Annotated in this window: 55 protein-coding genes (1 of these 55 only partly in view); 14 read left to right on the top strand and 41 right to left on the bottom strand. The window is 63.1% G+C overall.

The window, feature by feature from the left end; genetic code table 11:
- The 5 genes from J2Y68_RS17120 to hxlA form a co-directional block, all read left to right on the top strand.
- Positions 1 to 264, top strand: a 264-nt coding sequence (locus J2Y68_RS17120; RefSeq protein ID WP_309995050.1) for a class II fructose-bisphosphate aldolase, incomplete at its 5' end; no start/stop codon positions are given.
- Positions 261 to 1,367 carry a dipeptidase gene (locus J2Y68_RS17115; RefSeq protein ID WP_309995048.1) on the top strand — a complete coding sequence of 369 codons (1,107 nt, stop codon included), beginning with the start codon at positions 261 to 263 and terminating at the stop codon, positions 1,365 to 1,367. The genes J2Y68_RS17120 and J2Y68_RS17115, both read left to right, overlap by 4 nt.
- 240 nt (positions 1,368 to 1,607) lie before the next feature.
- A complete protein-coding gene (katG, locus tag J2Y68_RS17110) occupies positions 1,608 to 3,842 on the top strand; it encodes a catalase/peroxidase HPI (protein ID WP_397335264.1) in 2,235 nt (744 codons plus the stop codon).
- Between the two features lie 58 nt (positions 3,843 to 3,900).
- Positions 3,901 to 4,641, top strand: a complete 741-nt coding sequence (locus J2Y68_RS17105; protein ID WP_309995047.1) for an MIP/aquaporin family protein — start codon at positions 3,901 to 3,903, stop codon at positions 4,639 to 4,641.
- Between the two features lie 15 nt (positions 4,642 to 4,656).
- Complete coding sequence (gene hxlA / locus J2Y68_RS17100; protein ID WP_309995044.1) at positions 4,657 to 5,301, top strand: 3-hexulose-6-phosphate synthase; 645 nt, start codon at positions 4,657 to 4,659, stop codon at positions 5,299 to 5,301.
- 224 nt (positions 5,302 to 5,525) lie between these two features.
- Here the strand turns inward: hxlA and J2Y68_RS17095 are convergent, their stop codons facing one another.
- From J2Y68_RS17095 to J2Y68_RS17050, 10 genes are all read right to left on the bottom strand, one after another.
- Positions 5,526 to 5,699 (bottom strand): hypothetical protein, encoded by a 174-nt coding sequence (locus J2Y68_RS17095; protein ID WP_397335262.1) that lies wholly within the window; start codon positions 5,697 to 5,699, stop codon positions 5,526 to 5,528.
- Positions 5,696 to 5,890: a hypothetical protein gene (locus J2Y68_RS17090; protein WP_309995042.1), complete on the bottom strand. Its 195-nt coding sequence runs from the start codon at positions 5,888 to 5,890 to the stop codon at positions 5,696 to 5,698. Before J2Y68_RS17090 ends, J2Y68_RS17095 begins: the two co-directional genes overlap by 4 nt.
- 217 nt (positions 5,891 to 6,107) lie before the next feature.
- Positions 6,108 to 6,692 (bottom strand): manganese efflux pump MntP, encoded by a 585-nt coding sequence (locus tag J2Y68_RS17085; RefSeq protein WP_309995040.1) that lies wholly within the window; start codon positions 6,690 to 6,692, stop codon positions 6,108 to 6,110.
- Positions 6,689 to 7,870: a pyrroloquinoline quinone biosynthesis protein PqqE gene (pqqE, locus tag J2Y68_RS17080; protein ID WP_309995039.1), complete on the bottom strand. Its 1,182-nt coding sequence runs from the start codon at positions 7,868 to 7,870 to the stop codon at positions 6,689 to 6,691. Before pqqE ends, J2Y68_RS17085 begins: the two co-directional genes overlap by 4 nt.
- Positions 7,863 to 8,141: a pyrroloquinoline quinone biosynthesis peptide chaperone PqqD gene (pqqD, locus tag J2Y68_RS17075; RefSeq protein ID WP_309995037.1), complete on the bottom strand. Its 279-nt coding sequence runs from the start codon at positions 8,139 to 8,141 to the stop codon at positions 7,863 to 7,865. Before pqqD ends, pqqE begins: the two co-directional genes overlap by 8 nt.
- Positions 8,128 to 8,820 carry a pyrroloquinoline-quinone synthase PqqC gene (gene pqqC, locus J2Y68_RS17070; protein WP_309995035.1) on the bottom strand — a complete coding sequence of 231 codons (693 nt, stop codon included), beginning with the start codon at positions 8,818 to 8,820 and terminating at the stop codon, positions 8,128 to 8,130. The genes pqqD and pqqC overlap by 14 nt, the downstream gene beginning before the upstream one ends.
- A gap of 9 nt (positions 8,821 to 8,829) precedes the next feature.
- On the bottom strand, positions 8,830 to 9,723 hold the full coding sequence (pqqB, locus tag J2Y68_RS17065) for a pyrroloquinoline quinone biosynthesis protein PqqB (protein ID WP_309995033.1): 894 nt from the start codon (positions 9,721 to 9,723) through the stop codon (positions 8,830 to 8,832).
- Positions 9,724 to 9,804: 81 nt separating this feature from the next.
- Positions 9,805 to 9,900 carry a pyrroloquinoline quinone precursor peptide PqqA gene (gene pqqA, locus J2Y68_RS17060; RefSeq protein ID WP_235519855.1) on the bottom strand — a complete coding sequence of 32 codons (96 nt, stop codon included), beginning with the start codon at positions 9,898 to 9,900 and terminating at the stop codon, positions 9,805 to 9,807.
- Between the two features lie 43 nt (positions 9,901 to 9,943).
- Positions 9,944 to 11,629 carry a PQQ-dependent dehydrogenase, methanol/ethanol family gene (locus J2Y68_RS17055; RefSeq protein ID WP_309995030.1) on the bottom strand — a complete coding sequence of 562 codons (1,686 nt, stop codon included), beginning with the start codon at positions 11,627 to 11,629 and terminating at the stop codon, positions 9,944 to 9,946.
- A gap of 13 nt (positions 11,630 to 11,642) precedes the next feature.
- Positions 11,643 to 12,119 carry an MSMEG_3727 family PQQ-associated protein gene (locus J2Y68_RS17050; protein WP_309995028.1) on the bottom strand — a complete coding sequence of 159 codons (477 nt, stop codon included), beginning with the start codon at positions 12,117 to 12,119 and terminating at the stop codon, positions 11,643 to 11,645.
- 439 nt (positions 12,120 to 12,558) lie between these two features.
- Here J2Y68_RS17050 and J2Y68_RS17045 point away from each other — a divergent pair, with 439 nt between their 5' ends.
- Positions 12,559 to 13,881, top strand: a complete 1,323-nt coding sequence (locus J2Y68_RS17045) for a DNA-binding protein (protein ID WP_309995026.1) — start codon at positions 12,559 to 12,561, stop codon at positions 13,879 to 13,881.
- 20 nt (positions 13,882 to 13,901) lie between these two features.
- On the opposite strand, the gene J2Y68_RS17040 is transcribed toward J2Y68_RS17045, so the two are convergent.
- The 12 genes from J2Y68_RS17040 to J2Y68_RS16985 form a co-directional block, all read right to left on the bottom strand.
- Positions 13,902 to 14,369 carry a heme-degrading domain-containing protein gene (locus tag J2Y68_RS17040; RefSeq protein WP_309995025.1) on the bottom strand — a complete coding sequence of 156 codons (468 nt, stop codon included), beginning with the start codon at positions 14,367 to 14,369 and terminating at the stop codon, positions 13,902 to 13,904.
- Positions 14,366 to 15,397, bottom strand: a complete 1,032-nt coding sequence (locus J2Y68_RS17035; protein WP_309995024.1) for a Gfo/Idh/MocA family protein — start codon at positions 15,395 to 15,397, stop codon at positions 14,366 to 14,368. Before J2Y68_RS17035 ends, J2Y68_RS17040 begins: the two co-directional genes overlap by 4 nt.
- A 4-nt stretch (positions 15,398 to 15,401) precedes the next feature.
- The gene (locus J2Y68_RS17030; RefSeq protein WP_309995023.1) at positions 15,402 to 16,295 is read right to left on the bottom strand and encodes a TolB family protein; all 894 of its coding nucleotides are present in this window, start codon (positions 16,293 to 16,295) and stop codon (positions 15,402 to 15,404) included.
- A gap of 3 nt (positions 16,296 to 16,298) precedes the next feature.
- Positions 16,299 to 17,297: a sugar phosphate isomerase/epimerase family protein gene (locus J2Y68_RS17025; protein WP_309995021.1), complete on the bottom strand. Its 999-nt coding sequence runs from the start codon at positions 17,295 to 17,297 to the stop codon at positions 16,299 to 16,301.
- 1 nt (position 17,298) lies between these two features.
- Entirely contained in the window at positions 17,299 to 18,480 is a 1,182-nt protein-coding gene (locus J2Y68_RS17020; RefSeq protein ID WP_309995020.1) for a Gfo/Idh/MocA family protein, read from the bottom strand.
- Between the two features lie 33 nt (positions 18,481 to 18,513).
- On the bottom strand, positions 18,514 to 19,635 hold the full coding sequence (locus tag J2Y68_RS17015; RefSeq protein WP_211713777.1) for a Gfo/Idh/MocA family protein: 1,122 nt from the start codon (positions 19,633 to 19,635) through the stop codon (positions 18,514 to 18,516).
- Positions 19,632 to 20,378, bottom strand: coding sequence for a sugar phosphate isomerase/epimerase family protein (locus J2Y68_RS17010; RefSeq protein WP_309995017.1), 747 nt, complete (start codon positions 20,376 to 20,378; stop codon positions 19,632 to 19,634). The genes J2Y68_RS17015 and J2Y68_RS17010 overlap by 4 nt, the downstream gene beginning before the upstream one ends.
- Before the next feature lie 57 nt (positions 20,379 to 20,435).
- Positions 20,436 to 21,329 (bottom strand): carbohydrate ABC transporter permease, encoded by an 894-nt coding sequence (locus J2Y68_RS17005; RefSeq protein ID WP_211713775.1) that lies wholly within the window; start codon positions 21,327 to 21,329, stop codon positions 20,436 to 20,438.
- Positions 21,329 to 22,291: a carbohydrate ABC transporter permease gene (locus tag J2Y68_RS17000; RefSeq protein WP_211713774.1), complete on the bottom strand. Its 963-nt coding sequence runs from the start codon at positions 22,289 to 22,291 to the stop codon at positions 21,329 to 21,331. The genes J2Y68_RS17005 and J2Y68_RS17000 overlap by 1 nt, the downstream gene beginning before the upstream one ends.
- Positions 22,292 to 22,304: 13 nt before the next feature.
- The gene (locus J2Y68_RS16995; RefSeq protein WP_309995013.1) at positions 22,305 to 23,636 is read right to left on the bottom strand and encodes an ABC transporter substrate-binding protein; all 1,332 of its coding nucleotides are present in this window, start codon (positions 23,634 to 23,636) and stop codon (positions 22,305 to 22,307) included.
- A 115-nt stretch (positions 23,637 to 23,751) separates the two neighbouring features.
- Complete coding sequence (locus J2Y68_RS16990) at positions 23,752 to 24,549, bottom strand: hypothetical protein (RefSeq protein ID WP_309995011.1); 798 nt, start codon at positions 24,547 to 24,549, stop codon at positions 23,752 to 23,754.
- Entirely contained in the window at positions 24,546 to 25,625 is a 1,080-nt protein-coding gene (locus tag J2Y68_RS16985) for a Gfo/Idh/MocA family oxidoreductase (RefSeq protein WP_309995009.1), read from the bottom strand. Before J2Y68_RS16985 ends, J2Y68_RS16990 begins: the two co-directional genes overlap by 4 nt.
- Positions 25,626 to 25,814: 189 nt before the next feature.
- Between J2Y68_RS16985 and J2Y68_RS16980 the strand changes: the two genes are divergently transcribed.
- Positions 25,815 to 27,032: an ROK family transcriptional regulator gene (locus tag J2Y68_RS16980; protein ID WP_309995007.1), complete on the top strand. Its 1,218-nt coding sequence runs from the start codon at positions 25,815 to 25,817 to the stop codon at positions 27,030 to 27,032.
- Positions 27,033 to 27,114: 82 nt separating this feature from the next.
- A complete protein-coding gene (locus J2Y68_RS16975; RefSeq protein WP_309995005.1) occupies positions 27,115 to 28,308 on the top strand; it encodes an MFS transporter in 1,194 nt (397 codons plus the stop codon).
- A 217-nt stretch (positions 28,309 to 28,525) separates the two neighbouring features.
- On the opposite strand, the gene aceB is transcribed toward J2Y68_RS16975, so the two are convergent.
- Together aceB and aceA are read right to left on the bottom strand one after the other, a co-directional pair.
- Positions 28,526 to 30,178: a malate synthase A gene (gene aceB / locus J2Y68_RS16970; RefSeq protein ID WP_309995003.1), complete on the bottom strand. Its 1,653-nt coding sequence runs from the start codon at positions 30,176 to 30,178 to the stop codon at positions 28,526 to 28,528.
- A gap of 305 nt (positions 30,179 to 30,483) precedes the next feature.
- Positions 30,484 to 31,815: an isocitrate lyase gene (aceA, locus tag J2Y68_RS16965; protein ID WP_309995001.1), complete on the bottom strand. Its 1,332-nt coding sequence runs from the start codon at positions 31,813 to 31,815 to the stop codon at positions 30,484 to 30,486.
- Between the two features lie 144 nt (positions 31,816 to 31,959).
- On the opposite strand from aceA, the gene J2Y68_RS16960 reads away from it, so the two are divergent.
- Both J2Y68_RS16960 and J2Y68_RS16955 read left to right on the top strand, forming a co-directional pair.
- Entirely contained in the window at positions 31,960 to 33,474 is a 1,515-nt protein-coding gene (locus tag J2Y68_RS16960; RefSeq protein WP_309994998.1) for a helix-turn-helix domain-containing protein, read from the top strand.
- Between the two features lie 295 nt (positions 33,475 to 33,769).
- Positions 33,770 to 33,964, top strand: a complete 195-nt coding sequence (locus J2Y68_RS16955) for a hypothetical protein (RefSeq protein WP_309994997.1) — start codon at positions 33,770 to 33,772, stop codon at positions 33,962 to 33,964.
- A gap of 74 nt (positions 33,965 to 34,038) precedes the next feature.
- Here the strand turns inward: J2Y68_RS16955 and J2Y68_RS16950 are convergent, their stop codons facing one another.
- Together J2Y68_RS16950 and J2Y68_RS16945 are read right to left on the bottom strand one after the other, a co-directional pair.
- Positions 34,039 to 34,323, bottom strand: coding sequence for a hypothetical protein (locus J2Y68_RS16950; protein ID WP_309994995.1), 285 nt, complete (start codon positions 34,321 to 34,323; stop codon positions 34,039 to 34,041).
- A gap of 135 nt (positions 34,324 to 34,458) precedes the next feature.
- Positions 34,459 to 35,073, bottom strand: a complete 615-nt coding sequence (locus J2Y68_RS16945) for a TetR/AcrR family transcriptional regulator (protein ID WP_309994992.1) — start codon at positions 35,071 to 35,073, stop codon at positions 34,459 to 34,461.
- A 301-nt stretch (positions 35,074 to 35,374) separates the two neighbouring features.
- Here J2Y68_RS16945 and J2Y68_RS16940 point away from each other — a divergent pair, with 301 nt between their 5' ends.
- Positions 35,375 to 36,304 carry a cytochrome b/b6 domain-containing protein gene (locus tag J2Y68_RS16940; RefSeq protein ID WP_309994990.1) on the top strand — a complete coding sequence of 310 codons (930 nt, stop codon included), beginning with the start codon at positions 35,375 to 35,377 and terminating at the stop codon, positions 36,302 to 36,304.
- Positions 36,305 to 36,366: 62 nt separating this feature from the next.
- On the opposite strand, the gene J2Y68_RS16935 is transcribed toward J2Y68_RS16940, so the two are convergent.
- From J2Y68_RS16935 to J2Y68_RS16900, 8 genes are all read right to left on the bottom strand, one after another.
- Positions 36,367 to 37,203, bottom strand: a complete 837-nt coding sequence (locus tag J2Y68_RS16935) for a hydroxymethylpyrimidine/phosphomethylpyrimidine kinase (protein WP_374111535.1) — start codon at positions 37,201 to 37,203, stop codon at positions 36,367 to 36,369.
- A gap of 43 nt (positions 37,204 to 37,246) precedes the next feature.
- Positions 37,247 to 38,239, bottom strand: a complete 993-nt coding sequence (locus tag J2Y68_RS16930) for a TAXI family TRAP transporter solute-binding subunit (RefSeq protein ID WP_309994987.1) — start codon at positions 38,237 to 38,239, stop codon at positions 37,247 to 37,249.
- Positions 38,232 to 39,647: a sensor histidine kinase gene (locus J2Y68_RS16925; RefSeq protein ID WP_309994985.1), complete on the bottom strand. Its 1,416-nt coding sequence runs from the start codon at positions 39,645 to 39,647 to the stop codon at positions 38,232 to 38,234. The genes J2Y68_RS16930 and J2Y68_RS16925 overlap by 8 nt, the downstream gene beginning before the upstream one ends.
- Positions 39,644 to 40,306: a response regulator transcription factor gene (locus J2Y68_RS16920; RefSeq protein ID WP_309995063.1), complete on the bottom strand. Its 663-nt coding sequence runs from the start codon at positions 40,304 to 40,306 to the stop codon at positions 39,644 to 39,646. The genes J2Y68_RS16925 and J2Y68_RS16920 overlap by 4 nt, the downstream gene beginning before the upstream one ends.
- Before the next feature lie 131 nt (positions 40,307 to 40,437).
- Entirely contained in the window at positions 40,438 to 41,847 is a 1,410-nt protein-coding gene (locus J2Y68_RS16915) for an MFS transporter (protein ID WP_309994984.1), read from the bottom strand.
- 287 nt (positions 41,848 to 42,134) lie between these two features.
- The gene (locus J2Y68_RS16910; protein WP_309994982.1) at positions 42,135 to 42,587 is read right to left on the bottom strand and encodes a hypothetical protein; all 453 of its coding nucleotides are present in this window, start codon (positions 42,585 to 42,587) and stop codon (positions 42,135 to 42,137) included.
- 46 nt (positions 42,588 to 42,633) lie between these two features.
- A complete protein-coding gene (locus J2Y68_RS16905) occupies positions 42,634 to 43,545 on the bottom strand; it encodes a TIGR01777 family oxidoreductase (RefSeq protein ID WP_309994980.1) in 912 nt (303 codons plus the stop codon).
- Positions 43,545 to 44,207: a TetR/AcrR family transcriptional regulator gene (locus J2Y68_RS16900; RefSeq protein WP_309994978.1), complete on the bottom strand. Its 663-nt coding sequence runs from the start codon at positions 44,205 to 44,207 to the stop codon at positions 43,545 to 43,547. Before J2Y68_RS16900 ends, J2Y68_RS16905 begins: the two co-directional genes overlap by 1 nt.
- Before the next feature lie 303 nt (positions 44,208 to 44,510).
- On the opposite strand from J2Y68_RS16900, the gene J2Y68_RS16895 reads away from it, so the two are divergent.
- Complete coding sequence (locus tag J2Y68_RS16895; RefSeq protein WP_309994977.1) at positions 44,511 to 45,221, top strand: queuosine precursor transporter; 711 nt, start codon at positions 44,511 to 44,513, stop codon at positions 45,219 to 45,221.
- 20 nt (positions 45,222 to 45,241) lie between these two features.
- Here the strand turns inward: J2Y68_RS16895 and tgt are convergent, their stop codons facing one another.
- The 4 genes from tgt to J2Y68_RS16875 form a co-directional block, all read right to left on the bottom strand.
- Complete coding sequence (gene tgt / locus J2Y68_RS16890) at positions 45,242 to 46,513, bottom strand: tRNA guanosine(34) transglycosylase Tgt (RefSeq protein ID WP_309995061.1); 1,272 nt, start codon at positions 46,511 to 46,513, stop codon at positions 45,242 to 45,244.
- Positions 46,514 to 46,607: 94 nt separating this feature from the next.
- A complete protein-coding gene (locus J2Y68_RS16885) occupies positions 46,608 to 47,318 on the bottom strand; it encodes an SRPBCC family protein (RefSeq protein ID WP_309994976.1) in 711 nt (236 codons plus the stop codon).
- 49 nt (positions 47,319 to 47,367) lie between these two features.
- Complete coding sequence (locus J2Y68_RS16880; RefSeq protein WP_309994974.1) at positions 47,368 to 48,369, bottom strand: DUF6707 family protein; 1,002 nt, start codon at positions 48,367 to 48,369, stop codon at positions 47,368 to 47,370.
- 73 nt (positions 48,370 to 48,442) lie between these two features.
- Complete coding sequence (locus J2Y68_RS16875; RefSeq protein WP_024819523.1) at positions 48,443 to 48,982, bottom strand: NUDIX hydrolase family protein; 540 nt, start codon at positions 48,980 to 48,982, stop codon at positions 48,443 to 48,445.
- Positions 48,983 to 49,227: 245 nt separating this feature from the next.
- Here J2Y68_RS16875 and J2Y68_RS16870 point away from each other — a divergent pair, with 245 nt between their 5' ends.
- Positions 49,228 to 50,169: a hypothetical protein gene (locus tag J2Y68_RS16870; protein ID WP_309994970.1), complete on the top strand. Its 942-nt coding sequence runs from the start codon at positions 49,228 to 49,230 to the stop codon at positions 50,167 to 50,169.
- Positions 50,170 to 50,194: 25 nt separating this feature from the next.
- On the opposite strand, the gene J2Y68_RS16865 is transcribed toward J2Y68_RS16870, so the two are convergent.
- A complete protein-coding gene (locus J2Y68_RS16865; RefSeq protein WP_309994968.1) occupies positions 50,195 to 50,899 on the bottom strand; it encodes a VOC family protein in 705 nt (234 codons plus the stop codon).
- Between the two features lie 50 nt (positions 50,900 to 50,949).
- On the opposite strand from J2Y68_RS16865, the gene J2Y68_RS16860 reads away from it, so the two are divergent.
- A complete protein-coding gene (locus tag J2Y68_RS16860) occupies positions 50,950 to 51,540 on the top strand; it encodes a YdeI/OmpD-associated family protein (protein ID WP_309994966.1) in 591 nt (196 codons plus the stop codon).
- 6 nt (positions 51,541 to 51,546) lie between these two features.
- On the opposite strand, the gene J2Y68_RS16855 is transcribed toward J2Y68_RS16860, so the two are convergent.
- Together J2Y68_RS16855 and J2Y68_RS16850 are read right to left on the bottom strand one after the other, a co-directional pair.
- On the bottom strand, positions 51,547 to 52,713 hold the full coding sequence (locus tag J2Y68_RS16855; RefSeq protein WP_309994965.1) for an ABC transporter ATP-binding protein: 1,167 nt from the start codon (positions 52,711 to 52,713) through the stop codon (positions 51,547 to 51,549).
- Positions 52,710 to 53,578, bottom strand: the 3' portion of a protein-coding gene (locus J2Y68_RS16850) for an ABC transporter permease (protein WP_309994964.1). It continues 733 nt past the right edge of the window; only the last 869 of its 1,602 coding nucleotides appear in the window; its start codon lies off the right edge, out of view; the stop codon is at positions 52,710 to 52,712. Before J2Y68_RS16850 ends, J2Y68_RS16855 begins: the two co-directional genes overlap by 4 nt.

Here is a 53,578-nt window from a genome sequence, read left to right as displayed (position 1 = left end):
GGCTCCACGGAGCAGGAGATCGCTGACGCTGTTTCCTATGGTGTGATCAAGATGAACATCGACACCGACACCCAGTACGCGTTCACCCGCCCGGTGGCCGGGCACATGTTCTCCAACTACGACGGCGTCCTGAAGGTCGACGGCGAAATGGGCAACAAGAAGACCTACGACCCCCGCGTCTGGGGCGCTTCGGCCGAAGCCGGCATGGCCGCGCGCATCGTCGAAGCAGCCCAGCAGCTCGGATCGGTCGGGAAAACCTTGTGACCGCTGAACATCACCTGATCATTGATGGTCATAACGACATGCTGTGGAAGCACCACGAAATCGCCGGCCTGGACTTTGGACTTCTTGATCCCGCTCAGGAGCAGCCACAATTGCAGACTGATTTGGTCCGCCTGAAACGCGGCGGCGTGGGGGCGCAGTTCTGGTCCATCTGGGTGCCGTCCGATTCCGATCCAGGCGAGTCAGCTGCCCTGACGCTGGCGCAAGTCGAGGCCGTCCACCGTCTGTGCGAGGCCTACCCGCATCTCACGGCCCTCGCGCGCTCTGCTGACGACATAGAACGATGCTTCTCCGAAGGGAGGATCGCATCGTTGATGGGTTTGGAAGGCGGCCACCAGATCCTCGATTCCTTGGACGTTTTGCGCTTCCTGTACCGCAGCGGGATCAGGTACATGACGCTGACACACAACAGGAACACCGCTTGGGCAGACAGCGCAACCGACGTACCCGGCCTTGGTGGCCTCAGCCGGTTCGGCGAATCCGTGGTCGAAACGATGAACGAACTGGGCATGTTGATTGATCTGTCGCATTGCGCGGACTCTACGGTGCAGCACGTCAGCCGCCTCAGCAAAGCTCCGTTGTTCTTTTCGCATTCAGGCGCACGTGCAGTGTCCGATCACCCTCGCAACGTTACCGATACGACACTGAGCGCGGTCAGGTCGAGCGGGGGAATCGTCATGGTGGTGTTTCTCCCGGAATTCCTTTCCGCTGAGTATCGTCAGTGGGCTGCAGCGCGCCAATCCCTACGGCACGACCGGTCGGGACCGGAAGCTATCGCGCATGAGGCCGCTTGGCTAGCGGAGAACCCCAAGCCTCCCTGTGGCATTCGCGAGATTTGTGACCACATAGAACACATCCGTGACATCGCTGGGATTGAGCATGTCGGAATTGGCAGCGATTTCGACGGGATGACGCCACCTGACGATATGGCGTCGGTGGACCGCTACCCCGCACTGCTGGGTGAGCTCTCGCGACGCGGATGGACCGGTTTTGAACTGGCAGCACTGGCCCACGGCAACCTGATCCGCGTCCTGAGGGCCACCGAATCACTCGCGGAAACCCGCCCCATGCGGCGTCGCAGTTAAGCTACCGACTGCCTTTCCGCCAACATCTCAGGGACAACCGCACTAATACGCGCTGTCCGGACAAACCCCGACCACACTCGCAGGCCGCAACGAGCGGCGCTTTCCGGCGGGTGAACGGCAAGGTCCGGGGACCCGGCGGTAGTGCCTGTTCGGCGGGGTGGAGCGGGCATAGATTAGCTCACAGTTCCCACCGTTCGTCACCCAAACAGAGTCCTTCGTGGCTCCGCTGAAGGAGTAACTGTGTCTGGAAGCCCTGACGCCCATGTGGACCTTACCTATGATCAGACGCTTGCAGGGCGTCGACCGCCTGGCAAACGCAATTGTCCGGTGGCAGGCGGCCATCCACGGGACGAAGGGCCTTCCCAGCTGGACCTGAGGTGCCTCGCCAGGCCCAGCCGCGATGCTAATCCACTGGGAGATGACTTTGACTACGCCAAAGAGTTCCTGACGGTGGACCTGGACGAGCTGGCCCGGGATGTTGACGACGTACTGACCACGTCCCAGGACTGGTGGCCGGCTGACTTCGGGCATTACGGACCACTTGTGTTGCGCATGGCTTGGCATAGTGCCGGTACTTATCGTGTGGGTGACGGTAGGGGCGGCGCCGGCGCTGGTATGCAGCGCTTTGCGCCCCTCAGTGGCTGGCCTGACAACCGTAACCTCGACAAGGCGCGCAGGCTCCTGTGGCCGGTGAAGCAGAAGTACGGCTACAAGGTCTCGTGGGCCGATTTGATGATCTTCGCAGGTAACAGGGCTTTAGAGTCCATGGGCTTCAAGACCTTCGGGTTTGGAGGTGGACGCCAGGACGCATGGGAAGCTGATGAGACGTACTGGGGTCCGGAGGACACATGGTTCGCCGACGAGCGTCACAGCGGCATCCGGGATCTACACCAACCCTTGGCTGCCAGCGAAATGGGCCTGATTTACGTGGACCCGCAAGGGCCAGCGACAGTACCGGACCCCATCGCCGCAGCCCGGGACATTCGTCAAACATTCCAGCGCATGGGGATGGACGACCAGGAAACGGTTGCCTTGGTGGCTGGTGGCCATACGTTCGGGAAGACCCATGGGGTCGCCCACCCTGGCACCCACCTGGGACCGGAGCCTGGCTTCGGCGCATTCGAACTCCAGGGCCTGGGCTGGCCGAATTCGTTTGGAACAGGCAAAGGCGCGGACACCATCACCAGTGGTCTGGAAGGCATTTGGACGCCCACCCCGACGACATGGGACAACAGCTTCCTGGAGATACTGTTTGCGTACGAATGGGATGTGGTCCTTAGCCCGGCAGGTCTCTGGCAGTGGGTTCCGAGCGACGATGAAGGGGCCGGCACGGTTCCTGACGCCCACGACCCGTCCAAGAGCCATGTCCCCACAGTCCTCACCACAGACCTTGCATTGAAGGAGGACCGAAAATACGGTCCGATTGCGCGGCGGTTCCTGGAGAACCCAGAGCAAATGGCGGATGCCTTTGCTCGTGCATGGTTCAAACTCACACATGCCGATATGGGCCCCGTCAGCCGATACGTGGGCCCGCTGGTCCCGCGTGAACGCCTGATCTGGCAGGACCCGGTACCCGAACCCAACCACGAGTTGGTCGGGGCCGACGACGTCGAAGCGCTGAAGAGCAGAGTTCTCGAATCGGGCCTGTCAGTGGGACAACTTGTCTCTACTGCATGGGCATCGGCGTCCACGTTCCGAAACAGCGACAAGCGCGGGGGAGCCAACGGTGCGCGCATTCGCCTCGATCCACAGCGACGATGGGAAGCCAACGACCCTGAATCATTGGCCAAAGTGCTGGACACGCTTGGAGCGATCCGCGAGGAGTTCAACAATTCCCAGTCTGACGCGAAAAGGGTTTCACTTGCCGACTTGATCGTGCTGGGTGGATGCGCAGCGGTGGAACACGCTGCAGCAATGGGAGGCCACGACGTCGAGGTCCCCTTCCGGCCGGGACGCACGGATGCCACGCAACAGTGGACCGATCCTGAGCGGTTCTCCGTGCTGGAACCCACGGCTGATGCATTCCGCAGCTACTTTGGGCCAGGCAACCGCCTCCCGTCAGAAGTCCTATTGGTGGAGCGCGCCCATCAGCTGACACTGACTGCCCCCGAGATGACTGTTCTCCTCGGTGGACTCCGGGTGATGGGAGCCAACTACAAGGGTTCAGCACTGGGCGTACTGACTTTGACGCCGGGCGTCCTGACCAACGACTACTTCGTGAACCTGCTCGATACCGACACCGTCTGGACGCAGACGGGGGAGGGAGGTGCGGCTGAAGGGACGTATGCAGGCAAGGACCGGAAAACCGGGCAGCCCAAGTGGGTCGCAAGCCGCGTAGATCTCGTGTTTGCGGGAAATTCCGAGCTGCGTGCCCTATCGGAGGTCTATGCGGGCCGGGATGCCGAAGCAAAGTTCATCAGCGATTTCGTCTTCGCGTGGCAGAAAGTCATGGAGATCGACAGGTTTGATCTATAGCGATGCAGAACCCTTCACCTTGCGAAGGACTGGCAACACCAACTAAAGGAGCAAATGGATGTCTCTCGGAATAGTCTTTCTTTCCGAATTATTCGGAACAGCAATACTGACCCTCTTGGGTTGCGGCGTCGTGGCGAACGTTGCGCTTAAAGGCACTAAAGGAAACAACGGCGGATTCCTTATGGTGACGTGGGGGTGGGGTATTGCGGTTTTTGCCGGTGTTTTTGTCGCTGTGAAGTCCGGTGCGCACCTCAACCCAGCAGTTACCCTGGGCCTGCTGATCAATGGCAAGGTGGAGTATGCGCCAGGTGTCGCAGTGGACTTCGCATCCACTGTGACATATTTCGGAGCTCAGTTGCTGGGGGCAATCCTCGGAGCCGGGTTCATGTGGGCTGCGCACAAGCAGCATTTTGATGCGGAACCCGAGCCCGCAAATAAGCTGGGTGTTTTCGCCACGGGGCCGGCCATCAGGTCCACGCCCTGGAACCTGGTCACCGAGATCATCGGCACGTTCGTCCTGGTCTTCGGGATCCTCACGTTCGGCGGAACTCCCTCTGGCCTGGGCCCCCTGGCCGTCGCTCTTCTCGTTGTCGGCATTGGCGTGTCCCTCGGCGGTCCCACTGGTTATGCCATCAATCCTGCCCGGGACCTGGGGCCCCGAATTGCCCACGCTCTTCTTCCCATCAAGGGCAAAGGCTCCAGCGATTGGGGATACAGCTGGATCCCTGTTGTGGGGCCACTTGTCGGAGGAGCCTTGGCCGGAGGTGTCGCCGCAGTTGTGCCGATAGTCGCGTCCTGAAGAAAGAAGACCATCATGAAACTCCAAGTCGCCATCGACCTCCTTACTACCGCCGCCGCCCTCGAACTGGCGGGCAATGTAGCCGAATACGTGGACATCCTGGGGCTCGGAGCTCCGTTGATCAAGTCTGAAGGTCTCCCGGTTGTCAGCGCTGTCAAGAAAGCACACCCCGACAAACTGGTCCTGGCTGACGTGCAGACCATGGATGCCGGAGAGCTCGAAGCAAACCTTGCCTTCGCGGCAGGCGCTGATCTGGTGACTGTGCTCGGTGTTGCCGACGACGCGACGATTGCGGGTGCGATCAAGGCGGCAGCGGAATGCGATAAGGGAGTGATCGTCGACCTCATTGGCGTGGCGGACAAGGTGAGCCGCGCCCGCCAGGTCCGAGCCTTAGGCGCCAAATACGCGGGGATGCATGCTGGATTGGACGAGCAAGCCCAGCCGGGGTTTGACTTGGCCCGGCTGCTCCGTTTCGGCGAAGACGCCGGCGTTCCGTTCTCTGTGGCAGGTGGGGTAAAGCTCACCACGATTACAGATATTCAGCAGGCCGGCGCGGACGTGGCCGTCGTCGGAGGTTCCATTTATGGCGCAACGGACCCTGCCCAGGCGGCCCGGAAACTCCGTGGTGCTGTCATGTGGCTGCCCGTTCCTAGGACGTGACCACCATCGTACGACGACCTTTATCCAGGCTTTGGCATCGGCTGCTCGAAGCGATGTCCTATCTGCACCCGCTGCCGCCTTCCCCAGAGCCCGTCAGTTGCGTGGTGTGCGGACATAGGGAACCTGGCGACGAGGCGGACCAGCTGGACTGGTTCGTCATCGCCACCGGGTTCTTGCCGGGCTGTATCAACTGCGCCCGGTAAATCGCGATGAGGCTTACCTATCTATATGAGGAGCGCAGGATCAATGAAATCCGCCATCGGGTCTGCGACAGCTTCTGGGTCTTTCCGGCGGGAAGTTGCGGGAATGCCGATCGCTACGGAGCGCGGCGAAACGTCGCGGACTACAACGGCATTCGCGCCTACGGCGGAGTCCTCGCCGATCGTGATGGGCCTCATGATCTTTGCACCTGCCCCAAGCATGACGTGATCTCCGATGGTGGGGTGGCGTTCGGCTCCAGATTGCGCGAACCCCTGACTATGGCGACCTCGAAGAGGTTGGACGCTGCTGGGTCCTGAGTCTTGGCGTCCTGCAAGTCTTCCTTGAGGAGGTTCAGAATCGTCAGGGCCGCAGCCGCGTCGCTGTTCATGGCGTTTGGGGTGCTTATCCGTGTTCGTGTACTTCGCAGGGGCAGTACATGTTCCGGCACGTATAGCAGGCGGGCATCATCGTGCATCGTTGGCAAACCTGACAGTCTACGGGATCGACATGCCGACCCGATCCGGCCGGCGTGTACGGTTCCCCGCAGTGGTAGCAGGGCGGACGTGTTCGGTCTCCAGCCAGACCAGGAGCTTCAAGGTTCGCCATCAGTCACCATCCGTGTCGACGATGCCTTCATCAATGATGTCTATGCCCATAAGCATCAAGCACGCCATGGCCAGAAGGACTATTCCAGTCAGCAGGTCCATTCGGAGGCGGGGAAGGAAACGGGGAAGGAAGCTGGCGATCGTTCGGCCAATTTGGTGTCCCGCGACTGACATCACGAACGTGGTCAGGGCGAACAGAGCTGGCGCAAGCCACGGCGAATGGCCAGCCAGCCCGAGGGTGGCACCGGCTGCGACGTTGTCGAGGCTCAGGGGCAGGGGCAGCCAGCGCCGTGCCGTTTTCATGTCGAGATCGGCATGTTCGGGAAACCTCACCGCCTTGATGATGAGCCACAGGCTGTAGGCGGCCAAGCCGATCGCACCGATGACTCCTGCCATGCTTTCAATCTTTGTGCTGAGATATGCGCCGATCAGGATCCCTGCCACTGGTGCCACGCCATCCCACGCAGCAAATACCAGTGACGTCCTTACTGACGTGCGCCAGTTGGGTTTGAGTCCACCAAGCACAATGGAGGTCCGAAAGTTGTCCAGGCCAAGGGCAAATCCCAACCCCACCAGGGCGATCATGGCTTGTCCCTCAGCATGGTTGGGGACAGCCGGACGGGTGTGCTTGTGGTCCTTCGCGGCTGCACCGTCATTGCCCGGTTGGGACGGCCAATCGTTGCACGGGGGATCAGTATCCCGCCCGCAGGCCGGCCGGGATCGTTCGCCGTCGCCACAGCAGCCTCAATGAGGCCATGGTCGGGGGATAGGTGGCAGACAGGATCGGTCCTGGCGGCGTCACCCGTCAGAGCAAAGGCCTGGCAGCGGCAGCCGCCGAAGTCGATCTCCTTGCGCTCGCAGCTGCGGCACGGATCGGGCATCCAAGAGTCGCCGCGGAATGCCTGGAAGAGTGGCGCTTGATCCCAAATCCAACCCAAGGAGTGCTCGCGCACGTTGGCTGACGGTATCCCATGGCCCACAGCCAGTTCGTGGGCCGCCGGGCAGGGAAGGGCATCGCCGTTGGGAACAACGGTGAACTGCCGCGCAGCCCAGCCGTCCATGCAGGGTTTCGGGTAGTCACTGTAGTAGTCCGGGATGACGTAGATGATCTCCATGGATCCCTCCAGACGTTCCCGTGCTTCGCGAACCACCACCTCAGCGTGGTCGAGCTGACCCCGGCTCGGAAGTAATTCGGGCTGGTTAATCCCTGCCCAGCCTGCGTATTGCGTGTTTGCCAGCTCGATGCGGTCGGCATTCATCGCTTCAGCCATGGCGATGATGCCGGCGATCCGATCAATGTTCAGCCGATGCAGGACGACGTTGAGGGTGAGCGGCCAGCCCAGATCCTTCACTTGCTTGGCGACCACCTGCTTGCGGGCAAACGAGGGGGTGCCCGCGATGTGATCGGAGAGTGGTTGCTCGTCTGACTGAATGCTGAGCTGCACATGGTCCAGGCCTGCCTCGCGAAGCTCCGCCGCACGGCTCCTTGATAAGCCAAGCCCGCTGGTGATCAGGTTGGTGTAAAGACCCAGTCGATTGGCGGAGCGCACCAACTCGACGATGTCGTGGCGTTGGAGTGGCTCGCCGCCGGAGAGGTGCAGTTGCAGTACGCCAAGGTCTGCGGCTTCAGCGAACACCCGTTTCCACTCCTCCGTGCCCAGCTCGTCGCGGTAGTCGTCGAGTTGGAGCGGGTTTGAGCAGTAGCCGCATTTGAGCGGGCAGGCATAGGTGAGCTCAGCGAGCAGTCCGTAGGGCTTATCCATGTTCTACCTCCATGCCGTGCTTGGTGACGAGCCCCGCCACGAAGCGTTGGATGTCGCCGTAGGCGACCTGGTCGTACTGGCCGCGCAGCTCGGCCTCGATCTCTGCGAGGGTCCTGGTGGCGTCGCACAGCTCCACAATCGCGGCGCCGGTGGCGTTGATGGTCCAAATGGTCTCGGGTGAGAGCAATGCGTATTCCCCCCGCGCGGCGTTGAAAACCAGCCGAACATGTGGGGACAACCTCGGCCGGCCGGCAGCATCAACGATTTCCATAGCCCTGGTCAATCGCGTCGAGCATGCTCCACAGGACATCGCATTTGAAGGACAAAGCGGCGACGGCGGCGGCCTGTGTTTCCGGGGTGACGCAGTACTTGCGAACGATCTCCAAACCGTGTTCGGAGTCGCGGGGGGCCTGGGAGATACGGGCGCGAAAATAGGCGAGGCCTTCAGGGGCGATCCAGGTGTAATAGCGTTCGAAGGCCGAGAGCCGTTCTGCCATCAGGTCCGGGGCAAACAACTCGGTCAGGGAAGATGCGACGGACTCCACCCAGGGCTTGGTGCGGGTGAAGGTGACATACGCATCTACGGCGAACCTCACCCCGGGAAGCAGGTGCCGCGAGTCCTCCACCTCTTCGCGCGTCAGGCCGACAGCTTCGCTCAACCGCAGCCAGGACTCGATTCCCCCGGTCCCCTCCGTTACACCGTCGTGGTCGACAATCCGCTGCACCCAGCGTCGCCGGACGTCGCTGTCCGGGCAGTGGCTGAGGATCGCCCCATCTTTGCGGGGGATATTCATTTGATAGTAGAAGCGGTTCGCCACCCAACCCCGGAGTTCCTCCGGGGTGGACTGGCCTGCGTTCATGCGCCGATGAAAGGGATGCTCGCTGTGATACTGCTTGGCGTGGGCACGGAGGGACTCTTCGAGCTCATCCGGCGTGAGTATTGCTGTCATAGCTGCTCCTTAGATTTCCAACTCGAGACCGTCCACGGCGACCTCCATGCCATGCCGGTCGAGCTGTAGGCGTTCTTGTGAGTCCTCGAGCAGGATCGGGTTGGTGTTGTTGATGTGGACGTAGAGCTTGCGCCGGATCCCAAGGGCCGACAACGCTTCGAGGCTGCCGCCCGGTCCACTGATGGGAACGTGTCCCATGTCCCGCGAAGTCTTGCCAGCCAAGCCGAGCCTGGCCATTTCGTCGTCGCGCCAGAAGCTCCCGTCGATCAGGAGGGCCGAGCAATCCTGGAATTCCTCAAGGATGTCCGGGGTGAGTCGCTGCACGCCGGGAAGGTAGACCAAGGATCTGTCGGTGGAGGTGTCAGTGACCCGATAGCCCACCACCCGGCCATAAGAAGCTGTGCCTTCGAAGCGCACGCTCTTGCTGGTGGGGACGTTGAAGGCGCGATAGGACAACCCTGGCCCAAGCTGCGTCTCCACACCCGGTATCACGGGCTTCCACTTGACGGGGCAATATTGTTTGAGCGTTCGCAGAATGCCGCTACCGGAGGTGAGTGTTCCATGTACTGACTCCGTGGCATGCACTTCGAGTCCACGGGCCTCGCGCATCAGCAGCAGCCCCAGGGAATGGTCAAGCTCAGCATCTGTGAGCAGGACGGCCTGTAGTTGGGTTCCTTGGCCTGCTACGGGATGCAGCTCTTGGAAGGATTCTATTTGTGATCGGACATCCGGCGAGCAGTTGAAGAGGAACCATTGCCGACGGTCAGCGCTGACCGCGATGGACGATTGAAGGCGCGGAACACAAGGACGTGATCCGTCCCTCGCCGCACTGCACGAAGGGCAGGCGCAGTTCCACTGCGGAAATCCTCCGCCAGCTGCTGATCCCAGTACGCGTACCCACATCTCTGATGACGCCTTTCGTTGCGGTGGAGGTGTTATGGGCGGAGGCATGCCGGCTATGGTTGCCGGCATACCTCCGGACCACTACTTGGTTGCCACGTAAGCGGTTACTTCTGCCGATACGCGGATTTCCGCGAGCGTGGGAGCTTCCCAGCTCTTCTTGGTGCTTTGATCAGTCATGTTCCTTCTCCTTTCATTGATTGATGGGTTTGCAGGACACAGTTCAGTCGGGCAAAGCGAAGGCGATGACCGCACTGCCGTGGCCTTGGCCAAGAAGTCCGGGCACGATGCCTTCGAGCCAACCGCCCCAGCCAACGGGCACCACGACATACTGCTTACCGTCGACGCTGTACGTCGAGGGACTGCTGTGGTGTCCGCTTCCGCACTGGAATTCCCAGAGCTTTTCACCGGTGCGGGCGTCCAGTGCTACGAATTCGCCGGTAGGCGTCCCTGCGAATACCAGGTCCCCGGCCGTGGCCAGCACGGACGCGGCCATGGGGTAGTCAATACGCCAGCGCCATTTCTCTTCACCGTAGGTGTCGAACGCGCTGACTGATCCGGCCATGTTGTCGATGTCCACCTGAACACCGGCGCCCCAGTACGGAATGCCTTCCTTGAACTCGCGCCGCCGCCGCGTGGCGGTAGCACCGACGTCGGCCACTGGCACATAGAACAGTTCAGTCTTCTGGCTGTAAGCGGCATGCGTCCATTCCTTCGCACCGGCCGGGCCGGGGTAGAAGTGAACCGGTTCGCCTTCTTTGTCGGGATACTTCCGCGGCGTTACTTTCCCATCCCTGGTGATCACGCCCCAGTCGATCCGATCCACAAAGGGAGTTACATGCTGCAGCTCGCCATTGGTGCGGTCAAGGACGAAGAAGTAGCCATTCTTGTCGAAATGGCCGAGCAACTTCTTGCCATCACGTTCGAACAGGGTCATCTCCATCGTGGAGTCGTAGTCCCACAGGTCGTGCGGAGTGAACTGGTAGTGCCACTTGATTTCCCCGGTGTCGACATCCATCGCGACGACGCTGTCGGTGTAGAGGTTGTCCCCCTCACGGACCCCGCCATCGAAGTCCGGGGCCGGGTTGCCGGTGCCTGCGTAGTACAGGTTCAGTTCCGGATCATAAGTTCCGGTAACCCAGTGGTTCCCACCGCCGCGCTGCCAGGCCTCGCCGTCAGCAGGCCAGGTCTCCGAGCCGGGTTCGCCGGGCTTGGGCACAGTGTAGGTACGCCAGCGTTGCTCGCCGGTTTCCAGGTCCCAGCAGTCGATGTGGCCACGCACCCCGAACTCTCCGCCGGCGCTGCCGGTGATGAGCGTGTCCTTGATGACAGTCGGAGCGATTGAGGCGCTTTCACCTGCGCGCACATCGCCAATGGTCTTCTGCCACACCAAGTCCCCATTTGTTGCGTCCAGGGCCAACAGTTGGGCATTCGGGGTCACGAAGAAGACTTTCCCCTTGGCCACCGCACATCCTCGGTTGACGTTGCTGCAGCAGAGCGAGACGTCGAATGGCACCGCATGCTTGTAGCGCCACAGCTCCTTGCCGGTCACCGCGTCCAAAGCCCAGAACCAGCCGTCCCAGCCGGTGACGTACATGACGCCGTCGACAACCAGTGGGCAGGCCTCGAACGCATAGGTCGAGGTAGCTGCCATCTGACCGGACTGCCCGGCCTGGAAGATCCATGCGGGGCTGAGTTTGCTTACGTTCCCGGTGTTGATTTGGTCCAGCAGGCTGTAGCGCTGCCCGTCATAAGCACCGTAGTAGGTCAGCCAGTTCTGTGATTCCGAACGCGCATTCAGCAGGCGTTCGTAATCGATGTCGTTTGTCACCGCGGGCGCGATCTTCGCCATGCTGCTCAAGGCGCTGTGGTTGATGGCCTCGCCTGCGTCCACATATTCAACAGTCATCGATTGATCCTTTCTATGAGCGGGGTTGGGTGGGGCGATCCAGTCGGGCTTCCGGGGGCACTTCACCCTGCACGACGATCGCGGCGGTGAGGCCTCGACCTTCGTCGTTGCCTCCCGGTGAGCTGTACCAGTAGTAGCCGGGACCATCGAGGGTGATCTTCGCCCTGCCCCGCGAATGGTTCACCAGCCAAAGGAACTTTTGGTCGCCGTTGCTCGGCAACAGGCAGGCATGGGTGTTCTTGTCGTCATTGATGACCGTCAGTTCCAGATCACCGCCATGCGGCAGAACGAGAATGGCCGGATCCCAGCAAACCTCGTCTTCCTTGATCCGGATCGTCGCCTCCATGGTGCCGTCGGCCCGCTCCGTCGCCTCTGCGATGGAGCCGGTGGCCAACACCCGGCCCATGGATGCTTTGTTCTGCCCGTCCAAACCAAGCCTGGCCAGCAATTCTGACCGTTCCTCAGTAATGTGTTCTTCAGCAATCGTCACCAGACACCACCTCCTCGTGAAATCACATACGAATTACGCGAACTTTCATGCGTAACAGCCGGCTCGTCCGAGCAGCTGAGAGCTAACCGTATGCCTGCCCAAACCCGCCGAACAGGCACTACCGCAGGACTCCCGGAGCACGCCGTTCACCCGCCTGAAGATGCCGTTCGCTGTCACATCACCGGTGCGCGGATGCCACTTCCCTGCACCGGTTTGCCGCGGGAACGAAGCCAGACCCGAAAACGAAGGGGTGTGAATTACGTCACGAAATTGGCGAGGTGGCCACTATGGCTATAGACGCTGGCCGTGGTTCGGCCATTGATCCAGAACGCGCTCCTTGACGGGCGCTGAGGAGGTTTCCATGCCAAATGAGCAACAGTTACAGCCGGTTTCCGCTAGCTCAAACCGAACCGCCGTATATCAGGCGTGGGAAAGGTTCGTGGGCGGCGATGATGACATCGACGGCGTGAGGCCCGAGGTAGCGATCTCGTGGCAACGCTCCCGGGACGTCTACCGCATAGACCCATTTTTGGCCGAAGCGCCCAATGCGGTCTCAGATGCCACCCACTCCCTTGACCAGGACACGGTCTTCGCGGAGTTGGGTTTTTGTGCTGCCGCAATGGCGCACGAGTTGGCCAAGGTGGGAGGTGTTGCGACGATCGCCGACGCCAACGGCCGGATTGTTGCCGCTTGGGGCGATCGGAACACCCGCACGATCGCTTCCGAGGGTGGACTTGCGCCCTTTTTCAGCTGGTCGGAGAGCTCCGTTGGAACCAACAGCATGGGAACGGCGCTGGAAACCCGGCGCGCAGTGATGATCAGGCAGTCGGAGCACTGGCTGCAGGCCTTCCATGACTGGTCCTGCGGTGCCATCGCGGTGCGGGAGCTGGTGGGCGGAGAACCCATTGCAGTCCTCAACATCTCGTGCTGGGGCAGTGAATTGCCCGGTTCTGCAAGGAAATGGCTCGAGACGTCCGCAGCCCGCACCCAGAATGTCCTGAGGGGAAGGGCCCATGACAGTGGCAACGAGCTGCTTGCAGTGTTTGCACAGGCGAGGGGACGTTCAACTGATCCGCTCGTCGCCGTTGACACTGAGGGAGGTGTGGTGATCGCCGACGACAGGGCGAGCATCATCCTCGGCGTACCGGGCAACGCTCCCGCCGTGGATCCGGTGGTGCGTTGGGCTCCCCAACTTCCCCCGTTCATCCATGCCGCACGCTATGCCACCAAGCGGGCCGCCGTGGACTCCGGGTGGACCGGATCGACCCAGATCTTTACCCGTTTCACCGACGAACCGACATCGATCGGAATTCGACCGGTGTTCCTCCACAAAAATCTGATTGGCCACCTGATCTCTTTCGGGGCCTTGGCGGGGGAGCACTTCCCCCAAGCCGAAACTGGCGGAGTCCTGCTGGGACGATCGCGGCGGGTTGTCGCCCTCCGTGAGGAGAACCGGATGGTTCTGTTGGGAACCTCAGAGGTGGCGGTGGCTGAAGCGGTGGGGAACGAAGTGTGGCTGCTCACTGATGAAGGCAGGCTTCGGGCCGCTTTGTCCGGCTTGGACAAACTGGAAACCGACTTGTCGGACACGGGGAGCTTCCTGCGTGTCCACCGTCAGTACTTGGTCAACCTCAGCCGCATCCGCGAGGTGGAACGTCGCGAAAAGGGCGAACTGGTGCTCATCATGGACAACGCGGAGAACACGATGGTCCCCGTCTCAAGAAGGAACACCCGCGCCGTGCGGGGCGCACTGAACATTTAGCCCACCGGCCATGCAGCGGGTCAGCCCACCGTCTTCAAGTAGTTCCGGATCCCGTCCACCACCAGCTGGTGGTCGTCATCGGATGACAACCCGGATACTGTGATCGCCCCAATGACGCCGGCACCACGTACGCGGAGAGGGAAGGAACCACCCGCCAGGGTGTAGTCCTCGTGGGCCAGCCACCCGTTGCCCAGGGGGTCACGATCGGCAAACTGCTCAGTCAACAACGCCGTGCTGTGCTCAAAGCGCAGCACCGAAGCGGACTTCCGGCGGATCCACTCTTCCTGGTCGGACGTCGCACCCGGCAGGACGCATCGAAACAGCACGATGTTGTGCCGGCGAATATCGATGGCAACACCGAACTCAGACGCGATGGCGTGGTTGGCTATCAGCGACCCCAACCGCCAAGCGTCGTGGTTGTCGAAGCTCGCGAAAACCAGTTCCTCTTCCTGCTGGCGGAGTTCTGCGAGACGGGGTGAGTCGCTCATGCGGCATCCGCCCCGTTGGAAGCGCCGTCAGCGTCGTAGCTCAGGCCGATCTGGCTGCGGATCTCGTCCATGGCCGCCATGATGGCAACCGTTTCTTCCGGCGGAAGGATGGTTCCGGCAGTGTCACCGGCGCGGACCAGGCGTTCCAGTTCCGCTGCCTGGTACTGCATGCCCCGGCTGGTGACGGGCTGCTCGTAGCGCTCACCCACGGAACCGTCGGCCGCATGGACGGAGAAGGGCACGGGGTTGTACCAAGTGTCTTCGATGTCGATCCAACCCTCCGTGCCGATCACCATGGCCCGGTTGGCGCTGGCCGCATCCAGTTCGCAGTCCACCAAAGCCTGCGCGCCGCCGTCGTAATCAAAAATCGCCGCCGTCTGTCGGTCCACACCAGTGGCCGTCATGGAAGCGCTTGCCCGGATCGCGGCGGGCGTGCCCAGGATGTCGAAAGCGAACGAGATGGGGTAGATACCGAGGTCCAGCAGGGCCCCACCACCCAGTGCGGGATCGTTCAAGCGGTGGGAAGGATCCTTGGGAAGGCTTTGGTTGTGGCTGGCCACCACTTTCCGGACCTCGCCGATGGTGCCGGCCGCGATGACCTCGCGCACGCGGATCATGTGTGGAAGGAACCTCGTCCACATGGCTTCCAACGCCACGAGCCCTTTCGATGCGGCCAGGTCAACGATGTCCAGGGCTTCGCGGGCATTCATGGTGAACGACTTCTCCACCAGCACGTGCTTGCCCGCATTCAGGGCCAACAAAGCGTTCGCGTGGTGGAACGGGTGCGGCGTGGCGATGTAGACCACGTCGACCATGGGGTCGGCCACCAGGTCTTCATAGCTGCTGTGCGCGGTTGCGATCCCGAACTTTTCCGCGAAGGACCTGCTGGACTCAGCCGAACGCGAACCCACCGCCTGGACCGTGAAACCGTTGTCTTTGAGGTCCTGGGTTTGCAGCCCGGCGATGAAGCCGGTGCCGAGAATTCCCCACCGGATGGTGCCGTCTGAAGTGCCATTGCTGAGGGTCACGGGCTTAGTCCTTTGGTGAGTCGGTGAGCGGGTACGCCACAAACGCAAAGCGCGTCGAATCCGGCGACCAGCTGTTGACGTTGAGGGTACCTTGGCCGCCAAAAAGTGGCCACGCCTGGAGGGGAGTGCTCCAGTCTCCGGTCGAAACAAGTACGACGGCGACCGGCAAGTCGGCGGGATGGCCTTCGGTGCCGCTGGGGAACCGGATATACGTCGCGAAGCGGCCATCGGGGGAAAGGTGCGGGAACCAGTCGACGGATCCCGAGGCCAGTAGTTGCTCGAATCCGCTCCCGTCACGGCTGACCCGGGCCAGTTGCGCATGGCCGGGAGCAGTAGTGAAGGACGCGGTATTGAGGTAGATCCACTTGCCGTCCGGCGAGTATTCCGGTCCGTCGCAGTGGCCGGGCCCCACATCAACCCGGGCGGTAGCGCCGCCGTCGGACGCCATGGTCATGAGGCGACCGGGCTGCGTAAAGTCGCCCGCCTCGATACCCACGTATGCCAGCTCCTTGCCGTCGGGACTGACGCCGTGGAGGAAATGGAATGTGCCGTCCTCGTCCGTGATCCGCTGGGCAGGACCGCCGCCCAGTGATGCCCGGTAGATGTGGCCGTCGTTGGCGGAAAGGTAGATGCCGGCGCCGCCGGGCGCGAGGACGTGATCGTTGTTCAGGTCCGGTACGCCGGTCAGCGGAACCGTGGTGAGCTCCGCGGAATCGACGTCCAGGGTCCACAACCTGCCGTCCCCGTTGAGGACCAGCGCCGTCCCGTCGAGGGTCCAATTCGGTGCCTCAAACAGGACGTCGGTGGAGGTGAACAGCAGCTCGGCCTGACCGCTGACCGACGCGACCCACACCTCGCAACGCTGACCGGGTTGAAGGGTGCGGGTCGCGTGGGCCATGGTCTAGTCCTGGCTGAACGCGGCGTCGAACGAGGTCTGCGACGCGGGGAAGTCGAACTTCTTCAGCGCGGTGAGGGCTTCGGGGGCGCCGTGGAGGCGGTCCATTCCGGCGTCTTCCCATTCCACGGAGATGGGTCCGTCATAGCCGATCGCGGTGAGGGCTCGGAAGGACGATTCCCAGGGCACGTCGCCGCGTCCGGCGGAGACGAAGTCCCAGCCGCGGCGGGGGTCACCCCAGGGCAGGTGGGAGCCCATGACGGTGTTCCGGCCGGTGGGGCGGAGCTTGGTGTCCTTGCAGTCCACGTGGTAGATCCGGTCCTTGAAGTCCCAGATAAAGGAGACGGGGTCGATGCCCTGCCACATGAAGTGGGAGGGGTCCCAGTTCAGGCCGAACGCCGGCCGGTGGCCGATCGCTTCGAGGGTCCGGACGGTGGTCCAGTAGTCGTAGGCGATCTCACTCGGGTGGACTTCATGGGCGAATCGGACACCGCATTCGTCGAAGACGTCCAGGATGGGGTTCCAACGGTCGGCGAAGTCCTGGTAGCCGGCCTCGATGACTTTCTCCGGGACGGGCGGGAACATGGCCACGTACTGCCAGATCGAGGAACCGGTGAACCCGACGACGGTGTCCACACCCAAAGCGCGGGCGAGGCGGGCGGTGTGCTTCATTTCCTCGGCGGCGCGTTGGCGCACGCCTTCGGGGTCGCCGTCGCCCCAGACCTTGGAACCGACGATGGCTTCGTGGCGGAAGTCGATGGGGTCATCGCAAACGGCCTGGCCCTTGAGGTGGTTGGAGATGGCCCAGACTTTGAGGTTGTACTTTTCCAGGACAGCGAGCTTGGACTCGACGTAGCCGGGCTCGTCCCAGCGCCAGGCGTCGAGGTGATCTCCGGAGACGGCGATTTCCAGGCCGTCATAGCCCCAGCCCGAGGCGAGCTTGGCGACTTCCTCGAAGGGGAGGTCGGCCCACTGGCCGGTGAACAGGGTGTACGGGCGGGGCATGTCAGGCTCCTTTAATAGGGGTTGCGTTGAGTTGGATCAGTGAGCTTTTGGCGGCTGCGGACTCCTCCACGGCGGCCAGTATGTGTTGGACGTTGAGCCCTTCTTCGAACGACGGCGACGGCTGGCTTCCGTCGCGAATGGCGAGAAGGAAGTCGCGGATTTGGTGCGTGAAGGTGTGTTCCCAGCCGATGATATGGCCCTGCGGCCACCAGGCTTCCAGGTACGGGTGTTCGGGCTCGTTGACCAGGATCCGACGGAAACCTTGTTCCCGAACCGGCACGGTCGCGTCCAGGAAACCCAGTTCGTTGAGGGCCTCCAGATCGAACAGGATGGTGCCCTTGTCGCCGTAGATTTCAAGTTTGAGGGAGTTCTTCTGGCCCGTCGCCACCCGGCTGACTTCCACCGAGGCGATTGCTCCGGAGGCGAGGGTCAGGGTGGCCCAGGCGGCGTCGTCGACCGTTACATCTTCCAGGCCGTCCGCTCCCGGGCGCCGGTCCACGAAGGTGTGCAGGCGGCCGGAGACCTCGGTGACCGCATCGCCCAGCAGGTAGAGGACCTGGTCGATGGCGTGTGATGCGATGTCGCCGAGGGCGCCGGATCCGGCGGTTTCTTTCCGGAGCCGCCAGGTCATGGGAGACTCTGCGTCGGAAAGCCAGTCCTGGAGGTAGGCGGCGCGGACGTGGCGGACGCTGCCGAGGCGGCCTTCGGCGATGAGCTCTTTGGCCAGGGCCAGGGCGGGGACTCGGCGGTAGTTGAAACCGATCATGGACTGCACGCCGCGCTTCCGGGCTTTGGCTGCGGCTGCGGTCATGAGTTCAGCCTCGGCCAGGGTGTTGGCGAGAGGCTTTTCCACCAGCACGTGCTTGCCCGCTTCCAGCGCGGCGATGGCGATTTCGGCGTGCATCCAACCCGGGGCGCAGATGTCGATGATGTGGATGTCGTCCCGTTCAATGACCGAACGCCAGTCGGTGGCGGATTCCGCCCAGCCGTACCTTGCAGCGGCCTCGGCCACTTGGGTGGCGTCCCGGCCCACGAGGACTTTCTGCTCGAAGGCCGGGACGTCGAAGAAACTAGCCACGTTCCGCCACGCATTCGAGTGGGCCTTCCCCATAAAGGCGTAGCCGATGGCGGCCACACCGAGAGGCTGGTTGGAAGGCAGGGACGAGTGTGTGGGCGTGCTCATGGTTCGATTCCTCGCTGGTTTCGCTGCGGATTTCTAGAGTGTTGCGGTTTCCGGTGCCCAGTCCTCGGGCAGGGCGGCCGAGGTGGGTGCGTTGCTGGTGACATCCACGAACGAGCCCGACTCCACGGATTCGGCGATTGAGACCATGCTGTCCAGCACGTGGTAGGCGAGGTCCCCAGTGGCACGGTGCGGGGTGCCGGCTCGCAGGGCGCGGGCCATGTCCAGCACGCCGAGCCCCCGGCCATTGGCGGGCCCGGTCGCGGCGATGATCTCTGGTTCTTCCGCGCCCGGACGCCAGAGCTTCAGGTCGCCGTCGAAATAGTTCGGGTCCGGCAGCGAGAGCGTCGCCTCCGAGCCGGTGATCTCCACGAAGCCCATGCGTTGGCGCGGCGACTCAAAGGAGAACACACTGTGTGAGGACTGGCCGCCCTCGAACTGAGCCATTGCCGAAACGTGCGTGGGGACCTCGACGGCGAATTCCTCGCCGGCCTTTGGACCGGAACCGATCACGCGGGTCGCCTTCGCGGAGGAGCCGACGGCGGCCACCTTGCGGATCGATCCGAAGGTCTGGATCAGTGCGGTCAGGTAGTACGGGCCCATGTCGAACAAGGGACCGGCGCCGTGCTGGAACAGGAACGCAGGGTTCGGGTGCCAGGATTCCGGACCGGGGGTCTGGAACGTGGTCATGCCGGTCAGCGGCGTGCCGATATCACCGCGCTCGATAATCCGTCGCGCGGTCTGCAGGCCCGCACCAAGGAACGTGTCCGGTGCGGTGCCCAGGCGGATGCCCGCGGCATCGGCTGCCTTGAGCAGGCCAAGACCGGACTCGCGGTCCAGGGAGAAGGGCTTCTCGGTCCAGACGTGCTTGCCGGCGTTGACCGCCGCCGTCGCCACCTCGACGTGAGCTGCAGGGATGGTCAGGTTCACGATGATTTCGACGTCGGGATGGTTCAGCGCCAGCTCCGGGGCACCCCACTCGGGGATCCCGTATTCCTCGGCGCGTGCCTTGGCCGCCTCTTCGAACAGGTCGGCGATCACCAGGACCTTGACGTCCGGGAAGGTGGTGAGGTTGTCCAGGTACTGCTTGCTGATGTTGCCCGCACCGATGACTGCTACGCCTACGGCGCCTTTGCGGGTGGAAGGTGTGAAGCTCATGCCTTGGCACCTGCCGATTCTGCGTTGAGGAATGCGAGCGATTCCGTGATGCCCTGGAAGATGTCGCCTGAGTAGTCGTCGAACTCAACGACGCCAACTTCCAAGGACTTCGCCGCGGCGATGACGTCCAGCACGGGGATGGTGCCTTGGCCTGCCGGCTGCTGGGCCTTGGTGTCGGTGTTGCCCGGGCCGTCCTTGATGTGGATCAGCTTCACGCGGTCACCGAGCCGGGCCAGGAGTTCCACGGGGTCTTGGCCGCCCACAGCAACCCAGTAGGTGTCCACCTCGAGGACGAGTTCCGGATCCAACAGGCCCTCGAAGTACTCCAACGCGGTCTTGCCCTCGATGGTGGACTCCAGTTCCCATGCGTGGTTGTGGTAGCCCACGCGGATGCCGTACTCAGCACCCTTCTTGGCCGCGGCGTTGAGCTTGGCCGCCGTACCCTGGATGGTTTCCGCGTCCTGCCAGTGTTCAGCCGGGAGGAACGGGTCGATCACGGTGGTGATGCCCAGTTCCTTGGCGGCGGCGAAGATTTCATCCTGGTCGGCCGACAGAAGCGGTGCGTGTCCTGAAGGAGCGGTCAGGCCGTTTTCCTTCAGGGCAGCCCCGAGCTCGGCTGCGGTGGCCACGAAGTTGTACGGCTCAACCTGCGTGAAACCGATCTCGGCGACCTTTTTGATGGTTCCAGGCAGGTCCTCCTGGATGGCATTGCGGAGGGTGTACAGCTGGAGTGAGTACGACATTGTTTTCCTTTGCGGGAGTGGTTTATGCAGGGAATTCAGGCGTTGGCGCCAGTCTAGTTAGCGCCCGGCGAGGGAGCCACCGATTCCGCCAACGCTGAAGTACTTGTTCAACGTGGCGAAGACGATGATCGGGGGAAGCATCATGACGACGGCCAGCGCCATCACGGAGGTCCAGTCTGTGGCGTTCTGCTGGAAGAAGGATTGGACGCCCATGGGGAGGGTGAAGATCTCATTGGAGCGGAGGAAGACGATTGCCACGAGGTAGTCGTTCCATGCGAGCAGGAAAGCGAAAATTGCCGTGGAGAGGATGCCCGGCAAGGAGTTGCGCAGCACCACTTTGGTGAAGGACCCGAAGACCGAGCACCCATCGATCCACGATGCTTCTTCAAGGCTGATGGGGATCGAATCGAAGTACGCGGCCATCATCCAGGTTGCCACGGTCATGGTGGAACCGACGTAGATGATGGTGATGCCCAGCAGGTTGTCCACCAATCCCATCCCTGCGAAGAGGATGAACAGCGGAACCACCGAGGTGATGATCGGTAGGGACTGCATGACGAACAGGAGCAGCGAGTAGCCGGAGACTGCCTTGGACCGCCCGCGGGAGAGGACATAGCCGGCAGGCGCTGCCACGGCTACGGACACCACAACGGTGGAGAGCGTGGTGACCAGGCTGTTCTGCAGCCACGTCGCAGCCAGTGTTCCGTTGAAGACGTTGGCCAGGTTTTCGAAGGTGAACCCGGTCGCGGTGCTGTTGGGGCCTGGTGTGAACGCCAGGACCACGGTGACCATGATGGGAACCAGGACGATCACGGTGATGGCCAGGATCAGGACAAACCGCCACCAGCGTCCGCGCATGCCGGCTTCGGAGAGGACCCGGCGGGTTTTGCCCGTTTCGCTGATGCCGAGGGCCGGGCCGGATTCGGGGTGGGCGTGGAGTACAGCGCTCATTATTCGACGCTCGACTTTCGGATCTGGCGGTACAGGATGACGGAGATGACAACCAGGGTCATGGTCATGAGGAAGGCGATGGCAACGCCTGGGCCGGTGGCGAAGTCCTGGAAGACGGTACGGTAGGCCAGAACCACCAGCGAGGTGGTGGCGCTGACCGGCCCACCGCCGGTGAGGAGGTAGATGGTGGGGAAGTCATTGACGCAGAAGATCGTCATGAGGATCCACGAGATGTACGTGGAGCGGGCGATCAGCGGCAAGGTGATTTGGGTGAATTGCTGCCAACGGCTGGCACCATCCATGCTCGCGGCTTCGTAGACGGTGGTGTCCACCGAGGCCAGGGCCGCGGAGATCATCATCATCATGAAGGGGAAGGAAACCCAGACCTTGAACACCATGACAGTGATGGACGCGAGGGTTGGGTCGGCCAGGAACAGTGGGGTTCCCAGGCCGAGGCCCCGGAAGATCGAGGGGATCAGGCTGTCAGGTGTGGCAACCAGCCAGTTCCACGCGGTGGAGGAGACCACAATCGGCACCACCCACGGCAGGAGCAACAGGACCTTGAAGGTATTGCCTGCGGGGATTTTGGTCCGCAGCAGCAGGGCCAGTCCCAGGCCAACAAGCCAAGAGCCGAACACGCCAACAATCGTGAACCACAGGGTGAACTGTGCAGCCTTCCAGAACGCCGGCGAGGACAGGACGTTGGCGAAGTTTTCCCCACCAACGAAGTTTCCCGTCTGGAGCAGGTCGCCGTCGTGGGTGGCCTGCACCGCGGCGTGGATCAGCGGATAGCCGTGGATCAGGACCAGCAGGACCACGGACGGCAACAGGAGCCAGAAGAAGGTCTTGGTGGTTTGCGCGCTCAGTTTGCTCTTGCGTTTACCAGGGGAGGCCCCCGGCCCGCCGGGGGCGAGCCCCCGGCGGGCCCGGGACAAGCCCGAAGGTGCGGTGGTGGATGTCATGGCTGGATCCGTTCTACTTCTTCAGGACGGATTCGAGGCCGGACTGGAACGTCTGCAGGGCGCTCTTTGCGTCCTTTGCCTGGCCGGTGAGGATGGACTGGCTGAACTGGTTGAGGGCCTGGCCGCCGTCGAGGGCTGCGAGGTTGGCGTTGAGGGTGCTGCCCTGGGAGGCGAACGTCTTGGCGATGGGCTGCCAGTCCTTGACGATCTTGACGTTGTTGGGATCATTGGCGAACTCGGGCGTTTCCGTGATCGACTTGAAGACCGGAAGTGCGGACATGAGCTTCTGCTTCCACAGTTCCTTGAGCTGGCCCATGTAGTAGACGAGGAACTCTTCGGAGGCGTCCTGGGAAGGGGTGTTCTTGTACATCATGATGTTGTTCGGGAACACGATGGTGGCTTTGTCGCCGTGCGGGCCGGTGATGGGGTCGGCCACCAGCAGGTCGCCGGACGTGTCGCCCACCCGCTGGGGAACGTTGACCTGGAAGAGGCCGAATCCCGCCTTGCCGTCCTTCCACTGTGCCGACATGTTGTCCGTGGTGTAGCTGACCGCAGCTGGATCGATGATGCCATTGGAGACGAGTTCCAGGACGAATTCCATGGCTTCGACGTTGCGGTCGTTGAGGAGGTCCAGTTCGCCGGCCTTGTTCCAGACGCCGCCGCCGTTGTTGACCATCATCATGATCATGGAGTGGTTGCCGTAGTTGTTGCCCGAACCGGCGCCTGTGGCGAAGCCAAACGCGCCAACCTTCTTCAGTGCCTTGCCGGCTTCGAGCAGGGATGGCCAGTCGGTGGGGAGCGACACTCCGGCTTTCTCGAACAGCGACTTGCGGTACCAGAACACGCGCATGTCCAGCTGCCAAGGTACCGCGACGTAGCCCTTGTCCGACTTGAACGGATCGAGCACTCCGGGCAGGAAATCGTCGAACTGGCCGTTGGACTTCATCTTCTCGATGACTTTGTCTGCGTAGGCGATCTGACCCTGCTGATCAAACTGGAATGCCTGGAAGCCGCCACCGGTGGAAACAGCCGGACCGGTTTTGGACGCGATGGCCGAGGAGAACGTCTGGTAGAAGTTGTTCCACTGGATGATCTGGTAGTTGGCCTTGGCGTTGTTGGCGCCGGAGAAGCCCTCAGCGATCTTCTTGGCGGAATCGTTGTAGGCCGGTGTTGCCCACGGCATATCCCAGAACTTGATGGTGCCACCCGCACCGCCGCCACCGCCGCCCTGGCTGGCTGAGCCGCCTCCGCAGGCGGCGAGGAGCGGAACTGAGGCCGCGGCGGCGGTCAGGCCGAGAAAGCCGCGGCGGGAGAATGCTTTGTTGGCTGTGGACTGAACATTCATAGTGATTCCTTTCGGGACCGGCAACGCGGAGTCCGCGTCGATACGCCGGTCCAGCTCAACTTTGAGTAGGGCAAACGGATACTGAATGGCTGGTACTGCTTTGTGTTGCGGTGGTTCAGGTGAGGTTGGAAACGGATTCGGTCAGTTCGGCGAAGTGGCGCAGATCTGAGGGGACGGTGCCGGCGTCGAGGTGTTCCTTGAGCCGGCGCCACGTGGCGCGGTGGGCGGATTCGAACAGGGTGGGCAGAAGCAGTTCGCCGTGCGGGCCGGTGACCTTGACCGTGGCCGGCCACGCCGCGGACGGTTCGGGCAACGTGAGGTCGACGCCGCCGTCGTCAGTCAGCATGCTGAGCTGCAGGGACGCGGGCCGGGCGTCGGTCAGCACGCCCTGCAAGGCCACTGGAGCGCCATTGGCCAGCGTCGCGGACACCGTGTAGCCGGTAGCGCCGAGGCCCACGGTCCGTAGCTTGCCCAACGGACCGGTGACGCGCACGACGGCGGCAAGATGGTCCGCCAGCAGCTCACCGGAGTTGGTGCCGGCCGGGGCGGTTGCGACGGTGTCGAGCATCGCGGCACGTCCGGCGAGGGAGCGGACTGCGTCCTCGGCTGCGGGCATTGCAGGGTTGGATGCCCAGCGCTGGTCCAGGACCACTGCGGTGTTGCTGGGTCCGGCAGCCGCCTCGAGGGAGTCGGTGTTTTCCGGTGCCGGGTTGACCACCACGATGCCGCGCGCACCGCCGTCGATGGCAGTGACCGCCACAGCGGTCCATCCTGGCCGGCCGGCAATGACGTGCACGTTGGCTTTCGCTTCGGCAGCGGGACCGAACGATTCGGGAAGGGACGCGACCACCAACGCCACGGCACCGGCTCCGTGGGCCTCCGGCGCGGACCTGACTGTGTACTTGTGGCTCATGCGCGGATTCCTTCGGCAACGGAGTGCTGCGTCTCGAGGGTGGCTACCGTGGCGTCGGCGATGTCCAACGCGAAGGTGAGGTCGTCAATCAGGGTTTGCGCGGTGGGCGGCTGCTTCGTCCCCGTGGCGAGAGCTGCGAGTTCGCGCCACTCGCCTTCGTAGCCGTTGTGATCGAAGGGGCCGAGCACTGTGGTCCTGGTGCCCTGCGTCAAGGTGCTTGTGGCGGAACCGGCCTGCACGTACGACGGTGTGAAGTCGATGTGCAGGGCAGCCTCGTCGGAGATGGCTTCAAAGCTCCATTCCGGCTTCCATGTGTTGTTCATGGCCGCGCGGAGTTCGATGGTCCGCGTGGGAGTGCGCAGCGAGATGACGTAGCCGAAGGGGCGGACGTGGCGTGCCTCGAGCACCTCGATGTCCTTGAAATCCGGGGTGAACCGGCGGATCAGCGGGAGGTCGTGGATGGCCAGGCCCATGATGCCGCCGCGGAGTGCGCCTTTGATGACCTCAGGGTCCGAGTAGTCGGGCGTGCCGTTGGCGGGGCGGGTGATGATCTCCGTGGCGAAGTCCTCGAACCGGGCGTTGGGTGGGAGGACGATCGAGGACCGGATGGTGTGCGTGGTCTCGGGGAGGTCGGCCCAGTTCTCTTGGGCGGCAATCCAGCCTGGATCGAAGGTGTGCATGGCGCCGACGATGATCGGCACGCCCGTTTCCGCGCTGACCGCAGAGATCCGGGCCGCTTCCCCGGCGTTCATGGCGAAGGGCTTCTCGCAGAGGACGGCCTTCTTGCCGGCGCGGCAGGCGGCGATGACCTGCTCGGCATGGAACTGGTGGGGGCTGCAGATGGCGACAATCTCGACCGCGGGATCGCTGAGGAGGGCTTCGACGCTGGTGCTGTGGGTGGCACCGACGCGGGCGGCGACCGACTCGGCGACGGAAGGGTCCACGTCCATGATGTGGCGGACGGTGAGGATGTCGCCGAGCCGGGCGAGGGACGGCAAGTGGATGGCCTGGGTGACCGGGCCGGCGCCGAGGATGCCAACACCCAAAGGGCGGGTGGCGTCTGTGTGGCTGGACAAGTTCAGTTACCTCTTCGTAAGCGGACTTCTGGAGGTGAATCGATGGGGGAGATGGAGAGTATCGATCGCCTTGATGTGCTGCTCATCACAACCTAGGGGGACTTTTGCCGAGCGTCAAGCAAAAGTTGAAATAAGGCCGACATACTTCTGCTGCATGACACGCATAAGCAATCGTGCTTCACTAAAGGCATGACTTCAGCCAGCGCAAACGACGCCGGAAATGCCTCCGTGGTGGAGGCCGGCAACCTTTCGCGTGCTGGCGATCTGTTCCAACTTCTCCGCGACGGCCAAGCCCGCACCCGAGCCGAACTTGCCGTCACCACAGGGCTCGCCCGTTCAACAGTTGCTTCCCGCATCGATGCCCTGATTAATTCCGGACTTGTCGGGCCAGCAGGGGAGGCGAGTTCCAGCGGCGGCAGGCCGCCGTCGCGCTTTGCCTTCAATCCCGCCGCGCGCGTGGTCCTGGCGGTCGACGTCGGCGCGACCCACGTGATTGTTGCCGTCACCGACCTCAGCGGCAGCATCCTCGCTGAGCGGCGGCTTGGCCAGGAAGTCGCCGACGGCCCCGAAGTGGTCCTGGGCCGTTTGGTTTCCGCGGGACGTGAGCTCCTCGCCGAGGCAGGGCGGGAGCTCGGAGACCTCGCCGGAATGGGCATCGGATTGCCAGGGCCGGTTGAGCATGCCACCGGGCGGCCCGTGAAGCCGCCCATCATGCCCGGTTGGGACGGATTCGACGTCGTCACTTACGTTCAGCGACTGCTGCCCGTTCCCGTCTTGGTGGACAACGACGTCAACATCATGGCCCTCGGCGAACGGACCGCATTCTGGCCCGACCACGATAACTTCCTGTTCATCAAGGTCGCCACCGGCATCGGTGCAGGCATCATCAGCAGCGGTGAGCTGCAACGCGGCGCCAACGGCACGGCCGGCGACCTCGGCCACGTCCGTGTTCCGCGCGGCGACGACGTCCTCTGCCGATGCGGCAACCACGGCTGCCTCGAAGCGCTGGCCTCAGGCCCCGCCGTCGCCCGTCAACTCAAGGCCCAGGGGCTCGAAGCCGCCACCGGCGGGGACGTTTTGCGGCTCGTGGGCGAGGGAAACCTGCAGGCCATCCAGGCGCTGCGTCAGGCCGGGCGCGACGTTGGCGATGTGCTGGCCACCGTGGTCAACCTGCTCAACCCGTCCATGATCATCATCGGCGGCAGCGTGGGGGAGGCAGGCGAGCACCTCGTGGCCGGAATCCGTGAAGTGGTCTACCGGCGGTCCTTGCCGCTCGCCACCACGCACCTGCGCATCGGTATCTCCATGGCCGGGGATCGTGCAGCCATCCTGGGCGCCAGCCAAATGGTCACGCAACACGTTCTTTCGCCGGCCGTGATCGAAGCCACGCTGCAAGCTGCAGGCTGAGCCCCGTTGGGTGCCGTTCGCCGGGTGGCGGCGTGATAGCAATGAAAGTAATGTCTATTTTCTTCCCTTCCCGGTGCGTCCAATGAGCCAATTCCTTGCCAAAGTCCCGCGCGGCTGGCTGATCCTCGCTTGTATTGGGCTCATTGCCCTGAACATGCGCGGGCCTTTCGTCGCAGTGGCGCCCGTGGTGGATTCCCTGCGGCAGGACCTCGGGTTCTCGCCGGTGGAACTCGGGCTGCTGACCGGCATTCCCGTGCTTTGCTTCTCCCTTGCATCCCCTTTGGCCTCGTTGGCCGGGCGGCGCCTCGGAGCCGAGTTCGCGGTGATGCTCACCCTGCTTGGGGTATTGGCCGGTGTGGTGATCCGCTCCAGCGGCGGTGGTGCCCTGGTCATGGCCGGCACGGTCATCATTGGCGTGGCCATCACCATCGGCAACATCGCCGTGCCGCTCATCATCCGGCGCGACTTCGCGCCCCGGCGCCAAGCCACTGCCATGGGCGTCTACACGGCTGCCCTGAACATCGGCTCGTTCCTCACGTCGGTGGCTACAGCGCCCCTTGCCGAGGTGGTGGGCTGGAGGCTAGCCCTGGCCGCGAGTGCACTGTTGGCGTTGGCCGCGATTGTTTTTTGGGTGCCCACCGTTGGTGCGCGGCGTGCTTTTGTTCCGGCCGCTGTTCCTTTGCCGGTTGCTTCCGATGCGGGCCGCGTAGCGGGTGTGCGCTGGCTGACCGTGGGCTTGACACTCGGCTTCGCGGGCCAAGCTTTCTCTTATTACGGTGTCACCGCGTGGCTGCCCAGTTTCCTCGCTGATGAGCTCGCCATGGGCACAGCCGAAGCCGGTGCCGGCTCCTCGCTCTTCCAGATCTTCGCGATTGTTGGCGGCCTGGGCGTGCCACTCCTGGCCCGCTTCGCCAGTACGACGACGGTGGCGGTTACCTTGAGCGCGCTCTGGCTGGCCGTTCCCGTGGGCCTGTTACTGGCGCCTGGGTTCTGGTGGCTGTGGTCTTCGATGGGCGGTATTGCCCAGGGCGGCGGCATCACGGTCATCTTTATTGCCATCATCAAGTTCGCACACTCCCAAGCGGCCGCAGGGAAGATGTCCGCCGTCGTGCAGGGTGTGGGTTACTGCTTCGCCGCCTTGGCTCCCACGATTGTTGGCTACGTCCACAGTGCCTCGGACGGCTGGACTGTTCCGCTCTTCGTGATCCTCGGCTCCGTGCTCACGTTCTGCGTGTGCACCACGTTGTCCGTGCGCTGGGTGGCCCGGCAACGCTAGCTCTGGCGTGCCCGTTTCGATGGGTTGCTGCGGATTAGACGGTAGGAAGCGTCTTGCGTGCAGCGAGTCGTCGACGTGGGGTGCGCTCCGGACATGGAGAAGCCCCGTTGCTGGGCTGCCTCCCCGACCATCGGGGTCACTTGTTGCGAAGAGTGCAGGCAGCCCAGCGTCGGGGCGTGGTGTCCGCGGCGTGTGTCGCGGGGCTTGTGGTGCCTCCCTAGGCGGCGACGAGTTCTTCCTCCGTGGCCTCTTCCCGGGCCTCGGTGAGGAATCGTGCGTAGGCCGGGATGGTCAGGAAGGTGGGGAATTCCTCAGCCAGGGTTACTTCTTCGAAGATGGCGCGGGCGTCAGCGAAGCGGTCTCCGTCGAAGCGTTCCAGGCGGGCGAATTCCTCGTCCAGCAGATCCTCCACCCATTCGCGGGTGATGATGTCGCCGTTCTCGACGATCGCGTGGGAGTGGATCCACTGCCAGAGCTGGGACCGGGAGATCTCCGCGGTGGCGGCATCTTCCATCAGGTTGTGAATGGCCACTGCCCCGTTACCCCGCAGCCAGGATTCGATGTAGCGGATGCCGACCTCGATGTTCAGGCGAACCCCGCCCTCGGTGATGGTGCCCTCGGTGCTGGCGATGTCGATCAAGGCCCGGTCATCGGGGGTGACGTCCTCACGGGACTTGCCCAGCTGGTTCGGGCGGTCTCCGAGAACTGAGTCAAAAACTTCTCGGCACACCGGCACCAGGTCAGGGTGGGCTACCCAGGAGCCGTCGAAGCCGTCATTGGCCTCGCGGGTCTTGTCGGCACGAACCTTCTCAAACGATGCCTGATTGGCTGCCTCGTCCTTGCGGTTCGGGACAGCAGCTGCCATGCCCCCAATGGCCATGGCACCTCGCCGGTGGCAAGCACGGACGAGCTGCTCGGTGTAGGCCCGCATGAACGGCTGGGTCATGGTCACCTGGCCGCGGTCCGGGAGCACGAACCGCGGACCGCGGGTACGGAAGTTTTTGATCAGAGAGAAGATGTAGTCCCAGCGGCCGGCGTTCAAACCGCTCGCGTGGTCGCGCAGTTCGTACAGGATCTCCTCCATTTCGAACGCGGCCGTGATGGTTTCGATCAGCACCGTGGCGCGGATGGTGCCCTGCGGGATGCCGAGCAGGTCCTGCGCCAGCACAAAGATGTCGTTCCAGAGCCGGGCTTCGAGGTGGTTCTCGATCTTGGGCAGGTAGAAGTACGGGCCTTTACCCTGGGCGAGCAGTCGGCGGGCGTTGTGGAAGAAGTACAGGCCGAAGTCCACGATCCCGCCGGCGATCGGCTTGCCGTCGATCAGCATGTGCTTCTCCGGCAGGTGCCAGCCACGGGGACGAACCACGATGGTGGGCAGGTCCTCGGCGGACTTGAGCTTGTATTCCTTGCCCTCGGGGGACGTGAAATCAATCCGGCGCTCCAAGGCATCCGTCAGGTTGAGCTGGCCCTGGATCACGTTCCGCCACGTCGGCGTTGACGAGTCTTCCATGTCCGCCAGCCAGACCTTCGCACCAGAGTTCAGGGCGTTGATGGTCATCTTCTTGTCCACCGGTCCCGTGATCTCCACGCGACGATCCTCGAGCCCGGGAGCCGGGGGAGCCACGCGCCACGACGGATCATTGCGGATGCCCTCGGTCTCCGGCAGGAAACGCGGATCCTGACCACTGGAGATCTGGTTGCGCCGTGCGTGCCGCGCCTGCATCAGCTCCTGGCGACGATCAGCCGTAGCCCGGTGCAGCTTGCCGACGAACTCAAGCGCATCCGGCGTCAAAACCTCGTTCTGCCGGCAAATGGGCTGCGCGGTGATATTGATTCCATTGATAGTGAAGTTGTCAGTGAAGCTGTTCATGTCAATCTCTCCTATGAGAAGCAAATGTTCGACGGCGGTGCTTACGTGAGGTGCCCACGAGGCCGGAGGTGCGGTGATGCGGCAGCCTGCGTAAAAGGGGCCCTGCGTCCCGGTCCGTCCTCGCTCAGCGAGGTCGAAACCGGGACGTGGGGAATAGCAGGCAGAGCATTACCGCTCCGCAGGGCGGAGGCGACAATCGCCGTCGTGCCTTCCGGTGAGCGAAGCGAACAGCTCACCTTGGGCGGAATGGGCCCACGGCCGCCGGGTTCCCTCGCGAGCTTGCGAGCGGAGGGGGCGGCTGGGGATTAGTGGAACTGGCCTTCTTCGGTGGATCCCACCAGGGCCAAAGTGGATGCGTTCGGGTTGAGCGCAGTTGCGATGTCGTCGAAGTAGCCGGTGCCGACTTCGCGCTGGTGCTTGGTGGCGGTGTAGCCGCGGGATTCGGAGGCGAATTCCTTTTCCTGGAGCTCGACGTAGGCGCTCATGCCTTCACGGGCGTAGCCGTGGGCGAGATCGAACATCGAGTAGTTCAGGGCGTGGAAGCCGGCCAGGGTGATGAACTGGAACGTGAAGCCCATGGCACCAAGTTCGCGCTGGAACTTCGCGATGGTCGTGTCGTCCAGGTGCTTGCGCCAGTTGAAGGACGGGGAGCAGTTGTAGGAGAGCATCTGGTCCGGGAACTCAGCCTTGACCGACTCGGCGAACTTGCGTGCCAGTTCCAGGTCCGGGGTGCCCGTCTCCATCCAGATAAGGTCGGAGTACGGTGCGTAGGCCTTGGCACGGGCGATGCAGGGTTCGATGCCGTTGCGGACCTTGTAGAAGCCCTCGGCGGTGCGAACAGGCTGTCCACCTTCGCGGAGGATGAATTCCTGGTCGCGCTCGTCAACGTCTGAGGTGATCAGGGTTGCTGCTTCGGCGTCGGTGCGGGCAATGACAACCGTCGGGGTACCGGCGACGTCGGCTGCCAGTCGGGCTGCGTTGAGGGTCCGGATGTGCTGCTGGGTGGGGATCAGGACCTTGCCGCCCAGGTGGCCGCACTTCTTTTCGGATGCGAGCTGGTCTTCCCAGTGAACGCCCGAGGCACCTGCGGTGATCATGGATTTCATGAGTTCGTAGGCGTTGAGCGGGCCACCGAAGCCGGCTTCGGCGTCGGCGACGATCGGGACGAGCCAGTCCTCGACGGTCTTGACGCCCTCGGCGTATTCGATCTGGTCTGCGCGGAGCAGGGCGTTGTTGATGCGGCGGACAACCTGCGGCACCGAGTTGGCCGGGTACAGGGACTGGTCCGGGTAGGTCTGGCCCGACAGGTTGGCGTCGGCGGCGACCTGCCAGCCGGAGAGATAGATTGCGCGGAGGCCGGCCTTGACCTGCTGTACGGCCTGGTTGCCGGTGAGTGCGCCGAGCGCGTTGGTGTAGCCGCCGGTGGGAGCTTCCTCGGTGAGCTGCTTCCAGAGCTTCTCCGAACCGCGGCGGGCCAGGGTGTGCTCTTCGGAGACGCGACCGCGGAGGCGGACGACGTCGGTGGCCGAGTAATCGCGGGTGACGCCTTCCCAACGCGGGTTGGCGGACCATTCAAGTTCCAGCGCTGCGGCCTGCTGCTCTGCACTCTGCTCTGCTGGTTCAAATGAAGCGGTCATTTCTGTCTCCTAGGTGGTGCCCGGCCCGGCCGCTGCTGCATCGTTGCGGCACCGGCCGGGTTGTCCGGGGTCTGTATTTCCTTTTCGTAAGACCTACTTTTCTGCACTTTCAATAGGCTTTCTAGAGGAAAACTATGGAAAGAAATGCACTTCTTCGCGTATTCTCAAGAAATGTCGCCTGTTAGCTGGAATCGCGAAGTAGCATCGCCATCGTCGTCCCCTGCGGCCCCGGAACTGGACGTCATCAGTCTGGGCCGCCGCGTACGGCACCTGCGCAAGCAGGCGGGGCTGACGCTGGACGGCTTGAGTGCTGCCGTCGGGACCGCACCAAGCCAACTGAGCCTGATCGAAAACGGCAAGCGCGAACCCAAGTTGGGGCTGCTGCAGCAGTTGGCCGCATCACTCAACGTAAGCATCGATCAGCTGCTCGGGGCGGAGCCGCCGAGTCGCCGGGCGGCGTTGGAAATTGAACTGGAACGGTACCAGCGCGGCCCCCTGTACGAGTCCCTGAATCTCCCGAAAATCCGCATCAGCTCGCGGCTTCCGCTGGAAGTCCTGGAGTCCCAGGTGGGGCTGCTTCAGGAGCTCGAACGCAAACTCAATGAGCAAGCCGCGACGCCGGAGGAGGCCCGCCGAGCCAACGGTGAGTTGCGTGCCATGATGCGCGAGCGCGGGAACTATTTCCCCGAGTACGAGGCGGAAGCGCAGAAGGTCCTCAAAGGGGTCGGCTACACCACCGGTCCGCTGAGCCAGCACGTCATTGCGGACATCGCCGAGAACCTCGGTTTCACGCTGCACCACGTAGGGGATTTGCCGCATTCCACCCGTTCGGTGACGGATTTGAAGAACCGCAGAATTTATCTCACGCAGAACCAGCGGCAGGATCACGATCCACGATCTGTTTTGCTCCAAGCGCTGGGACACTACGTCCTGGGGCATGAAACGCCCCGGAACTATGGGGACTTCCTGGCCCAGCGCGTTGCGACCAACTACTTTGCCGCGGCTTTGCTGCTGCCGGAGCAGGCCACGGTCGAATTCCTCCAGAAGGCCAAGGCCGCCAAGGAAATTGCCGTGGAGGACATCCGCGACGCCTTCGCCGTGTCCTACGAGACCGCCGCGCACCGTTTCACCAACCTGGCCACGAAGCACTTGGGCATCACCACGCACTTCCAGAAGACCCACCAGTCCGGCATCATCTACAAGGCGTACGAGAACGACGGCGTGACCTTCCCGCAGGACCACACGGGAGCGATTGAGGGGCAGCCGTCGTGCAAGGCATGGACCTCTCGGGCGGTGTTCGACGTGCCGGACAAGTTCAGCGCTTACAGCCAGTACACGGACACTCCATCGGGCACGTACTGGTGCACTGCACGGACTGAACGGTCCGCGGCCGGCGAGTTTTCATTGAGCATCGGGGTGCCGTACCAGCACGTCAAGTGGTTCCGGGGCCGGGAGACCACGGCCCGTGCAACGTCCAACTGCCCGGACCCGAACTGCTGCAAGAGGCCGCCTGCCTCGCTGGCGAACGAGTGGGCCGGCAACGCGTGGCCCTCCGCCCGAGCACACTCCCACCTGTTGGCCGCCATGCCTCCCGGAGCGTTCCCCGGCGTGGACGAGACCGAGGTGTACTCCTTCCTGGCGGCGCACTCCGAACGCTGACCCCCAACGCTCCTTCACGTTCCGCCTGCTTTTTCCCGATGCTCTCTCACGTTCCGCCTGCTTGGGGCGGTCGCTCGCTCACGTTCCGCCTGCTTGGCGCGGACGCTCGCTCACGTCCCGTCGGTTTGGCGCGGACGCTCTCTCGCGTTCCGCGTTCTTGATTGTGGGCTCTTGAGAACCTTCGAATGTGAAAGCCGTGCTTTCTGGGCGCGACCACCTGCATCCTCACACATTGCGGCTACGCCGGCGCGGGCATGTTTGACAATTGTCTGGCCTGTGTCACTAAGGTAATTCGGTGGATAAAAAGATGTTGGGTGCTATTGCGGCTTGGGTGGCCGCTCTTGCTGTTGTCATCTGCTGCGTTGCGGTGGCAATCGAATTCCCGGTACCTGTCAAGATCGCCATGGTGGCAGGAGCGGCACTGTTGCTGCTGTCTGCAGGTGGGCTGATCGGTGCCGGCATCGCAGCACAGAAGAAGTCACCAACCTGAAGATCGCGTCGATCCGCCGGAATGGTGAAGGCGCCAGCATCGAGAACGCCCTGGCGCAGCGGATACATCGCCCGTCAAGCCAGCCCAACAAACGGCAGACGCCGAATCACTGAAGGTGAGTCGTTCTCCGGCCAGCATTGCTGGAGAATCGGTGCATGATCAGCAAGGCAGAGGATGAGGGATTCGTGGTTCGTGTGGGCGGTCGGTCCCGAGCGGAGGTCGTACAGCTGCTTCTCAATAACGGAGTCTTGCTCAATAGCCACGCTGAGGCGCTGCTCGCTCACCCCGCATTCGAGGCCCGAACGAGTCGAAACTTGCGAATCGTCGAGCGAACGGTAGATGGACTCGGCTTCAAGCACGGCGCGGCACAACCTAAGATATTCGAGGCTGCCAGGAACCAAGGCCTCGAACTCTGCGTCCCGAGCCGCCCAGCCTCATCGTAAGATTCGCGGTTCGCGGACAGTTTGCTTGGCGCAGCTTGGGTGGGTACGGAGCTATCCGACCAGTCTCCGGACCAGCACTGCCGCAGCTTCAACCACGGCGTCGGCCTCACGCTTGGTGGCGCTCAGGGCAACTTCCTGCCCCGACACCGTCACGATGTCCGTGATCACCGCGACTGTGAGCCTGCCAAGGGTGTCGTCGCTGGCGCCGAGGAGCACCGAGTTCTGCCGGACCCATTCCCGTCCCCGTTCCCGCCTGAGCAATTCGAAGCCCGGGGGAGTGTCGCCCTCGATGAACACCCGTTCCAAGTCCCGGTGCTTCCAGGCGTAGTCGAAGTAGCTGCGGCTGCCCACGTTGAACAGTGTCAGGGGATCGTCCTCGCCGTCTTTCCGCGCTTTCGCGACGGCGGCTGCGACGAGTCTTTCGTGTTCGTTCTGGTAGTCGTTCCAGAGGGCGAGGAAGAGCTCGGTCTTTCCGCCGAAGTGGTGGTACAGGCTGCCCACACTGGATCCGGCACGGGCCACGATGTCAGTAATGCCAGCATCGGTAAAGCCGTGTTCGATGAAGACCCCGGCCGCCGCGTCCAACAAGTTGCGCTGGGTGGCCGCCGTGCGGGTCCATTGCCACGAGCCCGCGTTACTGGCAACTTCGGACGTCTTGCGAACCATGCAGGGCTCCTTCCGCGGGCAGAACGGACACCGGTGTGTCGACCAGCTATTTTTTGGAATCCTATCCCCGAAAGAATCCACATAGCCAGCCGCAAGCCTTGACTGACCACTAAAGCACGGGAAATAATTCTGGAAGTCTGTTCTAGAAATACACATTGCGGCATGTATCCGAATGCTGCGATTTTTGACGTCGAACGCCCCGAAACCCGGGTGCCGTTTTCACCGTCGGGCTGCAACTGGTTGAATCGCTATATAGCGCCAACTGGTCGCAGCCAAACAAGCCAGAGAGGAACGCGGCCTGATGTCCGTTTCAAGCAAGTCGTCCGGGATCACGTCGAACAGGTGGTTCAAACCCGTCGCCGTCACCGCAGGAGCTCTGGTGGTGGCACTGATCCTGGTTCTGGTGGCACAGTGGCTCCGGACCCTTCAGCCGGTCCAGCAATTCTTGACGGACTACCCCGGCCATTCGGCCATCCCTGAAGGCACTCCTACTGGCTTCCCCGCATGGCTTGGCTGGCAGCACTTCCTGAACATGTTCTTCATTGTCCTGATCATCCGTTCGGGGTGGCAGGTGCGCACCACCACGCGGCCGGCAGCCAACTGGACCAGGAACAACAAGGGCTTCATCAAAACCAAGAACCCGCCTACCAAGATCAGCCTGGACCTCTGGTTCCACCTGACGCTGGATGCGCTCTGGGTCTTGAATGGCATCATTTTCATCGTGTTGCTCTTCGCCACCGGTCAATGGTTGCGGATCGTCCCCACCAACTGGGACGTCTTCCCGAACGCTGTCTCCGCCGGCCTGCAGTATGCCTCGCTGAACTGGCCCGTTGAAAATGGCTGGAACAACTACAACAGCCTTCAGCTCCTGACCTACTTCGTCACGGTCTTCATTGCGGCGCCGCTGGCCATCATCACCGGCATCCGGATGTCCGGCGCATGGCCCAAGAAGGCTGCGATCAACAAGTACTACCCGATCGAGCTGGCCCGCAAGATCCACTTCCCCGTGATGATCTACTTCGTTGCCTTCGTGATCGTCCACGTGACCCTGGTGCTGGCCACCGGCGCCCTAAACAATTTGAACCATATGTACGCGTCCAACAACGACTACAGCTGGTGGGGCTTCGGAATCTTCGCGGCCTCCATCGTCTTCACGGCAGCCGCCTGGTTCCTTGCCCGCCCACTGTTCCTGCGTCCCATCGCCTCACTCATGGGCAAGCTCTCACGCTAAAGCTCACGCAAAGAAAAGCAGCCGCCTCGGAACACTCCGCGGCGGCTGCTTTCGTATAGGAGCTAGGACAACGCCCCACCCTGCCACAGCGCGTCAAAGGGAGCGCCGGAGGACACACGGTTCTTGATCCCTTCGGTGACGAAAGCCTTGGCAGTGCGTGCGGCTTCCAGCGGCGTCGCGCCCTTAGCCAGCTCAGCGGTCACAGCCGCGGCCAACGAGCAGCCCGCACCTGACACAGCAACATCGCCCACTTTCGGAGCGCGCAGGACTTCCAAGGTCTCGCCGTCGTAATAGACGTCGACGGCGTCCGGGCCTTCCAGCCGCACCCCGCCTTTGGCGAGGACTGCTGCGCCGCTGATCTCGTGGATGCGGATCGCAGCAGCCTTGAGGGACTCTTCATCGGTAATCGTGAGCCCGGACAAGGACTCGGCTTCGAAGTGGTTCGGCGTGACGAAAGTAGCCAGCGGCAGGATCTGGGCCTTCAGTGCCTGGTCGGTGTCCAGGGCGTGGCCCGGCTCCTGGCCTTTGCAGATCAAAACAGGATCCAAAACCACATTCGCGAAAGCGCCGTCCGTCAGCGCCTTTTCCACCGTGCTGATGGTCGCCGGGCTGCCGAGCATGCCGATCTTCACTGTGTCCAAAACGGAAGGCGCGCCGGAAGCGGCACCGTAGGCCGCCGTCGTGGCTTCGAGTTGATCCGCGATGACCTGCTGGTCCACCGGCACAAAGCGGTGGTTCCAGTTGTCCTGCGGGTTGAAGGAAACGATGCACGTGAGGTTCGCGATGCCGAACACTCCGAGTTCCTGGAAGGTCTTGAGGTCCGCTTGCGCGCCGGCGCCACCGGTCGCTTCGGAACCGGCGATGGTCAGGGCAATGGCAGGGGCAACGGCTGAAGTCATGGTTTCCATTTTGGCAGTTGCTCCGGTCCCGCTCCTAAACGGCCTAGCCGTGCAGCGTCCGGTATGCCGCCTCCGCGGCAGGGTGCAAGGGCACGCCCGCGGTGTTGATCAGGGTTTCCGGGCTGAGGAATTGCACACCGGTGCTCGACTTCGGAACCAAGTCCTGGGCTTGTTCCACCAGCAGTTCCACGGTCTGACGAACAACGTGGTCGGCAAGGTCCCTGCGGCAGAGGAGGAGGTTGGCGACGCCGACCGTCCACACAGCGGGCGCGTCACCGTAACTGTTGGCGGGAATAAGGACGCGGTCGTAGAACGGTCCAAACTGCGAGCGCGTTGCGTTGATGAGGTCCGATAGGTCCACCAAGCGGAGGCCAACGTCCTTGGCAGTGGACGCGATGGCTGCGGTGGGGACGCCTCCGGACCAGAACAGAGCGTCGATGGTCCGGTTCTGCAGCGCCGCGAGCCCTTGGTTCAGCCCCAGGTTCACTTGGGTGAGCGCGGGACTGGTTTTTGCGGATGACAGGCTGGAGGCCTCGATGATCCTGGGAGCAGTGAGGGATGTCCCCGACCCCACTTCGCCCACGCCCACGGTTTTCCCCGCGAGGTCGGCAAAGTTCCGGATGCCGCTGTCCTTCCGCACGATGCAGTGGACATAGTTCTGGTAGACCTTGCCGAGAGCTACAAGGTCTGCGGGTCGGGGTGGCCGGTCACCGGGGCTCGACTGCTGGGCGGCCGCGTCCGCAAGCGCGACGGCGAGCGTCGCCTCCCCGGCCACCACCCGCCGGATGTTCTCCAGGCTCCCACCGGTGACTACAGGCTCCGCCGTTTCGGCCACGCCTTCCTTTTGCAGCAAGGCCGCGAGCAGCGTGGCGAACTCCAGGTAAAAGCCGCCAGCTTCACCGCCGGCCACCGTCAGTTTCCGGGGACGTTCGCCCGGGGTGCAGGCTGCTGTTGCGGGAAGGAAAAGACCAGCCACACCCACGGCCAGCCCGGCCTTAAGTGCAGACCGCCGGGGCATCACCTTCGACTCAGGCATCCTGCGCGTCCTCCGGTTTCGCAAACTCGAGCCGTGCCGTCAGCCCATGCGGCTCGCGCGGCTCAATGACGAGCCGGCCGCCGTTTGCTTGGGCCAGCCGATCCACGATGGTCATGCCCAAACCGTTGCCAGGGATTTTGCTGTGCTGTGGGGCCCGCCAGAACCTGGTGGTGGAAGCGGCACGCTGCTCGGCTGGGAGGCCGGGACCGTCGTCGGAAATTACGACGGCGCTTCCGCCTGCCGTCTGCTGCGTGGCCACGGTGATGGTAGCTCCGGGGGCGTACTTGATGGCGTTGGCAATGAGTTCTCCCACCATGTGGGCAAGTTCGTCGGGGTCGCAGTTGATCTGGTTTTCGTGTGCGGGGCCCTCTAGCGTAAGCCGGGATCCCGCCCGTTGAGCGGCAGGTACGGCCCGTTCTACTTCGCCCTGCAGGATGGGGAGGGGGTCGATGACGGCTTGCCGCTGGTGCTCTGCGGCTTGGTCCGGGCGGGTAGACCCCTCGAAGGCGCGGTGTTCCGCCGTCGCCAGCTTCAGCACGCCGTCGAGCATTTCCTCAACCCGCTCAAGTTCCGCCACAACACCAGCTGCCGCAGCCTTCTCCTGCTGCCCTTTGAGTTCCAGCTGCAGCAAATCGATCCGCAGCCGAAGCGCCCCAACAGGGTTTCTAAGTTGATGCGATGTGTCAGCGATCAGCCGGCGCTGGGACTCCATACTCTCCGTCACGGTGTCCGCCATGGCGGTGAAGGAGCGGCTGAGTTCGCGCAGTTCGGGCGGTCCGGCGTCGGGAAGTTGGCTTGTTTTACCCGTGGTTTCGAGCTCGTGAACTGCCCTGCTGAGCCGGTTGACCGGGCGCAGGACCCACCCGGTGATTCGCGCTGCGGCGAGCAGGAGCAAAGCTGCCAACGCCAGCGCCGCGAATCCGACCACCAGCCATCGCTCCCGCAGCTTTTGCCGGGCGGCATCGAGGTTGACTTCCACAACAGCCTCGCCGAGGACTTGGCTGGCCGTGCCGAACGACCTGGAAATGATGTCGTTGCCGGTCCCGAAAGCACTGATGGGGTTCAGGGTGGTGTCGCTGAGGTTGAGGCTCGCCCGGTTCAGTGCGTCCTGGACGTCGGGCCGCTCTTCGCTGAGTCCGCCGGAACGGACGGTTCCCTCCTGTGTGCGGATCAGGATTCCCTCGCCGTAAAGCTCGGAGTAGCGGTCCATTTCGCGCTGCAACTGACTGGTGTCTTTGTCTTGGGCGGCGTCGCTGGCCAGTTGCGCGAAGCGGTTGAGGGCGGCGACGCGGTTGATCTGAAGTTCCTGGGTGAGCTCCCGGCTGGCCGAGGTCAGGATCACGCTGGAGACCGTCACCACGATGATGACCACCAGCAAGCTCAGGATGCTGAGAACACGGACTTTCACGGCTGCTCTACCCGGTAGCCAACGCCCCGGACGTTGATGATGAAGCCGGGCAGCTGCAGCTTGGACCGCAGGCCTGTGAGGTGCACGTCCAAGGACCTGGAATGTGTCACGAACGCGTCGCCCCAGAGTGCGTCCAGGATCTGCTCGCGGGTCACCACCGAGCCCGCGTTCCTGACGAGGAGGCTGAGGAGGTCGAACTCGGTTGCTGTCAGGGCGAGTTTCCGTTGGCCGACGGCGGCCAGGCGGCGGTCGAGGTCGACCTCGAGTTCGCCCAGGACGATGGCGTGCGGAGCTTCCTGGCCGCCGCGGTTGGTGCGCCGGGTGACGGCTTCGATCCTGGCAAGCAATTCCACGAGCTTCACGGGCTTGACCAGGTAGTCGTCTGCTCCGGACCTGAGACCCAGGACCACGCTCCGCTCGTCATCCCGGGCCGTCAGGATGAGGATGGGGATGTTGGTTACTTGGCGCAGCTTGCGCAGCACATCCAAGCCATCCAAATCCGGAAGGCCAAGGTCCAGCAGGACCACCTGGTGTTCCCGGTGGGCCAGCAGCGCATCCTCGCCGCGGGACACGCGGGTGTGTGTATGTCCGGCCGAAGCGACGGCAGCGCTCAAGGCCGACGCCATGGCGTCGTCATCCTCGACGATGAGCACGTGCACTGTCATGGTCCTTTGGATTGGGGCTGGTTCGCTGTTGGCTGGTTCGCTACTAGAGCTTAACGTTGTGAGGCCCGCTCTGCGCCCTTCGGAGTACCCAAAGTGCGCAGAGCGGGCCTAACAAGGCAGGAAGGTCAGGCGTCGACGCGATCCTTCGTGCCGTCGTCGTCCTTTGTTGTTGCCGTCGCAGCGCCCTTCGCCACGAACGCGTGGCCTTGCTCCGCATCCAAGTGCGTGGACGTCTTGTTCTTCAGCGCGAAGATGTACACCAGAAGCGAGATGAAGATCGCAGCTGTGACGTACGTGAAGAACAGATCCACCTGGTTGGATTTCTGCAACGCAGCACCGATCAGGGGGACGGTTCCGCCGAACAGCGAGTTGGCGATTGCGTAACCGAGTCCTACTCCCAAGGCGCGGATCGAAGCCGGGAACAGTTCGGCCTTCACCAGTGCGTTGATGGACGTGTAGCCGCCAACCATGAGCAGGCCGCCCAGCATCAGCAGGAATGCGATGAACGGATCCTTGGTGCCGGAAAGAGTGGAGAGCAGCGGCCAGGTGAACAGGACGCCGGTGACGCCGAACCAGATCAGCAGGGGTTTGCGGCCCACCTTGTCCGAAATCAGGCCGTAGACAGGCTGCAGCAGCATGAAGATGAACAGCGCCCAGAAGTTGATCACGGAGGTATCCGTCTTGGCGATGCCGGACGTATCGTTCATGAACTTCAGGATGAAGTTGGTGTACGTATAGAACGCAACCGTGCCGCCGAGGGTGATGCCGATGCAGATGAGCAGCGGCTTCCAGTGCCTAGTGAGCAGGAGCTTCATAGTGCCAGGCTGGGCCTCGCCCTCCACTTTCACATGTGCGGCACGGAGCTGATCGGAAGAGAGGGTCTCCTCCATCGAACGGCGGAGCCAGAGAACAACCAGCGCAGCCACGCCACCTACGGCGAACGGGATACGCCATCCCCACGCCGTCAGGTCTTCCTTGCTCATGGTGTTCTGCAGAATCACGAGCACCAAAAGTGCCAGCATCTGGCCGCCGATCAGCGTGACGTACTGGAAGCTGGAGAAGAAGCCGCGGCGCTTTGCCGTTGCCGCCTCGGACATGTACGTGGCGCTGGTGCCGTACTCACCGCCGACTGAGAAGCCCTGCACGACGCGGATAAACACCAGCAAGATCAGGGCCCAGAGTCCGATCACATCCTGTGTCGGCAGGATCGCGATCGCGAAGGACCCGGCCGACATCATGGTCACACTGAGCGTCAGCGCGGCCTTGCGGCCCTTGCGGTCTGCGTAGCGGCCGAAGAACCAACTTCCGATCGGACGCATAAGGAACGACGTCGAAAAGACCGCCATCGCCTCAAGGCCAGCCTGAAGGTCGTCCGAGGAATTAAAGAAGTGCGACTGAAAATATGCCGCGAAAACCGTATAGACGTAGAGGTCGAACCACTCCACGAGGTTGCCCGCGGAGCCCTTGAGGATATTGCTCACGGCTTTGCGTGTCTGAGCGGCTTCGCTCAGAGGTGCAGCTTGCTGGGTGCTCATCAATGAACCTTCCTGGACGGCAGCGTTTTGCGGCGGCCGTGTCTTGCCTGAGTTCGTTCTGTCCATGAAGCTCGTGCTCATGGCGTCCTTGCGCATGGCTCTTCGTCGACTAAGAAAGGTCCTCCAAGGTGAAGAGGACGTATTCCAAACTATGGGTGATGCACGGCACAGCCATAGCCCGCGGGGCATTTCCTAACACTTCCTTAGGATTCGGGTTGCGTGGCTAGGTTGGGGACGGTGGCCGCACCTTAACGCCCGACGGCGGCTGCTCACCTATCGATGCTCTCTCATGTGACAGGGGGACTCTGGTTGATCCGGACCAGTTTCCATACAGCCAGGCGGCCGGCGCATGCCGCGACGGCGATCGACAACGAGAAAAGAAGCGGACCCGTCGGTGAAAGTCCACCGAATGGGACACACATGAGTAAAGCTCCGGCGAAAAAGGCGACAACGTGAACCCATTGGTTCCGGACGCGGCGCAGAGCCAAGCCGAGAAGTGATCCGGCCGCAGCACCAACAGCCCAGACCGGGAGGAGGCTATAAATAAAAAAGATGACAGCCCACTCCGGCCCTTGGATGCTGAGGAGAACGCAGAATGTCAGATGCGCTACGGCGGTTCCAACTGCAAGTCCCTTGGTGTCGAGCACCACTCGGTCCTTTGGTCCGTAGCGCCATCCTCTGGACTGGCCCTTGGTTGCCAGAGCGTACTCATCTTCGTCAGTCCATGGTTCCTGGCTCATGGCTGCCTTTCTGCGTGGGTGAGAGAGGGTTTGGGTGAAGGGGTGATTATGGGAGAGAGGGCTTGGGGACTTGCTTGGCGATGTCGTTCAGCGCGTCGGCCAGAGTTGGGTGCTCGAAGGCGAACCCGGCGTCGAGCAACTTCCGCGGCTCAACCCAGCGGCTCTTGAGCACCAACTCGGTCTGCGTCCGGATCAGAACGGCCCCGGCTTCCAGGAGCCAGGCCGGTGTAGGAATGCCAAACGGGACACCCATACTTTGCCGAACCAGCGACATCAGTTCGCGGTTGTCCACGGGGTAGGGCGTTGCCGCGTTCACAGGACCCGTTAGCTCAGCGCGCTGGTGGACGAACAGCACCACACGGAACAAGTCCTCCACATGGATCCAGCTGAATTTCTGCGTACCGGGACCCATGTGCCCACCCAGGCCAAGCCGGGCGAGGTTCTGGAGGGGGCTCATGACGCCACCGGCACCGAGCACGATCGCAATCCGCAGGGCCACCTTTCGAGTGTCCGGCGCAACGGCGGCCGCCAATTCGTCTTCCCATGCGCGGGCCACGTCGACGGAGAACCCAGTGCCCAACTCGCCGGATGCCTCCGATTGTGGGTGGTCGTCGGCGTGCCGGTAGATGGTCCCGGTGCTCGAGTTGATCCAGGTTCGGGGAGGTTCCGCACACGCAGCAACCGCCCGGCCCAACGCACGCGTCGTCAAAACCCGGGAGTCCAGGATCTCTCGCCGGTGCCGCTCGTCGTAACGGCAATTCACGGATCGTCCGGCGAGGTTCACCAGCAGTTCGGCGCCGTCCAGCGACTTGGTGATGCCGCCGTCGTCATGCCACTGGGCGTCAGCCGAGACATCCCGCCCGACTGTCCGGACCTGCCAGCCCTCTTCGAGGAACCGCCGCGTGAAGTAGCTGCCAATGAACCCGCTGGCACCGGCGATCACCACTGTCCGGGTCATTACGAGTCCTCCTTGACGCTGCGTACGAGTCCCAAAACGTCGTCGAAGACCTTGCTGACTCCGGGAATCTTTGCCAGAGACAGGCCGCGAGCCACAAGAGGTGCGGCACCGTCGATCAGTTTCCGGGTACGGCGTTGGCCCTCGGATTTGTCGTAAACCCAGAACAGTGCGACGCCCATGTACGCCAGCCACAGCAGCTCGGGCAGATCGGCGCGCAGTTTTTTAGCGACGGCGGGAGAGGAGCCCTCGACGGCGGAACGGAAGATCGCGAGCGAAGCCTCGCGGGCGGCGGTGGATGCCTCGCCGAACGGGTTGACAGGCGAAGTCGGCCGTATGGCGGTTGAGATGAAGTCGGAACCGAACTGATGGTAAGGGGCCATGACGTCGACGCCGGTGTGCAGCACTGCTTTCAGGCGCCCCGTGAGGTCGTGAACGCCCTCCAGCGCCTGTGCCGCGACCACTGCATGCTCATCCTGGACCTGGACGTACAGCTCCTGAACCAGTTCATCCTTGGAAGCGAAGTAGTAGTAGGCGTTCCCTACGGACACGCCGGCTTCCTGCGCAATGGCACGCATTGTGGTCTTTTCGAAGCCGATTTCACGGAACATCTTCAGCGCGACGTCTGCCACGAGTTGCCGGGTCTGTTCGCTCTTTGCTGCCACCTGAGGCTCCTTGATCAAGGTTTTGAACGTGTTCAAGAATGAGTATGCCAGATTTCTGAACGTGTTCAAAAAGAAGGAAGTGAGGGAGGGTTTGGTTCAAGGGGGTGGGATGTGAGAGAGGATCAGCGGGAAGGGGGTGGGATGTGAGAGAGGATCAGCGGGAAGGGGGTGGGATGTGAGAGAGGATCGGCGGGTGGGACAATGGAACCGGTGCCGGGCCAGATGCCCCACCACCACAGTGCTAATACAGCGGGGCAGCCAAGATGCGGCGACCTTCGCGAACCACTACGAAATGGATGACCCATGTCTTCGCCCTCCGGCTCCAGCACGCTGAGTAAGCCTGCACCCCGCTTCGCCTCGATCGGTTCCCCGTATTTCGGCATCATGTTGGCCGTCATGGCCGTGGTGCTGATCCTGTCCAACATCGGCGCTTCAAAGGGCGTGGTGCTCGGGCCGATCATCACCGACGGTGGGTTCTTCCTTTTCCCGTTGGCCTACATCCTGGGCGACGTGATGAGTGAGGTCTACGGATTCAAAGTGACCCGCAAAGCCATCATCACCTCCTTTGCGCTGAGTGTGTTCGCCTCCCTTTGCTACTGGGTGATCATCATCCTTCCCGGTTTTGACGATGACTACGGAACCGCGAAGCAGGCCGCTATCGAGGGGGCACTGGGTCCTGTGCCGCAGATCGTCCTTGCCTCCCTGCTTGCTTTCCTGGCAGGACAGACCATCAACTCCTGGATCCTGGTGAAGATGAAGCAGCGCACGGGTGAACGATCCCTGTGGGCACGCCTCATGGGTTCTTCCGTGGTGGGAGAATTCGTGGACACCCTGATCTTCTGCAGCATCGCGGCGTCTGTCATCGGCATCTCGGACGCCGGCTCGTTCGTCAACTACGTCCTGGTGGGCTTCGTTTACAAGACCGCGGTGGAGTTCCTGTTCGTGCCTGTCACCGTACTGGTTGTTGGCTGGATCAAGAAGCGCGAGCCAAGCTACGGAGCAGTCGCAGCCTAGCTCGGCTCCGGAGCGCCAACCTACGAGTAGTACCGCCCCAGCGTCTCCGCCTTGAACTCGAAGAAGTCCCCGGATTCGATGGCCAGCCGGGCATCGTCGACCATCTTCACCACGAAGCGTTCGTTGTGGATGGAAATCAGCGTCGCGGAGAGCATCTCCTTGGCCTTGAACAAGTGGTGGATGTACGCGCGCGAGTAGTTGACGCATGTGTAGCAGTCGCAGCCGTCCTGCAAGGGCCCGAAATCGGCTTTGTATTTAGCCCCGGACAAGTTGAACCGGCCAAACGGGGTATAGAACGCTGAGTTCCTGGCAACGCGCGTGGGGGAGACGCAGTCGAACGTGTCGGCGCCGTTCTCGATGGCCGTGAAGATATCGTCCGGTTCGGAGATGCCGAGCAGGTGCCTGGGCTTGTCCTCGGGCAGTTCCTCGTTGCACCAACGCACAATGGTGCCCAGGTTTTCCTTCTCCAACGCACCGCCGATCCCGTATCCGTCAAAGGGCATGGCACCGAGGTCCTGGCAGGCTTTGCGGCGCAGGTCCTCGTATTGGGCTCCCTGAATAACCCCGAACAACGCCTGATACGGCTTGCCGACACGGGAAGAAGTCAACGAAGCGTGCTCCTCCAAGCACCGCAGCGCCCACAAACGGGTGCGCTCCAAGGACTCCTCCTGGTACGCCCGCGAATTCTGCAGGGTAGTGAGCTCGTCGAAGGCGAACATGATGTCCGCGCCGATCTGGTGTTGGACACGCATGGAGATCTCGGGGGAGAAACGGTGGCGGTCACCGTTCAGGTGGGATTTGAACCAGACGCCGTCGTCGTCAATGTGCGCCAGACGTTCCTTGCCCGGTGCTACGGCGTCATCGGGGCCGGACGAATCGACGTTCTTCATGTCGATGACTTTCTTGAACCCCGAGCCCAGGCTCATCACCTGAAACCCGCCGGAGTCGGTAAAAGTGGGCCCGGGCCAGTTCATGAACGCACCCAGCCCACCCGCGGCGTCGAGGATTTCGGGCCCGGGCTGCAGGTACAGGTGGTAGGCGTTGGCCAGTACGGCCTGCGCGCCAAACGCGGCGATCGACTCGGGCAGCACGGCCTTCACGGTCGCTTTGGTTCCGACGGCGATGAAGGCGGGCGTCTGGATGGTTCCGTGCGGCGTGGTGATGGTACCTGTCCGGCCAAGGAAGGCGCCGCCGTTGGCGTCCACTTGGGCGTCCGACGGCGAGCACGCTTCAGTCAGGCGGGTGCCCACCGTGAAAGAGAACTCGGATTGCCGGGCGGATAACCCCGGCAAGTCGGGCAGGGCGGGAGCTGGGGAGGAAACAGGAACGGAAGCTGGCACCTACCTAGTGTGCCAGCTTTACCGGGAGTAACCTGCGGGGCGGGCCCTAGGACCCGTAGTTCTCAGCTTTCCAGTTGTCCCACGAGGCCCGGATGTCCGCCAACGTATGGGCCCCCAAATCGTAGGTGGAGGCAATCACCATGGACCCGCCGTCGGGCCTTTTCTCCGGGATCGGCAACTGCTCGGCGACGATCAGCAGCCCTTCCCCATGTTCGGCGTAGTTGTGGACGGTGAGGCCAACCTGATGCCGGCTCTTGAACCAGACCTTGCCTGAGATCTTCTCACCGGTAGCGAGGGTGAGCGAGTATTCCTCTCCAACGGGCGGCAGATCCCCTAGTCCCAACTTCTCGATCGCCGGACCGCCTTTGCCGGGGAGGGAGACAAAATGTGTCCGCCGGTGCCCGTGCGGATGGCGCTCAAGGGCGAACCTCAGTTGGTGCAGGAAGGTGAGCCAGCCTTGGGTGATGTCTTCGTCCCAGTCGGCCCACTCGGAATCGTGGTCCAGGGCAACCCTGGTGATCCGCACTTCGGTGCCGCCGGAGACAGGGTGGAGTTCAAAGATGTCGCCGCCGTTGACGGTCAGGCTGGTGTGATCGGGCCCTTCCACGACATCGGTATTGAAGTAGATCTGTTTGATTTCATCGTTAAGGTCGTCGGCCTCCCAGCCGTGCCATTGGGCGACCAACGACGGTTCACGCAGCATGGTCCAAACCTGCTGCGCATCGGCATTAACCACAACGCTCAGATTGTTCGTCATGGCCCCGAATCTACCGCCGTTCGCCCCGGCATAACAGGCCCGGAACCTGTCAGGCCCGCACCGATTCCAGTTCGTTGCCGATCCGCCGGGCCAGCTCTTCCTCGCCGATGGTCTTCGAGCCGCCGTGGGCACGCAGGAACATCAGTGCCTCCAAGCGCAGGAACCGCCATTCGCGCTCGGCCTCGTGGTTGCCGTTGTCGATTGCGCGGAAGATTTCCTTGTCGTACAAATTGGGTTCGTTGAGCGAACGCTGGCGGACCCTCGCGTTGATCCGGGCCTTGAACGGGTCCTCTTCCTGGGATTCGGGCGCGCGGAGCAGCTTCTCGTAGACGGCAGCCCGTTCGGACTGGCCGGCCTCGCGGCAGATGAAACTGGAGAGTGCCAGGGCGCGTTCGATCGACGCCCACCGGTCCAGGTTCCCATCGAAAGGCAGGACGTTCAGCAGGTCCGCGACCGCCAGCGCGTGGTCCGGATCGCGAAGCACGATGCACAGGTCGAAGGCGAGGTCGCTGAGGTCCCGGAGGCAGCTTCCGGACTTGGTGTTGATGCCCTTGGCCAGCCGCTCCGCGAGCACCTGGACACCGTTCTTGCCTTTGTGGTCGGCGGCTGCGGCACGCACCACCGCTTCGGGGGTGCCGTCGGGTTCGGGGATCAGGGCGAGCTCTTCGGCGCTGGGTCCGGTGTATGTTGGCGGGGTTTCGGGACGCGGAGGCACGACGACGGCGGGTCCAGCGGGTGCGTCGACCTCGGCTTCGGCGGGGCTGCTGATGTCCGGTTCGGCTTCGGCGGGTGCGTCCACTGGCGCTTCGGCACCGGGGCCGGCAGGAACTCCGTCACCCACAGGGACACTGGACCCGACAGCGATCCTGATGGTGCCGCCGTCGACCGCTGTTACCAGCAGCAGCGCGGGCACGCCGTAATCGTCTTTCTGCACCTCGATGGCGCGGATTTCCTCGGCCGGCCCGTCGCCGGGCGGGAACACAAAATCTCCGGGCTGCAGGTCCCCAGCCTGCTTTTCTTTGTACTGCTGTGTGGCTGGGCTGTGAGTCATCGGAAGTCCTTTGGTTCTCTTGGGGTCCGCCGTCCAGTCTACAAAGACCGGCCGCCGCAGGGGCCGGGACCCGCTAGAGGACGATGCCCGAGAAAGCCAGCGCCTGCCGGACGAGGTTGCCTCGACCGCCGTCGAATTCCTGCTGGACGTTCTCGCTCAGTACCTCTTGGGGCGTCATCCAGGTGAGTTCCAGGGCGTCTTGGCGTGGTTCGCATTCGCCGGTCACCGGGATCACGTAGGCGAGTGAGACGGCGTGCTGGCGGTCGTCCGTGAAACCCGTTTGCGATGGCGCGGGGAAGTATTCGGCCACGGTGAACGGGACAGGGCTGATGGGGAGTTGCGGGAAAGCAAGGGGACCGAGGTCCTTTTCCATGTGCCGCAGGAGGGCTGCCCGGATGGTCTCGCGGTAGAGGACACGGCCGGAGACAAGGTATCGGACCATGTTGCCGTCGGCGTCACCCTGCAGGAGCGTGCCGACTTCGTTGACATACCCGAGCGGATCCAACCTGACCGGAACGGCTTCCACATAAACCATGGGGAGGCGGCCGCGGGCTTCGAAGAGGTCCTCATCTGAAAGCCAGCCTGGATACGGGTCGGGTGTACGTACGCTCATGGTTAAGTTCTACCCCATCCCCGGTGGAACTTCCGTGGAGGCCCTGCCGGGTACAGGGCCGTTACGCTCTCGGCTGTATTCCGGGGCGGGGGATTGACTCCAACCCTTGGCGGCAGGAATCACTGCGGATTGTGGTCTCGAAAAGAATCTTTTCCTCCGCAATGTAACCGGCGGACCAGACCCGGAAACAACATGTTCGAGCAAGCAAATCTGCTCAACGACTCCGTGGGGGAAGGAACCCAGAAATGAACTACCGCCGAACCGGACACGCCAAGTACGCGACCCTTGTATCGCTGGCTTTGGCGTTGACGCTTACTGCCTGCACGCCGTCGTCGCCCGAGCCGGGCGGCGCACCAACTGAGCGTCCTGCGGCGTCCCCGCAGGAAGTGCTCGCAGAGACGGTGGCGGAGGTCGATGTCCCTGTGGCGGACGCTGCCCCCGTCGCTCCGACCCCAGCCGCCGAGCCCGCCCCATTGGTGATTCCGGAGCCCGCGGTGGTTCCTGTTGTCGCCCAGCCCGTGAGTGAAGCACCCGCCCCGGCACCCACGGTAACCGTTGAGCCCGCACCTGCAGTGACGGCTCCGCCCACCGAACCGGTGGTGACCCCGATTACCCCTCTTGAGCCCTCCACGCCGCATGTATCGCCCAACTACCCGGAAATCGGGACCTACACCTTCCCGGATGGGCACATCTCCTTCGAAGTCCCGACCGGTTGGGGAATGCAAGCCGAAGTTCCGGTAGTTGCGCCCGGGGACGACTACCCTTACGACGATCACTTCGCCATTGCCCACATCTTCGATGAAAACGGGCACAACGTTGTGGACATTACCAGCGGAGGTGTCGGCGGAGTGGTGGCCGGCCCCGTCAACCGCACCATTCTGGACTCGCAGAAGCTCAGCTCTTTTGACAGCCGCGACGGGGCATCCTATTTTGCGGTCTTCCGGGACGATTACCCCTTCGAGCCCGCGGAAACCAGGTACTTCGTGGGCCTCGTCCCGGAAACGCTGATGACCGAAGGTCCTGACAGCACCTCCGCAGCCAGCTTCCTGATCATGGGCAACGGCGCCACCACAGCCCATGTGAATATCGACCCGTTCATGACGCAGGAGGCCGCGGAGGCCTGGATGCAGTCCGGGCAGTACAGCAAGCTCAAGGGCCTGCTTACCAGCCTCCGATACGCACAGTAGGCCCCAGTGCGGGCGCCCGTTCGGCCTAGGCGGGCGCCCGTTCCACCACGATCGACGCCGGTGTGGCGCCACCCGCGGCATCGGGGTTGGCGACGTACAGGATGCCCTCGCTGATCCGGGCCTCAGTGCCCGCTTCGGTGAGCCGCGCCAGCAGTGGTTCCAGTTCGCCGTCGTACTCGAACGCAAGCACACCGCTGGTTCCGTCCGCCCCGTGGATGATCTGCAGAATGCCGCCGTTCTTGGTGGTGAAGGTGGCTGATTCGTCGTCCGACGTCCGGGGCCGGGCGCCGATGCCGCGGAGCACGCCAGCCGACATCTCCACCAGCGGACTGACCCAGGTGGCCACGACGGACAGTGCCGAATCGGCCCCGGGCGACGTTGCCCATGTGCCATCAGCCGCCCGGGTCGCGGGGAAAGCGAAGAACTCGAAACCATCGTCGGCTGAGATGCGGGCAGTGGTGCCATCAGGGGTTTCGTGGATTTCTGCTTGGGTGCCGGCTTCCTCGGTGCGGCGTACGAACTCGTCCACGTTCCCCACTTCGACGCTAAAAAGCGTGGACCCATCCAAGGGATGGCCGTGCTCCACATGCCCCAAAGCGAGGCGGCCCGAACCGGCGTCGAACTCCCGCCACTCGCCGTCGTCGACGGTCTTCACCAAACCCAACGCGTGCAGGATGGCGGCCCAGTCTTCCGGGCGGGAGGTGTAGTGGATGGGGCGGGCTCGCAACATGGGGTCTCCTGGTGGGTTTCGGGATCCTCGTCCAAGCCTATGCTGGGGCCATGCCCATTGAATTGGAAGAACTACTGGTCAAAGACGGCAACGCGTGGCGTGCCTGGTTGGCCGCCCATGCCGCCGAAAGCCCCGGGGTTTGGCTGATCCTGCACAAGAAGGGCGGCACCGTCACCGAACTGGACTACGATGCCGCGCTGGACGAAGCGTTGTGCTTTGGCTGGATCGATGGCCAGTCCAGGAGCCGCGACGCCGAAAGCTACTTCCAGCGCATGACGCCCCGGGGGCGCCGTAGCATCTGGTCCGCACGGAACGTGGGGCACATTGGCCGGCTCGAAATGGAAGGCAGGATGACCGACGCCGGCCGTTCCGCGGTCGAGGCTGCCAAGGCAGACGGCCGTTGGGAGGCGGCCTACGCGGGGCCCGCCGATTCGGTGGTGCCGGCGGACCTGGCAGCGGCCATTGCAGCCGTGCCGGAGGCGCAGGCTATGTTCGACGTGCTCACATCGCAGAACCGCTTCGCTCTCATCCACCGCACCAACCTGGTCAAAAGGGCCGACACGCGGGAGCGGAAGATCGCAGGCTTCGTGGAAATGCTGGCGCGCCACGAAACCCCGTACCCGCAACGCAAAAAGCCCTAGGCGGGCTCACTCACCGAAGGGGAAAGCCACACCCTCGCCAACCACGCGCAGGCACAATTCCGTGCCCGGCCTAGTGATGGAGGCGTTCCAGTGGCGGATGGTAATGATTTCGCCGCCCCCGGGGTAACGATAGCTGTTGCCCGAAGCGCTGCCGTCCGGTGCTGTGTACTCGCCGAGTTTGATGCGGACAGTGGTCTCCGGGCCGAAATAGTCCGTGTCCACCACCACGCCGCGGATCGGGCCGTCGGACGCGATCCGGATCTGCTCCGGGCGCAGCATGAGCTGGACCTTGCCCTGGGCCGGTGGCCGCCGGACGGGTATGCCGCCCAGGGAGCAGGTGGCCAACGAGCCTTCCATCCATGCATCCAGGATCACCGCGTCGCCCAGGAACTCGGCGGTGGCGCGGTCAGCCGGGCGCGTGTAGACGACGAACGGGTTACCGATCTGGGCCAGTTTGCCGCCCCGCATGATTGCCACCTGGTCAGCGAAGGACAAAGCCTCCGCTTGGTCGTGGGTCACCAGGATGGTGGTTACGCCGGCTGCATTGAGCACCTTCGCCACGGCCCTGCGGGTAGCCACACGGAGGCCGGCGTCGAGGGCTGAGAACGGCTCGTCCAGCAGCATGAGCTCAGGTTCCCGCGCCAGTGCACGGGCAAGGGCGACGCGTTGTTGCTGTCCGCCGGACAGCTGATGCGGCCGCCGTTTGGCCATGGACGCGTCAAGGGACACCATCTCCAGCAGTTCCTGGACACGCGCCCGCACCCCACGCCGACCGCCGTCGAGCTTTGCCGAATCGAGGCCGAAGGCCACGTTCTGCCCCACCGTCAGGTGCGGAAAGAGCGCGCCGTCCTGGGCGACATAGCCTACCTGCCGCCTGTGTGCCGGCACCCAGAGGCCCTCGCCGGCCACCGGTGAGCCGTTGAGGCTGATGGTCCCGGTATCCGGATGTTCGAAACCGGCTATCAGGCGCAGCAAGGTGGTCTTGCCCGAACCCGACGGCCCCACAATTGCGGTGGTGCCGCCCTTGGCCACCGACAAGTTCACGCCCTTCAGGACAGCCTGGGAACCGAAGTTCTTGGTGACTTCGGCGATGTCCAGGTGGGCGTTGGTGGAGGGGGCCACTGACGGTGCTACCCGGGGTGCAGGAAGCCTGGAAGGGGATTGTTCGGTCACTGTCCGGCTACTTTCTTGGACTGTTGGAAAAGCAAGTACGTCATGGGGGCCGAGAGCAGGATCATGAGCAAGGCGTAGGGCGCTGCGCCTGCGTAGTCGATCTCGCTGCTCTTGCTCCAGAATTCCGTGGCCAGCGTCCGGGTGCCGTTCGGTGAGAGCAGTAGCGTGGCCGTGAGTTCGTTGACGATGGCAAGGAATACCAGCGCCGCACCACCTGCCGCGGCCGGAGCTGTCAGCCGCAACGTGACCCGGAAGAAGGACGTCAAAGGGGCCTTGCCCAGTGATTGGGCGGCCTCGTCGAGTTCCTTGGGCGCCTGGGCCAGGCCCGAGCGGATGTTGACCAACGCCCGCGGCAGGAAGAGCAGGACATAGGCTGCGATCAGCACACCGGCCGTCTGGTAGACACCGGGGACCACCCGAATGCTGACGGTAACGAACGCCAGACCCACCACGATGCCGGGGAGCGAACTGGTGACGTAGTTGGAGAGTTCCAACATCTTGCTGAACCAGCTGGGTCGCCTCACCGCGAGGTACGCCATGGGGAACGCCACCACCGTGGTGACCACTGCGCCGGCCGCCCCGTACAGGAGGGTCTGGACAAGTGCGGGCATGAACTCCTCAGCTGCCCACACCTCCGTGCCACCGGCAAACAGCCACTTCAGCACGAACCACAGGGGCAGCCCGAATGCCAGGGCTGTCAGGGCCAGGAGTGCCAGCTGGGCAGGGACCTGGGAAACGCCAAGGGGCAGCCTGGTGGCTTTGGCTTGTGCACCGGATCCGATGCGCGCGTAACGGGCGGTGCCGCGGCTCCTGACTTCGGCCAGCAGCAGGACCAGGCACAGGAGAACAAGGACGCTGGCCAGCA

It is taken from the genome of Paenarthrobacter nitroguajacolicus (genome assembly GCF_031455195.1).
GTDB lineage: Bacteria > Actinomycetota > Actinomycetes > Actinomycetales > Micrococcaceae > Arthrobacter > Arthrobacter nitroguajacolicus_D.
This window is presented reverse-complemented; position numbering and strand designations above follow the sequence as displayed.

Coding starts and splice junctions, on each gene's coding strand:
- J2Y68_RS17105 (WP_309995047.1), top strand. CDS start 3,901: ATGTCTCTCGGAATAGTCTTTCTTTCCGAATTATTCGGAACAGCAATA.
- hxlA (WP_309995044.1), top strand. CDS start 4,657: ATGAAACTCCAAGTCGCCATCGACCTCCTTACTACCGCCGCCGCCCTC.
- J2Y68_RS17095 (WP_397335262.1), bottom strand. CDS start 5,699: ATGAGGCCCATCACGATCGGCGAGGACTCCGCCGTAGGCGCGAATGCC.
- J2Y68_RS17090 (WP_309995042.1), bottom strand. CDS start 5,890: ATGAACAGCGACGCGGCTGCGGCCCTGACGATTCTGAACCTCCTCAAG.
- J2Y68_RS17085 (WP_309995040.1), bottom strand. CDS start 6,692: ATGATCGCCCTGGTGGGGTTGGGATTTGCCCTTGGCCTGGACAACTTT.
- pqqE (WP_309995039.1), bottom strand. CDS start 7,870: ATGGATAAGCCCTACGGACTGCTCGCTGAGCTCACCTATGCCTGCCCG.
- pqqD (WP_309995037.1), bottom strand. CDS start 8,141: ATGGAAATCGTTGATGCTGCCGGCCGGCCGAGGTTGTCCCCACATGTT.
- pqqC (WP_309995035.1), bottom strand. CDS start 8,820: ATGACAGCAATACTCACGCCGGATGAGCTCGAAGAGTCCCTCCGTGCC.
- pqqB (WP_309995033.1), bottom strand. CDS start 9,723: ATGTGGGTACGCGTACTGGGATCAGCAGCTGGCGGAGGATTTCCGCAG.
- pqqA (WP_235519855.1), bottom strand. CDS start 9,900: ATGACTGATCAAAGCACCAAGAAGAGCTGGGAAGCTCCCACGCTCGCG.
- J2Y68_RS17055 (WP_309995030.1), bottom strand. CDS start 11,629: ATGACTGTTGAATATGTGGACGCAGGCGAGGCCATCAACCACAGCGCC.
- J2Y68_RS17040 (WP_309995025.1), bottom strand. CDS start 14,369: ATGAGCGACTCACCCCGTCTCGCAGAACTCCGCCAGCAGGAAGAGGAA.
- J2Y68_RS17030 (WP_309995023.1), bottom strand. CDS start 16,295: ATGGCCCACGCGACCCGCACCCTTCAACCCGGTCAGCGTTGCGAGGTG.
- J2Y68_RS17025 (WP_309995021.1), bottom strand. CDS start 17,297: ATGCCCCGCCCGTACACCCTGTTCACCGGCCAGTGGGCCGACCTCCCC.
- J2Y68_RS17020 (WP_309995020.1), bottom strand. CDS start 18,480: ATGAGCACGCCCACACACTCGTCCCTGCCTTCCAACCAGCCTCTCGGT.
- J2Y68_RS17015 (WP_211713777.1), bottom strand. CDS start 19,635: ATGAGCTTCACACCTTCCACCCGCAAAGGCGCCGTAGGCGTAGCAGTC.
- J2Y68_RS17010 (WP_309995017.1), bottom strand. CDS start 20,378: ATGTCGTACTCACTCCAGCTGTACACCCTCCGCAATGCCATCCAGGAG.
- J2Y68_RS17005 (WP_211713775.1), bottom strand. CDS start 21,329: ATGAGCGCTGTACTCCACGCCCACCCCGAATCCGGCCCGGCCCTCGGC.
- J2Y68_RS17000 (WP_211713774.1), bottom strand. CDS start 22,291: ATGACATCCACCACCGCACCTTCGGGCTTGTCCCGGGCCCGCCGGGGG.
- J2Y68_RS16995 (WP_309995013.1), bottom strand. CDS start 23,636: ATGAATGTTCAGTCCACAGCCAACAAAGCATTCTCCCGCCGCGGCTTT.
- J2Y68_RS16990 (WP_309995011.1), bottom strand. CDS start 24,549: ATGAGCCACAAGTACACAGTCAGGTCCGCGCCGGAGGCCCACGGAGCC.
- J2Y68_RS16980 (WP_309995007.1), top strand. CDS start 25,815: ATGACTTCAGCCAGCGCAAACGACGCCGGAAATGCCTCCGTGGTGGAG.
- J2Y68_RS16975 (WP_309995005.1), top strand. CDS start 27,115: ATGAGCCAATTCCTTGCCAAAGTCCCGCGCGGCTGGCTGATCCTCGCT.
- aceB (WP_309995003.1), bottom strand. CDS start 30,178: ATGAACAGCTTCACTGACAACTTCACTATCAATGGAATCAATATCACC.
- aceA (WP_309995001.1), bottom strand. CDS start 31,815: ATGACCGCTTCATTTGAACCAGCAGAGCAGAGTGCAGAGCAGCAGGCC.
- J2Y68_RS16960 (WP_309994998.1), top strand. CDS start 31,960: ATGCACTTCTTCGCGTATTCTCAAGAAATGTCGCCTGTTAGCTGGAAT.
- J2Y68_RS16945 (WP_309994992.1), bottom strand. CDS start 35,073: ATGGTTCGCAAGACGTCCGAAGTTGCCAGTAACGCGGGCTCGTGGCAA.
- J2Y68_RS16940 (WP_309994990.1), top strand. CDS start 35,375: ATGTCCGTTTCAAGCAAGTCGTCCGGGATCACGTCGAACAGGTGGTTC.
- J2Y68_RS16935 (WP_374111535.1), bottom strand. CDS start 37,203: ATGACTTCAGCCGTTGCCCCTGCCATTGCCCTGACCATCGCCGGTTCC.
- J2Y68_RS16930 (WP_309994987.1), bottom strand. CDS start 38,239: ATGCCTGAGTCGAAGGTGATGCCCCGGCGGTCTGCACTTAAGGCCGGG.
- J2Y68_RS16915 (WP_309994984.1), bottom strand. CDS start 41,847: ATGAGCACCCAGCAAGCTGCACCTCTGAGCGAAGCCGCTCAGACACGC.
- J2Y68_RS16910 (WP_309994982.1), bottom strand. CDS start 42,587: ATGAGCCAGGAACCATGGACTGACGAAGATGAGTACGCTCTGGCAACC.
- J2Y68_RS16905 (WP_309994980.1), bottom strand. CDS start 43,545: ATGACCCGGACAGTGGTGATCGCCGGTGCCAGCGGGTTCATTGGCAGC.
- J2Y68_RS16895 (WP_309994977.1), top strand. CDS start 44,511: ATGTCTTCGCCCTCCGGCTCCAGCACGCTGAGTAAGCCTGCACCCCGC.
- J2Y68_RS16885 (WP_309994976.1), bottom strand. CDS start 47,318: ATGACGAACAATCTGAGCGTTGTGGTTAATGCCGATGCGCAGCAGGTT.
- J2Y68_RS16880 (WP_309994974.1), bottom strand. CDS start 48,369: ATGACTCACAGCCCAGCCACACAGCAGTACAAAGAAAAGCAGGCTGGG.
- J2Y68_RS16875 (WP_024819523.1), bottom strand. CDS start 48,982: ATGAGCGTACGTACACCCGACCCGTATCCAGGCTGGCTTTCAGATGAG.
- J2Y68_RS16870 (WP_309994970.1), top strand. CDS start 49,228: ATGAACTACCGCCGAACCGGACACGCCAAGTACGCGACCCTTGTATCG.
- J2Y68_RS16865 (WP_309994968.1), bottom strand. CDS start 50,899: ATGTTGCGAGCCCGCCCCATCCACTACACCTCCCGCCCGGAAGACTGG.
- J2Y68_RS16860 (WP_309994966.1), top strand. CDS start 50,950: ATGCCCATTGAATTGGAAGAACTACTGGTCAAAGACGGCAACGCGTGG.